General features: G+C 65.1%; 48 protein-coding genes (2 of these 48 running past the window's edge). 28 read left to right on the top strand and 20 right to left on the bottom strand.

Going from position 1 to position 57,671, the window contains the following annotated elements; genetic code table 11:
- The 10 genes from N0D28_RS14590 to N0D28_RS14545 all read left to right on the top strand — a co-directional run.
- Positions 1–364 carry the final stretch of a histone deacetylase family protein gene (locus tag N0D28_RS14590; protein ID WP_260560208.1) on the top strand. It extends 554 nt beyond the left edge of the window, so the window shows 364 of its 918 coding nt (coding positions 555–918); its start codon lies off the left edge, out of view; the stop codon is at positions 362–364.
- Positions 365–520: 156 nt separating this feature from the next.
- On the top strand, positions 521–2,212 hold the full coding sequence (locus tag N0D28_RS14585) for a peptide chain release factor 3 (protein WP_260560207.1): 1,692 nt from the start codon (positions 521–523) through the stop codon (positions 2,210–2,212).
- A gap of 96 nt (positions 2,213–2,308) precedes the next feature.
- Positions 2,309–2,896, top strand: coding sequence for a DedA family protein (locus tag N0D28_RS14580; protein ID WP_260560206.1), 588 nt, complete (start codon positions 2,309–2,311; stop codon positions 2,894–2,896).
- Between the two features lie 121 nt (positions 2,897–3,017).
- Complete coding sequence (locus N0D28_RS14575; RefSeq protein WP_260560205.1) at positions 3,018–4,097, top strand: YifB family Mg chelatase-like AAA ATPase; 1,080 nt, start codon at positions 3,018–3,020, stop codon at positions 4,095–4,097.
- Between the two features lie 203 nt (positions 4,098–4,300).
- Positions 4,301–4,771 (top strand): helix-turn-helix domain-containing protein, encoded by a 471-nt coding sequence (locus N0D28_RS14570; protein ID WP_260560204.1) that lies wholly within the window; start codon positions 4,301–4,303, stop codon positions 4,769–4,771.
- 113 nt (positions 4,772–4,884) lie between these two features.
- Entirely contained in the window at positions 4,885–6,027 is a 1,143-nt protein-coding gene (locus N0D28_RS14565) for an IS3 family transposase (protein ID WP_260560203.1), read from the top strand.
- A gap of 40 nt (positions 6,028–6,067) precedes the next feature.
- The gene (locus tag N0D28_RS14560) at positions 6,068–6,265 is read left to right on the top strand and encodes a hypothetical protein (RefSeq protein ID WP_260560202.1); all 198 of its coding nucleotides are present in this window, start codon (positions 6,068–6,070) and stop codon (positions 6,263–6,265) included.
- A gap of 720 nt (positions 6,266–6,985) precedes the next feature.
- Positions 6,986–7,195 carry an SOS response-associated peptidase gene (locus tag N0D28_RS14555; RefSeq protein ID WP_260560201.1) on the top strand — a complete coding sequence of 70 codons (210 nt, stop codon included), beginning with the start codon at positions 6,986–6,988 and terminating at the stop codon, positions 7,193–7,195.
- 105 nt (positions 7,196–7,300) lie between these two features.
- Positions 7,301–8,335, top strand: a complete 1,035-nt coding sequence (locus N0D28_RS14550) for an HNH endonuclease domain-containing protein (protein ID WP_260560200.1) — start codon at positions 7,301–7,303, stop codon at positions 8,333–8,335.
- The gene (locus N0D28_RS14545) at positions 8,313–8,924 is read left to right on the top strand and encodes a class I SAM-dependent DNA methyltransferase (protein ID WP_260560199.1); all 612 of its coding nucleotides are present in this window, start codon (positions 8,313–8,315) and stop codon (positions 8,922–8,924) included. The genes N0D28_RS14550 and N0D28_RS14545 overlap by 23 nt, the downstream gene beginning before the upstream one ends.
- Before the next feature lie 30 nt (positions 8,925–8,954).
- Here N0D28_RS14545 and N0D28_RS14540 read toward each other — a convergent pair whose 3' ends face one another.
- The gene (locus N0D28_RS14540; protein WP_260560198.1) at positions 8,955–9,746 is read right to left on the bottom strand and encodes an IS982 family transposase; all 792 of its coding nucleotides are present in this window, start codon (positions 9,744–9,746) and stop codon (positions 8,955–8,957) included.
- A gap of 502 nt (positions 9,747–10,248) precedes the next feature.
- On the opposite strand from N0D28_RS14540, the gene N0D28_RS14535 reads away from it, so the two are divergent.
- Positions 10,249–10,725, top strand: a complete 477-nt coding sequence (locus N0D28_RS14535) for a magnesium chelatase subunit ChlI family protein (RefSeq protein ID WP_260560197.1) — start codon at positions 10,249–10,251, stop codon at positions 10,723–10,725.
- 213 nt (positions 10,726–10,938) lie between these two features.
- On the opposite strand, the gene N0D28_RS14530 is transcribed toward N0D28_RS14535, so the two are convergent.
- Together N0D28_RS14530 and N0D28_RS14525 are read right to left on the bottom strand one after the other, a co-directional pair.
- Positions 10,939–11,175 (bottom strand): hypothetical protein, encoded by a 237-nt coding sequence (locus N0D28_RS14530; RefSeq protein WP_260560196.1) that lies wholly within the window; start codon positions 11,173–11,175, stop codon positions 10,939–10,941.
- A complete protein-coding gene (locus N0D28_RS14525; RefSeq protein WP_260560195.1) occupies positions 11,172–11,399 on the bottom strand; it encodes a hypothetical protein in 228 nt (75 codons plus the stop codon). The genes N0D28_RS14530 and N0D28_RS14525 overlap by 4 nt, the downstream gene beginning before the upstream one ends.
- Before the next feature lie 129 nt (positions 11,400–11,528).
- Between N0D28_RS14525 and N0D28_RS14520 the strand changes: the two genes are divergently transcribed.
- The 3 genes from N0D28_RS14520 to N0D28_RS14510 are packed head-to-tail and all read left to right on the top strand — an operon-like array spanning position 11,529 to position 13,935.
- A complete protein-coding gene (locus tag N0D28_RS14520; RefSeq protein WP_260560194.1) occupies positions 11,529–12,599 on the top strand; it encodes a hypothetical protein in 1,071 nt (356 codons plus the stop codon).
- Positions 12,592–13,710, top strand: a complete 1,119-nt coding sequence (locus tag N0D28_RS14515) for a [LysW]-lysine hydrolase (RefSeq protein WP_260560193.1) — start codon at positions 12,592–12,594, stop codon at positions 13,708–13,710. Before N0D28_RS14520 ends, N0D28_RS14515 begins: the two co-directional genes overlap by 8 nt.
- 51 nt (positions 13,711–13,761) lie before the next feature.
- On the top strand, positions 13,762–13,935 hold the full coding sequence (locus N0D28_RS14510; protein ID WP_260560192.1) for a hypothetical protein: 174 nt from the start codon (positions 13,762–13,764) through the stop codon (positions 13,933–13,935).
- 101 nt (positions 13,936–14,036) lie between these two features.
- On the opposite strand, the gene N0D28_RS14505 is transcribed toward N0D28_RS14510, so the two are convergent.
- Positions 14,037–16,061, bottom strand: coding sequence for a protein kinase domain-containing protein (locus tag N0D28_RS14505; protein ID WP_260560191.1), 2,025 nt, complete (start codon positions 16,059–16,061; stop codon positions 14,037–14,039).
- 148 nt (positions 16,062–16,209) lie between these two features.
- Here N0D28_RS14505 and N0D28_RS14500 point away from each other — a divergent pair, with 148 nt between their 5' ends.
- The 5 genes from N0D28_RS14500 to N0D28_RS14480 all read left to right on the top strand — a co-directional run bounded on the left by N0D28_RS14500 (position 16,210) and on the right by N0D28_RS14480 (position 21,865).
- Positions 16,210–18,141, top strand: a complete 1,932-nt coding sequence (locus tag N0D28_RS14500; protein ID WP_260560190.1) for a hypothetical protein — start codon at positions 16,210–16,212, stop codon at positions 18,139–18,141.
- A gap of 310 nt (positions 18,142–18,451) precedes the next feature.
- Complete coding sequence (sdhC, locus tag N0D28_RS14495) at positions 18,452–18,808, top strand: succinate dehydrogenase, cytochrome b556 subunit (RefSeq protein ID WP_260560189.1); 357 nt, start codon at positions 18,452–18,454, stop codon at positions 18,806–18,808.
- 17 nt (positions 18,809–18,825) lie between these two features.
- Entirely contained in the window at positions 18,826–19,215 is a 390-nt protein-coding gene (locus N0D28_RS14490; protein WP_260560188.1) for a succinate dehydrogenase hydrophobic membrane anchor subunit, read from the top strand.
- A gap of 108 nt (positions 19,216–19,323) precedes the next feature.
- Positions 19,324–21,126, top strand: a complete 1,803-nt coding sequence (gene sdhA, locus N0D28_RS14485; protein ID WP_260560187.1) for a succinate dehydrogenase flavoprotein subunit — start codon at positions 19,324–19,326, stop codon at positions 21,124–21,126.
- 31 nt (positions 21,127–21,157) lie between these two features.
- Positions 21,158–21,865, top strand: coding sequence for a succinate dehydrogenase iron-sulfur subunit (locus N0D28_RS14480; RefSeq protein ID WP_260560186.1), 708 nt, complete (start codon positions 21,158–21,160; stop codon positions 21,863–21,865).
- 217 nt (positions 21,866–22,082) lie between these two features.
- Here the strand turns inward: N0D28_RS14480 and cysS are convergent, their stop codons facing one another.
- Complete coding sequence (cysS, locus tag N0D28_RS14475) at positions 22,083–23,591, bottom strand: cysteine--tRNA ligase (protein WP_344984030.1); 1,509 nt, start codon at positions 23,589–23,591, stop codon at positions 22,083–22,085.
- A gap of 261 nt (positions 23,592–23,852) precedes the next feature.
- On the opposite strand from cysS, the gene N0D28_RS14470 reads away from it, so the two are divergent.
- The 5 genes from N0D28_RS14470 to N0D28_RS14450 all read left to right on the top strand — a co-directional run bounded on the left by N0D28_RS14470 (position 23,853) and on the right by N0D28_RS14450 (position 31,791).
- A complete protein-coding gene (locus N0D28_RS14470) occupies positions 23,853–26,264 on the top strand; it encodes a tetratricopeptide repeat protein (RefSeq protein ID WP_260560185.1) in 2,412 nt (803 codons plus the stop codon).
- Positions 26,265–26,289: 25 nt separating this feature from the next.
- Complete coding sequence (locus N0D28_RS14465; protein ID WP_260560184.1) at positions 26,290–27,972, top strand: S8 family peptidase; 1,683 nt, start codon at positions 26,290–26,292, stop codon at positions 27,970–27,972.
- A 432-nt stretch (positions 27,973–28,404) separates the two neighbouring features.
- A complete protein-coding gene (locus tag N0D28_RS14460; protein WP_260560183.1) occupies positions 28,405–29,781 on the top strand; it encodes a PKD domain-containing protein in 1,377 nt (458 codons plus the stop codon).
- A gap of 73 nt (positions 29,782–29,854) precedes the next feature.
- Positions 29,855–31,102: a PKD domain-containing protein gene (locus N0D28_RS14455; protein WP_260560182.1), complete on the top strand. Its 1,248-nt coding sequence runs from the start codon at positions 29,855–29,857 to the stop codon at positions 31,100–31,102.
- Positions 31,103–31,176: 74 nt separating this feature from the next.
- Positions 31,177–31,791 carry an HAD family hydrolase gene (locus N0D28_RS14450; RefSeq protein ID WP_260560181.1) on the top strand — a complete coding sequence of 205 codons (615 nt, stop codon included), beginning with the start codon at positions 31,177–31,179 and terminating at the stop codon, positions 31,789–31,791.
- A gap of 110 nt (positions 31,792–31,901) precedes the next feature.
- Here the strand turns inward: N0D28_RS14450 and ftsA are convergent, their stop codons facing one another.
- The 7 genes from ftsA to murD all read right to left on the bottom strand — a co-directional run bounded on the left by ftsA (position 31,902) and on the right by murD (position 40,167).
- Complete coding sequence (gene ftsA / locus N0D28_RS14445; protein WP_260560180.1) at positions 31,902–33,284, bottom strand: cell division protein FtsA; 1,383 nt, start codon at positions 33,282–33,284, stop codon at positions 31,902–31,904.
- Positions 33,281–34,072: a cell division protein FtsQ/DivIB gene (locus N0D28_RS14440; RefSeq protein ID WP_260560179.1), complete on the bottom strand. Its 792-nt coding sequence runs from the start codon at positions 34,070–34,072 to the stop codon at positions 33,281–33,283. Before N0D28_RS14440 ends, ftsA begins: the two co-directional genes overlap by 4 nt.
- Entirely contained in the window at positions 34,063–34,935 is an 873-nt protein-coding gene (locus N0D28_RS14435) for a UDP-N-acetylmuramate dehydrogenase (protein ID WP_260561924.1), read from the bottom strand. Before N0D28_RS14435 ends, N0D28_RS14440 begins: the two co-directional genes overlap by 10 nt.
- Positions 34,935–36,311 (bottom strand): UDP-N-acetylmuramate--L-alanine ligase, encoded by a 1,377-nt coding sequence (gene murC / locus N0D28_RS14430; protein ID WP_260560178.1) that lies wholly within the window; start codon positions 36,309–36,311, stop codon positions 34,935–34,937. Before murC ends, N0D28_RS14435 begins: the two co-directional genes overlap by 1 nt.
- 131 nt (positions 36,312–36,442) lie before the next feature.
- Complete coding sequence (gene murG / locus N0D28_RS14425; protein WP_260560177.1) at positions 36,443–37,537, bottom strand: undecaprenyldiphospho-muramoylpentapeptide beta-N-acetylglucosaminyltransferase; 1,095 nt, start codon at positions 37,535–37,537, stop codon at positions 36,443–36,445.
- Positions 37,538–37,693: 156 nt separating this feature from the next.
- A complete protein-coding gene (locus N0D28_RS14420) occupies positions 37,694–38,812 on the bottom strand; it encodes an FtsW/RodA/SpoVE family cell cycle protein (RefSeq protein ID WP_260561923.1) in 1,119 nt (372 codons plus the stop codon).
- Between the two features lie 2 nt (positions 38,813–38,814).
- A complete protein-coding gene (gene murD, locus N0D28_RS14415) occupies positions 38,815–40,167 on the bottom strand; it encodes a UDP-N-acetylmuramoyl-L-alanine--D-glutamate ligase (protein ID WP_260560176.1) in 1,353 nt (450 codons plus the stop codon).
- 57 nt (positions 40,168–40,224) lie between these two features.
- Between murD and N0D28_RS14410 the strand changes: the two genes are divergently transcribed.
- Positions 40,225–41,103 (top strand): PhzF family protein, encoded by an 879-nt coding sequence (locus tag N0D28_RS14410; protein ID WP_260560175.1) that lies wholly within the window; start codon positions 40,225–40,227, stop codon positions 41,101–41,103.
- Here the strand turns inward: N0D28_RS14410 and N0D28_RS14405 are convergent.
- Both N0D28_RS14405 and N0D28_RS14400 read right to left on the bottom strand, forming a co-directional pair.
- Entirely contained in the window at positions 41,036–41,908 is an 873-nt protein-coding gene (locus N0D28_RS14405) for an alpha/beta hydrolase (protein ID WP_260560174.1), read from the bottom strand. The two genes, N0D28_RS14410 and N0D28_RS14405, sit on opposite strands and share 68 nt — an antisense overlap.
- Before the next feature lie 86 nt (positions 41,909–41,994).
- A complete protein-coding gene (locus tag N0D28_RS14400; protein ID WP_260560173.1) occupies positions 41,995–43,218 on the bottom strand; it encodes an S-layer homology domain-containing protein in 1,224 nt (407 codons plus the stop codon).
- 312 nt (positions 43,219–43,530) lie between these two features.
- Between N0D28_RS14400 and N0D28_RS14395 the strand changes: the two genes are divergently transcribed.
- Together N0D28_RS14395 and treS are read left to right on the top strand one after the other, a co-directional pair.
- Complete coding sequence (locus N0D28_RS14395) at positions 43,531–43,971, top strand: OsmC family protein (RefSeq protein WP_260560172.1); 441 nt, start codon at positions 43,531–43,533, stop codon at positions 43,969–43,971.
- A gap of 125 nt (positions 43,972–44,096) precedes the next feature.
- Positions 44,097–45,785 carry a maltose alpha-D-glucosyltransferase gene (gene treS, locus N0D28_RS14390; protein ID WP_376777634.1) on the top strand — a complete coding sequence of 563 codons (1,689 nt, stop codon included), beginning with the start codon at positions 44,097–44,099 and terminating at the stop codon, positions 45,783–45,785.
- A gap of 149 nt (positions 45,786–45,934) precedes the next feature.
- Here treS and N0D28_RS14385 read toward each other — a convergent pair whose 3' ends face one another.
- The 6 genes from N0D28_RS14385 to glmS all read right to left on the bottom strand — a co-directional run bounded on the left by N0D28_RS14385 (position 45,935) and on the right by glmS (position 56,827).
- Positions 45,935–46,618: a Bax inhibitor-1/YccA family protein gene (locus tag N0D28_RS14385; RefSeq protein WP_260560171.1), complete on the bottom strand. Its 684-nt coding sequence runs from the start codon at positions 46,616–46,618 to the stop codon at positions 45,935–45,937.
- Positions 46,619–46,729: 111 nt separating this feature from the next.
- Positions 46,730–49,615, bottom strand: coding sequence for a malto-oligosyltrehalose synthase (gene treY, locus N0D28_RS14380; protein ID WP_260560170.1), 2,886 nt, complete (start codon positions 49,613–49,615; stop codon positions 46,730–46,732).
- Positions 49,612–51,459 (bottom strand): malto-oligosyltrehalose trehalohydrolase, encoded by a 1,848-nt coding sequence (gene treZ, locus N0D28_RS14375; RefSeq protein ID WP_376777633.1) that lies wholly within the window; start codon positions 51,457–51,459, stop codon positions 49,612–49,614. Before treZ ends, treY begins: the two co-directional genes overlap by 4 nt.
- 220 nt (positions 51,460–51,679) lie before the next feature.
- Entirely contained in the window at positions 51,680–53,800 is a 2,121-nt protein-coding gene (glgX, locus tag N0D28_RS14370) for a glycogen debranching protein GlgX (RefSeq protein WP_260561918.1), read from the bottom strand.
- Between the two features lie 323 nt (positions 53,801–54,123).
- The gene (locus tag N0D28_RS14365; protein WP_260560169.1) at positions 54,124–54,906 is read right to left on the bottom strand and encodes a hypothetical protein; all 783 of its coding nucleotides are present in this window, start codon (positions 54,904–54,906) and stop codon (positions 54,124–54,126) included.
- Between the two features lie 91 nt (positions 54,907–54,997).
- On the bottom strand, positions 54,998–56,827 hold the full coding sequence (glmS, locus tag N0D28_RS14360; protein ID WP_260560168.1) for a glutamine--fructose-6-phosphate transaminase (isomerizing): 1,830 nt from the start codon (positions 56,825–56,827) through the stop codon (positions 54,998–55,000).
- A gap of 532 nt (positions 56,828–57,359) precedes the next feature.
- Between glmS and N0D28_RS15585 the strand changes: the two genes are divergently transcribed.
- Positions 57,360–57,671, top strand: partial view of an FmdB family zinc ribbon protein gene (locus N0D28_RS15585; protein WP_312846414.1) — the 5' portion only. The gene runs 111 nt beyond the window's last position; only the first 312 of its 423 coding nucleotides appear in the window; it begins with the start codon at positions 57,360–57,362; its stop codon lies beyond the right edge, outside the window.

The following is a 57,671-nucleotide window of genomic DNA, read 5'->3' as shown; positions in this document are numbered from 1 at the left end:
GTTCAAGAAGGAAGTCGGCGATCTGGATGTGGCCCTGCCGGACGCTACGGGCGACGCCGACTATCTGGCCGTGCTGGACAGGGCGGTGCTGCCCGCCGTGCAGGCCTTTCAGCCCGACCTGCTCTTTTATCTGGCCGGGGCCGACGTGCTGGCGGGCGATCAACTGGGGCGGCTCTCGCTCAGTCTGGAGGGTCTGCGGGCGCGTGACGGGCGGGTCTACGGCTGGGCAGCCCAGACGCGCACGCCGCTGGTGTCGCTGATGGCGGGCGGCTACCACCGCGACCCGGCAACGCTGGTGCGGGCGCGGCTCGGAACCCTGGAGGCGGCGCTGGGGGCTTTTGCTGCCGCCCCAGACGCGGTATAATATTCAGATGACGTTTCTGCTCTCGCCACCCTAGCTGCACGCCCCGGCTTGAGTTGCAGCAACGAAGACCCCCGCCGATGGTTTCAGCTCAGAGACTGTCCAGATCAGGATGTTTCCAGACCGGGCCGCTTGCCCAAGCGCCCGCAGGAGTGACGCATGACCACCACCGATTCCGCCCTGCCCGACACTGCTCTGCCTGACACTGGTCTGCCAGACACCGCAGACACATCTTCACCCGCTGCCCTGGCCTCTGTTGTCCCAAACGTAGCCGATGCCCAACTGGAGCGCGAAATCCTGCGCCGCCGGACCTTTGCCATCATCTCGCACCCCGACGCGGGCAAGACCACCATCACCGAGAAGCTGCTGCTCTACGGCGGCGCGATTCAGCAGGCTGGGTCGGTCACGGCCCGTGAGGGCATGCGCCACACCACCTCTGACTGGATGAGCATCGAGCAGCAGCGCGGCATCTCGATTTCCAGCTCGGCGCTGACCTTCGAGTATGCGGGCCGCCACATCAACCTGCTCGATACCCCCGGCCACCAGGACTTCTCGGAAGACACCTACCGTACCCTGACCGCTGCCGACTCGGCGTTGATGGTGCTGGACGCGGCCAGAGGCGTCCAGGCACAGACCGAGAAGCTGTTCGCGGTGTGCCGCAACCGGGGCATCCCGATTCTGACCTTCATCAACAAGATGGACCGCCCTGCCGTCGATCCGTTCGAACTGCTCGAACAGGTCGAGAGTACGCTCGGCATCGCGGCCATTCCGCTGACCTGGCCCATCGGCGACGGCCCCGACTTCAAGGGCGTCTATGACCTCCAGGCCAAGCAGGTGCTGGTCTTCGAGCGCACCGCACGCGGCAAGCAGCGTGCCCCGGTGCAGGTGGCGGGCCTGCACGACCCCGAGCTGCACCGGCTGGTCGGCGCGGACCTGGCTGCCAAGCTGAGACAGGACGTGGAACTGATCGAGGGCGCGATGGACGCCTTCGACCAGAACGCTTTTCTGAGCGGTGAGCTGACCCCGGTGTTCTTCGGCAGCGCCATGAACAACTTCGGCGTCGAGCACTTCCTGAGCCGCTTCGTGGACCTCGCTCCCCCGCCCGGGCCCACCGAGACCAACCTCGGCGAGCGCGACCCTGAAGCGCCGTTTGCCGGTTTCATCTTCAAGCTCCAGGCCAACATGAGTAAGGCCCACCGTGACCGCACCGCCTATATGCGGGTCATGAGCGGTCACTTCGCCCGCGGCATGGACGTGACCCACACCCGCACTGGGCGCAAGCTGCGGCTCTCACAGGCCCACACCCTGTTTGCCCAGGACCGTGAGAAGGTCGAGGACGCCTACCCCGGCGACATCGTGGGGCTGGTCAACCCCGGCGTCTTCCAGATCGGCGACGTGATCAGCCTGGACGCCAGGCTGCATCTGCCAGGCTTTCCGAGGTTCACGCCCGAGACGTTTGCCACCCTGTCACTGCGCGATGTGGGCAAGCGCAAGGCGTTCATGAAGGGCCTCACCCAGCTGGCTGAGGAGGGCGTGGTGCAGGTCTTCTATCCGACCGATGGGGCGCGCGACCCCTACCTGGGCGCGGTGGGGCCGCTGCAATTCGAGGTCTTCCAGGCGCGGCTGGCCGAGGAGTACAGCGTGGAAGTCGAGATGCACCTCACCAGTTACGAGCTGGTGCGCTGGCTGGCCGGTGACACGGCCTCGGTGGCCCGCTTCGCCCGTCACGTGGAAGACGATCAGGGCCGCCCGGTGATGCTGTTCAGGAGTTCCTACGACCTCGACTACACCCAGCAGCAGCACCCTGAGATCGAGTTTCTGCCGTTGCCCAAGGACCTGACACGGGTCTGAGCGCTTGGAGAGTCGGGGGACAGTGATTTCCCTGGCCCTCCGCTCTTTTACTTTTGGCTGACGCCCGCGCCAGACGCCAGCCTGTAGACTCTCCGAATGCTCGATCCGGAATACCTGCTCAAGACCTTCTCCTACCTGGGCCTGGCCCTCATTATTTTTGCTGAAACCGGTCTGCTGCTGGGCTTTTTTCTGCCGGGCGACAGCCTGCTGATCACGGCGGGGCTGTTCGCGGCGCGCGGCGACCTCGGCCTGGGCTGGATCATCGGCCTGACGGTGGCGGCGGCGTTCCTGGGCAACATTTCGGGTTACGTCATTGGGCGGCAGTTCGGCCCCGCCGTGTTCGCCCGCGCCAGATTCCTCAAACCCGAATATGTCGAGCAGGCCCGCGAGTATTTCGACAGCCACGGCAACCAGACGCTGGTGCTGGCCCGCTTCGTGCCGATTATCCGCACCCTGGTGCCCACCCTGGCCGGAACCATCCGGATGAACCCGCGCACCTTCATGATCGCCAACGCTGTGGGCGCGCTGCTGTGGGGCGCGGGCGTGCCGCTGGCGGGCTACGGCCTGGGCAAGATCATTCCCGCTGCCGTGCTCGACAAATATATCCTGGTGATCGTGGGGGTCATTCTGGTGGCCTCGTTCGTACCGGTGCTGCTGGAAATCAACAAGCGGCGCAGGCGCTGAAGCCCCCGGAACAGGAAAACCGGCGCGCAAAAGAATTCGGTGACGGTCCGGCGGCTAGCGTGATGTCCATGCTCGCCGCCCTCGTTCCTGCCGCCCGCCCCACCCGTTTCGGAGCGGCCTGATGCTCGCCACCGCCCGCAGCGCCGCCCTCATCGGGGTGGACGCTGTGCTGGTCACCGTGGAGGTGGATGTGTCGCCGGGCCTGCCCGCCTTCAACATCGTCGGTCTGCCGGATCAGGCGGTCAGCGAGGCGCGCGAGCGGGTGCGGGCGGCAATTCGCAACAGTGGCCTGCCCTTCCCGGCGGCCCGCATCACCGTCAACCTCGCGCCTGCCGATCTACGCAAGGAAGGCCCGATGTACGACCTGCCGATTGCCCTGGGCCTGCTGGCCGCCCAGGAACTGCTGCCCGCCGGAGCACTTGGCGGCACGCTACTGGCCGGTGAACTGGCGCTCGACGGCAGCGTGCGGCCCATCGGCGGGGCGGTGAATCTGGCGCTGCTGGCCTCGCAGGAGCGGCTGGACGTCCTGCTGGGCGAGGGCAATGCCAGCGAGGCTGCCCTGATCGACGGCGTGAAGGTGTACCCGTCCCGCACCCTGCGCGAAGCCTTGCATCACCTCTCGGGCCTTGCAGTCCTGACGCCTGCCGAAGCACCTGAGCACTCCGATGACGGCCCCGCGCCGCTCGATCTGGCTGATCTCAAGGGGCAGGGACAGGCGCGCCGGGCGCTGGAAATCGCGCTGGCCGGTGGACACAACCTCTTACTCGTTGGTTCGCCCGGCAGCGGCAAGACCATGCTGGCCCGCCGCGCGCCGGGGCTGTTGCCGCAGCTCACCCGCGCCGAGGCGCTGGAAGTCACCCGCATCCACTCGGCGGCGGGCCTGACCAGCCAGCGCAGCGGCCTGATCCGCACCCCACCCTACCGCAGTCCCCACCACACCGTCTCAGACGCGGGCCTGATCGGTGGCGGAAGCATTCCCCGGCCCGGCGAGGTCAGCCTGGCGCACCGGGGCGTGTTGTTTCTGGATGAATTTCCGGAGTTCTCGCGCAAAGCTCTGGAAACCCTGCGCCAGCCTCTGGAAGACGGTGAGGTTACCATCAGTCGGGCGCGGGCCAGCCTGCGCTACCCGGCCCGCTTTCAGCTCATCGCCGCCATGAATCCGTGCCCCTACGGTTCACAATCTGTATTCAAAGCTGCCTAAGTCAATCTCTTCACTCTGCTTGAGAGACCCGTCAGTTCTGTTCGTTATTCTGGCGTTGGTCTCATGCTGAGATAGGTGCCAACACCCAGGAACACAAGTGTTGTCCTACAGTGTGCTACAACCCAGCCTATGTCGACTTCGGTGACCGGTCCTTTAGCTTTACTAGTGGATGACCACAGGCATGCCTTCAGGTAAACTGAGGGATGGGACGACAGAAACAGTGGGTTGTGCAGCTGCGCGACGATGAGCGGCAGCAACTGACGGACATGATTCGGAAAGGCGTGCTGAGTGCGCGGGTCGTGACCCGCGCACGCCTCCTGCTCCTGAGCGATGGGGGCCTGCTGGATCGAGACGTGGCCGAGCGTCAAGGCGTGAGTTCTGCCACCGTCGCGTCGATCCGCAGGAAGTACACCGAGGGCGGCCTCCAGGCTGCCCTCCACGAGAAAGCACGGCCCAAACAGCCGCCCAAACTGAACGCGCAGCGGACGGCGATCTTGATCGCCGAAGTGTGCTCGAGTCCCGACGGCCGGGAGAAATGGACGATGCAACTGCTGGCCGATCGTCTGGTGACCCTGGGTGTGGTGGACAGCATCAGTGACGAGACCGTACGGAGAACACTGAAAAAAACGCACTCAAACCGTGGCAGGTTCAAAGTTGGTGTGTCGCCCAGGTAGGTGCGGACTTCGTGCGGCGCATGGAAACTGGAATGAACCCCTAGAGAGGACCAACGGCCAAGCCACTTCGCCCCGACCAGCCGTTAGGCTGATCACAGCGCGAAGGAGCATTCATGCCAGGACGCAATCACAGCCGTGAATTCAAGCTTCAGGTCGTCAACCAAATCAATTCAAGCCAGCGAACGACCGCTCAACTCAGCCGGGAACATGGTTTAGTGCCCAGCCTGATCCACCGTTGGCGCAAAGAGGTCGAGGCGCGCGGAGAAGCCGCCTTCACCGACGGCGTGGCCACAGATCGCAGCGCCGAGCTGCGGATTGCTGAGCTGGAGCGGTATTGCGGCCAACTTGCCTTGGAAAACACCATCTTGAAAAAATCGCTGGCGACGTACCGCTTGAACAAAGGCACTTTTAGGATCTCGGATGCGCGTGTCGCGCATCCCACGGTGTCGGTGCGTCGCCTGTGTGAGCTGCATGCGGTCAGTCGGTCGTGGTACCTCCGTCAACGAAACCGCGCAGTCATCGACCAAGATCAACGACTCGCTGCCGACATTGAAGCAGTGGTGCTGAAGTGGAACGGCTATGGGTATCGGCGGGTCACTCGCGAACTGGCACGCAGCGGGCAGTCCATCAATCACAAACGCGTTCTGCGGGTCATGCGGGAACATCGCTTATTGTGTCGACCCAAGCGGCGTTACCAGCGCACCACCGATTCCACTCACAGCGAGAAACGCTTCCCCAATCTGCTCCCACAAGGGATTCCAACCCAACCAGATCAGGTCTGGCAAGCTGATCTGACGTATGTGAGGGTGAAGCAGGGTTTCGTCTACTTGGCATGCGTGCTGGACAGTTTCACGCGTGAGATCGTGGGCTGGTCAATGTCAAAGTTTATCGACGCCGACCTGTCACTGGCCGCGCTGAATAACGCGCTTGCTGCTCGCAATCCAGCACCTGGACTCCTTCATCACTCTGATCAAGGTGTCCAATATGCCAGCCGGCTCTCTATCGCCCGCCTGCGGGCGATGGGTATCACGCCAAGTATGTCCAGAAGAGGCAATCCCTACGACAACGCTCGCATGGAAAGTTTCTACAAAACTCTCAAAACAGAGGAGGTCGATCTTCAAGATTATGCTGATCTGGACGATGCACAGCGCCATGTGAACCACTTCATCGGTAAGCTTTACAACCAAGAACGCCTGCATTCCAGTCTCGGCTACGTCCCACCTGCCGAGTTCGCCGCCCGCTATCATCCAGCCTAGAAGTGACTTGCCTGCTGGTCCTGCGCTTTGGGTTCACTCCATGACTGGGCAGGCCACGCCCAGCGTTGAAGAGAATGAAGTGAGCGCCAACAAGCGTGGCGGCATCTTTTATAAGCAGAGCGCCGCTGGAGAAGGTCAGGGCAACCGCTGCTTCGGGAATGGCGGCGCGAACCTGGGTCTTGATCTTGACGCGGGCAGTCCGGGACCAGACTTTCAACCCGGTGAGTGCAGCGACTGAACGCACTGGAAACGGCACGTCACGGCGGGACTGAAGGAACTTTTTGTCATTTTTGATGCGATTGTAGCTAACCCGAATATAGGCACAGACCCTGACCGCGATGACAAAAAGAATTCCCGACTCAGACGGGATTTTTATTGGTGGGTGGTATGGGAGTTAAATCTACGGCCTCTCGCGTGTGAAGTTGATGCTCCATCATTGAGTCAACCACCCGTTTTGCTCTGCCACTGCTTTATTTGGTGGGCCTTGCCAGATTTGAACTGGCAAACCATCGGTCATGAGCTGATTTTTGTCCATGACTGTGTTCTAGCTTCGGGGTGTGCAGGGAAGGTGGGTGGGCCGCGTTCGGCTGGCAGGAGAGCAGTGGGAGGAAGTGGTGGGAAAGCGCCTTCCAGACAGCTTCGGATTGTGAGATGAATCTTCTTCCAGCCTGATCTCAACCCACTCCAGCTCTCCGTCACCGCAAGCTGCCAGACTGAGAAACTGAAATCGCTTCTACTGACCCTGACACTGGCCAGTCTGGGCGTGGGCCTGGCCTACAATCAGAACGCCGCCATCCTGCCGGACCCGAAATTGTCTCCCGGCGACGTGTTGTACCTGCCAGTATGGACGCAGCCGAGCTAAACAAATATGCAATGCTCAACGCCTGCATTGAGACGCTGATGGAGAGCCGCGCCTTTAGGACCAGACCACCATCTAGACGCAGCGCTGCGTGATTCCATGTCCACGTTCTACGAGTGGCCTATTGTCGACAGGAAAAAACGGAAGACCCGCCTGGGTCGGCTCGACGGGTCACCGTTGCTGGTGACGGGCCTGTGGAACCGCTGTGAGTTAAAGGAAGGTATGGTGAAGTTCTGCATGCTTGTCACCCGACCGCTGATCTGCCGGGCCTGCACAGCACGCCTGATGAAGCGCGCCAAGCGGCCCTGACGACTGTCGAGTGCTGAGCATACAGGCGGCCTGAAGCTGCCTGCAGAATGCGCTGCGTTCCAAGCGCAATCACTGAGTGCAAGCCAGCTTCTATACTCCGGTTGCATGCCTGCCTTTACCGCGCTGGAGGCCTCTCCCGAGACCTATTTTCGTTCGATCATCCTGTTCGGACGGAATGTGGCGTCGTACAAATTTGCTCTCGCAGCCGCACTTCTTGGCCTCGCGGCTGAGGGGCGGAGTGTTGTCTCCCTTGAGGAGTTGGCTGGCCCCTTCACTGACCTTCTCCTTGAACACCTCCGGACGGTCGACAGACAAGGGACTTCTGAGAGCAGCAAATTCCTGACGGCTTGCCGGGCGCATCTTCAAGGCGGCCTGAGCCGGGAAGACTTGCTGCTCGCCACCGTCCGTCTCGGTTTCAACAATGTCATTGACGCGTTTCACATCGTCAACCAGAGTGAAGTGCCCGTAAGGTTTTTCGTCGACGAACGGCGCTCCAGAGGCGGACTGCTGCTGACGCAAGAACTTCTCGCCCTCCCTGAAGTCCGCAGGGTGCAGTACGCGAGTCTTCCGCAGGAAGTCGAGGCCAGGTGGCGTCTGGTCGAACACGCCTGGAGTCTGGAGCTGCCCGCAGCCGTCCTGAATATTCAGGTGGACAGCACGCTCGGACAGTTGTTTCTCGTTGATCGCCAGCGGCGCAGAATTGACCTGACAGGCGTGAGGGACTCACTCAATGGTTACCAGAAGGGACACTGTTTCTACTGCCAGCAGGAGATAGGGCTGGCCGCTCTCGATTCCTCGATACAGGCTGAGGTCGATCATTTCTTTCCGCATGTCCTGAAGACCCGGGGGAGCAGGTTGCCAGTGGACGGCATCTGGAATCTGGTCCTCGCCTGCCAGAGCTGCAATCGGGGAGAAAGTGGAAAATTCGCCCGTGTGCCAGCACCGGAGCTGATTGAAAAACTGCACCGGAGAAACAGCTACCTGATCCAAAGTCATCACCCGTTGCGAGAGACATTGATCAATCAGACTGGGAGCAGTGAAGCTGAACGACTGATGTTTCTGCGCTCAATCGAGCTTGAGGCCGTTCAGCACCTCGTTCACCGTTGGAGACCTGCCTATGTGCATACCCCCGTCGCCTGAGGCGTCGTATTACGATCAGCACGCCGAGACTTTTGAAGACCAGACCCTTCACCTCGATATGGAAGGGCTCTACGCGCCATTTCTGTCGCGCCTGCCTTCCTCTGCCTCCATCCTTGATGCAGGTTGTGGACCTGGCCGTGATGCCCTGGCCTTTGGGCAGCGTGGGTACAGCGTCGATGCCTTCGACGCCAGCCACGAGATGGCCCGCCGTGCCAGCCTCCGGCTGGGCCAGTATGTACCACAGGCCCGTTTTCAGGATCTTGAGGGGGAAGCCAAGTATGACGGTATTTGGGCGTGTGCCTCCCTGCTCCATGTGCCGCGACCTGAGCTACCGGGGGTGTTCCAACGAATAGAACGGGCACTCAAACCTACAGGGGTGCTCTATGCGTCATTCAAATACGGTCAAGGGGAAATGCTGCGCGGCACCCGCCGATTTACTGACCTCAATGAGACCCTCCTTGAGGCTGTGGTGCGGGGCACGGCCACGCTCAGGCTGAGTCAATCTTGGATCACGGCTGACATACGGCCTGGCCGAAAAGAAGAGCGCTGGTTGAATGCTCTTGTTGTCAAAACTCTGCTTGTAAAATAACCGCGAATAGGGGTTGACCTGAGCATCGGATTATGGTGAAAGGTCGATATCACGAAACTTGAGATTGTAGCCGAGCACGGCCAGGGCGACTTTCCGCCGCAAGCTCAACTTGGTTTTGACCTGCCCCCAGCGCAACCCCGCGCCCACGAGAACGGACAAGGCCGATTCGATGATCTTGCGGGCGGCAGCATACTCTTCCTTCCAACGCGGGTCCGGCGTCTTGGCGTTCGTTTTCGGCGGTGTGCGGTACGTTCCAGATTGATAGCCCTTGTCCCCAATTTGCTTTGGCCCACCAAAGGCGGGCCAGTCAACATTCATCTCACAGCCAACGACGAAGTCGTGGACGTTGGCTGGGTGCAGTTCATATTTGGCAATCTTGCCGTTCAGCGTCGTCCAGGCATGTACCTTGTATCCATACACCATCCCAGCGGTGCTAAACCCATACGCGGCACCTGGAAATTTGCAGCGTTTTGCCCGCTTGAAGAGGCAAGTGGGCAGCGGTGCGGAATCGATCACACTGAAGTCGAGTTGCTCGACTTCAACGCTCACGCGCTCAATGACGGGTGTCAAGCGCTCCAGGCGCACCCGCGCCTGGACTTCTGAGGGGAACCACGGAAAGAAATTGGTCTTCAACATCGCCCACCAGCGGCTGAAATACACCGCTTTATGGAGGTGCTGGAGCACCGCGACGGCCACCAATTGTGCATCCGAAATTTTCTCGTGGCGATGGATCAATTTCTCTGGCATCTGTGGGCTCAGCCAGGTCGTGAGGCGCTGAAAGCTGCTGGGGATCGGCGGTAAACTGAGATCGGGACGGCCCATAACACCGTCCCTTTTTCATACCTGCTCATCAGTTGTCAACCCCTATTTGCGGTAAATAGATCGGCGTTCTCCCGGTCCTGCACAGTTGTGGCTAAGCCATTAAGGTAAAAATGCCGATTCCGAGATGTTAGGCAGCTTGCATGACTGTCATTTCAGGTTGCTGACTGGCTGGACGGCTTCTCACTTATATTCGGTCTTGAAGGTTCTGCAGGGCGTCGTGGTCGTGTCTTCTATGCTCGAGGCTTAACTCCACTTGCGCAAAATCGACTGAACTCCAACTCTGCCAGGAGCGTTGGCTTGCCAACGGCCAGCCTCCTGGACAACGTGACGGTTCAAGGCCACGTCTTCGAGACTGGTTTCGGCGGGACGGGCGGACTTCGCAGTTTCGTTCCTGCCCGTGTGCTGGCTTCGGCGTGCAGCGTGAAGGTGTGCAAGTTGTAGTCGGCTGGCAGAGAAGGGGAGAAGTGGGGTCAAGTGGTGGAGAACCCCCGTCCAGACAGCTTTGGATTGCGATCTGCACGGGTGCCCCTGCGGTCATCTCGGTGATCCTGAGAAAGCCTGCACCTGCTCGCCGCTGACCCGAAATCGCTACGCCGCCCGGCTCAGCGGCCCGCTGCTCGACCGCATTGACCTGCGCGTGAGCGTGCCCCGGCTGACGGTAGACGAACTCACGCGGGCAGGCATGCCCGAGCGCAGCGCCCCGGTGCGCGCCCGCGTTCAGGCGGCCCGCGACGTGATGCTGGCGCGTCAGGGCGAGCGCAACAGCCTGCTGATCGGTCAGGCGCTGCGCCACCACGCGCCGCTGGCGCAGGGTCCCGCCGCCTTCATGGCCTCGGCGGCTCGGCAACTCGGCCTCACCGGGCGCGGCCATGACCGGGTCCTCAGGCTGGCCCGCACGGTGGCCGACCTCGGCGGCAGTCCCGACATCCGTGAGGTGCATCTGGCCGAGGCGGTGGCGTTCCGGCCCAGAGAACTCTAGGTGTGGTCAGTCGTTTTCGCCGCATAGACGGCGCTCACTAGGTTCCGGGTCCATCTCGGTATTGATCAGGGCCGGAACCGCGATGTCCGGCACACTGGGACAGGTCTGCTGTTCATCTCGGTACAGTGGTGATGTTCGTTCTCGGTCAGGGCGTCGGCTCAGCACGTGAGAAGGCCCTGGCAGAAGGTTGTGCCAGGGCCTTCATAGGGGTGCTCAGTGCTCGTCGCGCAGTTCGTCTTTCAAGTCGGCGTCGGACACGACCAGGCCCGGATTGACCTGACCTTCCATGGCGTTGGTCATAATCGGTACCACTATTGGGGGCTCAGCCTCGCTGCCCGCCGCCGCGCCGTGCTGGCGCTCGGAATTGGTCTGGGCGTCGGCTCCCTCCTCACGCAGTTCCTCGTCGCTCTTGCCCAGCGGCGTGTCGCCGTACCTGCCGTGTTCGGTCATGATTCCTCCCTCCGTTCCTGGGTGTCGGGCAGCACTGAGTCGGCGGCCACCACGGCGGGCGAACTTGTTCCGGCAATGGGAATGAGCACCGGCACTTCCTCGTCGTTGCCCATCTCGGCGTGTCGTCGGCGCTCAGAATTGGTCAGGGCATCGGCCCCCTCTTCACGGAGTTCCTCGTCACTCTTGCCCAGCGGCGTGTCGCCGTACTTTCCGGGTTGTGTCATGGCTCAGTCTGGCGGCCTGCTGGCGGGGGCGGGTGAATGTCAGCTTCAGCGGCCTTTAGCTGGTGGCCCCCACCTGGGGGGAGGGTCGGGTATGCTGACGGAAACCGACGTGCTTGAAGGAGTGGTGCCATGAATGACCGAATTTTAGGAGCGCTCAAAGCTGTGGGGATCAACGATTCTCCGCTGGCGAGCCTCGATCACGAACAGCAGTTCTTCGCCCTGACCCCCATGCTCCTGCTCTATCAGGCCGCTGACCCCGCCAGTCCGCTGAGGCAGGTCACGCTGCGCGACATCAGCCGTATCCACTCGGACCACCAGGGCACCTTGCGGGTCGAGACCGCCAGCGGCACCAGCATCACCGCCTCGCTGCTGGGTTTCGATCCCAACCGGGTGCAGCGCTTCTTCCAGACGGTGCGTGACACCACCGCCCGCGCCAAGCAGCAGCCCACTTCACCGCTGCCGAGCGTGGGCAGCAAGATGTTCTCGCCCGCGCCGACGGCGGCCAGCGCGCCTCCTGCCGTGCCCCCGGCGGTGTCGGTTCAGTCATCGGCACAGCCGATCGGCATACAGCCTGCCCAGGGATCAGCGGCGGCCGGGCCGATCAGCCTCGGCAAGGACGCGCCCGCCGAGGCTCCCCTGGAAGGTGGCCCCAGGGTGGTCAAGATCGGCGGATCTCAGCCCATTTCAGCCCAGGCCAGTTCTCAAAAGCCCAGCGCCATTCGCATCGAGGCCACGCCCCCGGTCGGCGTGAGCGTCCCCAGCCCGGCCAATGCCGCTTTCGGCAAATCGCCCGAAGTCGCAAAACTGGAAGTGGCCAAAGTTGAATCCGTCAAACCGGAAGCGGCCAAATCCCAGCCAGCCGCTTCAAAGCCAGCCGCCTCACTGCCGCCCGCTGCCAGCGGGACACAGGCGCTGATGTATGAGCAGCCTGCCAACTCGGCCCGGCTGGGCCGCCTGGCCCGCTCGGTGGGCAGTCTGCGCTGGACGGTGCGGGTGCTGGCACTGGTGCTGGTACTGGGCGCGCTGGGTATGGGCTACGTGCTGTGGCAGCAGGGCAAGAGCAGCCAGATTCCGGCGCTGTGGACTGTGACCATCGGTGTCGTGACTGCCGTGGCGCTACTGGTGCTGGCCGAACTGCTCAAGCTGGTGTCGGCGCTGGGCGAGGCCGTGGCCCGGCAGGGCGGATCGTCGGGTGACTGAGCCGGGCGCGGAAGTCCTGCCGCCCGTCACCGAACCCAGCACCCGCAACCTGATCGTGGGGGCGGTGTCGCGGGCGTCGGTCTCGGGTCAGGAAACCGAGGTGGCCGGGTTCCTGCGCGGCTGGATGGAGGCCCACGACTTCGCGGCGCACGTCGACGCATCGGGAAGCGTGGTAGGCGTGCGTGGCAGCGGGCCGCTGACGGTGGTGCTGCTGGGCCATATCGACACCGTGCCGGGCCACATCCCGGTGTGGCTTGACGATTCGGGTGTGCTGCACGGGCGCGGCAGCGTGGACGCCAAGGGCAGCTTCTGCACTTTCGCAGCGGCGGTCTCGGGCCTGCCAGACGCAGCACTGGTGGCGGCCACTTTCATCTGTGTGGGGGCCACCGAGGAGGAAGTGGCCAGCAGCAAGGGCGCGCGCCACGCTGCCGCCCAGTACTGCCCCGATCTGGTGGTGATCGGCGAGCCGAGCGGCTGGGAAGGCATCACCCTCGGCTACAAGGGACGGCTGATCGTCAAGGCCGAGGTCCGTAAGGACAATTTCCACACGGCGGGCGAGGGCAGCAGCGCGGGCGACGACCTGACCGAGGGCTGGTTCCGGGTGCGCCAGTGGGCGGCGCAGGCGTCCGGCGAGGGCGTCTTCGGGCGGGTGCAGGCCACCGTTCAGTCGCTCAGCGCAGAAAGTGACGGCCTGGAGCAGGTGGCGCGCGGCGTGTTCGGGTTGCGGTTGCCTCCCCATGTCTCGCCAGCACTGGCCCGTGGGCAGGTCAGCGCTGCGCTGGGCGACCTGAAGAGCCTGACACTCGACTTCGTCGGAGACGAGGTGGCGGTGCGCTATGAGCGCGACAGCCCGCTGGCCCGCGCCCTGCGGGTGGCGATCCGGCAGCACGGCGGCACGCCCGTCTTCAAGCTCAAGACCGGCACCAGCGATATGAACGTGGTGGCCCCGCACTGGCCGGTGCCGACTCTGGCTTACGGGCCCGGCGACAGCTCGCTCGACCACACCCCGCAGGAACGGCTCGATCTGGCCGAATACGACAGGGCAGTGCAGGTGCTCAGAGCGGCGCTCACCCGGGTGGCCCTCAAGTCGGCCCGTACTGGTGAGTGTTGAAACGATGCTGAAGCCGGACCCGCCCGCGCCCCTGTTTGCTATGGTAAACGCATGATCCGACTGGAAACCGAACTGGAGTCCGCCATTCGCGAACACCAGAACACCACGGCGCTGCTGGTGGCCCTGGGCGTGCTGATCGGCGTGGGCCTGGCCGCCTGGGTGCTGTCGCTGCCGCCGCGCGACTCTGTCAAGAGCGAAGACCCCGAAGCCCCGCTATTTATCTGATGATCTGACCATCGACTTCAACGGGTCCGGGGAGCCGTGCAAAGGCAGTCTCCCCGGACTTACCGAGAGTTGAGACTTACCGAGAGTTGAGTTGAGAGTTTTCAGGTCAGCGGGCGGTTGACCAGCGTGATGGCCTGCACCGGGGCGTACATGTCGTTGCTGCTCAGCAGGTCGCCCACCGAGCTGTAGGTTCGCAGCACCTGGCCGCCCTGCTTGACGGCGAAGAGGTGGCCTTCGGCGCTGACCTGCATCAGCCAGGGCGCGTCGCTGGGTTCGCCCACCAGGGTTTCGAGTGTGAAGGTATTGCCGGGCGTGCCGTCGGCCTCGATCTTGCGGACCTTGCCCGCCACGCCGTCCACGATGTAGACCGTGCCGCGCGCGTCCACGCTCAGGCCGTGCAGCGGGCGCAGCTCGTCACTGGTGCGGTCCATCCGGAAAGCGTAGCGCGAAACGTACTCACCCTGCGGCGTGAAGCGCTGCACCTCGCGGTTGCCGCTGTCGAGGACATAGATATGCTCGCCCTGGCCAGCGGCGACGGTGCGCGGCTTCTCGAATCTCCCCAGGCCGTGCCCGCGCCCGCCGAAACGGCGCTGGTACTGACCAGCCCGGTCGAAGACGACCACGTGGTGCGATTCGCCGTCGAGGACAAACAGCGAGTCGCCGCACAGGGCCATGCTGATTGGGGCGAGCAGTTCGTTCTCGCCCAGGCCATAGGTTCCGAAGGCCAGCAGTTCGCGGCCCTCCGGCGAGAGCTTGCGAATCAGCGCGCCGCTCTTGCCCTGGCGAAACTCTGGCAGGCTGAGGTAGATGTTGCCTTCCTCGTCGGCGGCCAGCGCATTGGGCGCGGACGGCAGCGAGTTCTCGCCCGTCTGGTCGCGCAGGCTGACCCGCAGCTTGCCCTTGAGGTCGAGCAGGCGCAGGGTGCCGCGCTTTTCCTGCACGCTCATGGCCAGCGCGTAGGGATCGTTGAAGGTCTCGTCACTCAGCACCCCGGCGTCGAGGCGGCTGATCACCTCGTCGAGCGAGGGCCGCAGCGCCGGGTCTTTCTCGATCATGCCCAGCACCAGGTCGTTAAGCTTACCCGGTACCTCCAGCCGCACCTGCTTGGGCGGCTTGGGCGACTCGAAGATCTGCTGATGCACCACCGCCTCGTAGCTGCCCCGGAAAGCGGTCTGGCCGGTGATCATCTCGTAGGCCAGCAGGCCCAGCGAGTACACGTCGCTGCGCGCGTCCACCCGGTTGCCCTTGGCCTGCTCGGGGGCCATGTAGATCGGCGTGCCGACCCGCGCCCCGGTCATGGTGAGGCGGGTCAGGACCTTGCCCACGGCGATGCCGAAATCCATCAGTTTGACGCCGCCCTCGCGCAGCTTGCCGTCCTGGAGCGCGCCGCGAAGCATCATCACGTTGGCGGGCTTGATGTCGCGGTGAACGACGTTCTGGGCGTGGATGTGGCGCAGCGCGTCGGCCAGCGAGCGGATGATCTGCACCGTCTCGCCAAAGGCGAGCTGCTTATTTTCCAGCACGGCTTCCAGGCTGTCACCGTCGAGAAACTCCATGGCGATGTAGTACTCGTCGCCCTGCGAGCGGTAATCGTAGACCCGCACGATGTTGGGGTGGTTGAAGCGCTTGAGGACCTCGGCCTCGCGGTAAAAGCGCTTGACGAACTTGGCGTCGGCCAGGTACTTTTCCTGCGGCACCTTGAGGGCCACGGTGCGCCCATCGGATTTGCGCCGGGCGCGGTAGACGCTGCCCATGCCGCCGATGCCGATGCGGTCGAGGACGTCGTAGTCGGCGAACTTGAGGTCAGTGACCGTGGGCGACTGGGTGAGATTACGCAGGGTGGGATTGACGGGCGGGCGCGGTCCGCCGGTGCGGCTCACCTGGGCGGGCCGAGAAAGCTGACGCTCGCCGCCGAGCAGCAGCAGCGCGCCGCCGCTGATGGCCAGGGCACTGACCAGCAGGCCCTGGGCGCGCTCGACGCTGCCGCTGAGCGCAACCAGCACGGCGGCCAGCAGGGCCGCGCCCGCCACCCCCAGCGCCAGCCCACGCTCGCCGGGGCGAACCAGCAGCAGGGCCGCCACCACGAAGAGCGCGGCCAGCAGGGCAATGGTGATGAGTGCGCTCACCGGTTGTGCCCGGCGTCGATCAGGAGACCAAGAACGAGGTAAGCAGCCATGTCTTTTACTTTATAACCGACAGGTTCTCACGCGGCCCTGACACGGCCCCCCAGCGCGAGAAAGAAGTTGGCAAGACCCGGCAAACTATACTGAGCGCGTGAGGCACGACGCGGAACTGGTGGAGCTGTTTGAATATAAGGTGGCGGACGTGCAGCGTGGCCGCGAACCCAGGGGTGGCAAGCGCGGCATCGCCGAACTGCGTGAATATCTGCTCGGGGCGTCGCTCGACCCGGTCATGATGCGCCGGGTGCGTGCCGCTGACCGGCTGTGGCGGGCTGCCGTGAACGGCACCACCCCCACCGGGCGGCACATGGACGGCGAGCAGATAGGTGCGCTGGGACTGATGGATATGGGCGAGCTGGAACTGGGCAAGCTGAGTGCCGTGCCGGAGAGCCTCAAAACCCAGCTCGGTCAGCTCAAGACCAAGCAGGTGGCCGCCGCCGACACCGCTGCGCCGCCCGGAGAGCGCAACGAGTGGGAAGTGCTGGGGCAGTTGCGTGCGGCGTTGTTTCACGCCGATCTGCGTAGCCGCGCGCGTCAGCAGGCCCGCATCTGGCTCAAGGAACCCCGGCTCTCGACCATCCGGCTGGCCTACGCCCTGACCGAGAACATGGACCGGGGTGGACCGGGCACGGCGGTGCCGCCGCTGCACGACGCCTTTTCGTCGCTGCACGACCCCGATATCGCCGCTCAGGTGCTCAGCACCCTGGCCCGGCAGCTCAGCGTGCAGGCCGGTGAACTCTCCAGGCGCTATGTCCAGGTCAAGTCGGCGCTGACCCAGCTGGCCGACACGCCCTTTCCGCGCAGTCCCCAGGCCGACGTGATGGACGCCCAGGTACAGGCCGCCGAGCACGAGCAGCTCAGCTTCGAGGTCCGCCAGGCGCTGGTTCAGGCGCTGCAACGCGGTCCCGACGCGCCGCGTAGCGCTGCTGAGCGCCCGCCCATTCGCAGCGCGGCGAGTCGGCTGCTGGCATTTCTGGAAAGCGTCATTCCGGTCAGCAGCGGCGGGCAAGGGCTGGAGTGGCCGCTGCTGGACGGCCTGCTGTTTGCCCGCAGCCAGGCACTGCGATTGCCAGAACCCAGCGCCCAGGCGCTGTCGCTGGCCATTCATCTGCCCGGTGGCGAGCAGACGCACTGGCGCGGCCAGCCGATCACCTGGAAAGCGGTGCTGGTCGGCAAAACCGAGCCGCAGCCCGGCTGGGAGGTGCGGCTGAGCGAGGCCGAGGTGTCCGGCGAGGTGGCCGAATCCGGGGCCGCCAGGAGTATGAACATCGTGCGCCTCTCGGCCCAGCGGCCCGACGCGGAGAGTCAGTTCGCCGGGCAGCCGGTGCGCCTCTCACTCATCGGCGGCGACCTGGCCCTGGAACTGCGCCCGGTGACGCACACCGATCTGTTTCCGCTGGCCGTCGAGGCCCGGCTCACCGCCGCGCTGCTCGAACCCAGCGCGAGTTACACCCACTTGCGGCTGGCCCGCGCGGTGGCCCAGCGGCTGCGCGGCGGCGAGATCAACCCTGAGAAGGTCTCGGCCCAGAGTGCTGAGCGCTACGCCTCTGCGCCGCCTGAAACGCTGCTGACCTTTGCCCGTCAGGGTGCACAGACCTTGCTGGCCTACGCGGCTCGGGGCGATGACGAGGCGCTCAGCCGGGCCTTCGCCGAGGCGCGCACCTTCTTGCAGCTCAGCCGCGTTCACGGCGAGGCGCTGCTCGATCTGGTGCGCCTGAGTCTGCACGTCGAGGCGCTGGCGGTCATCGACAACGAGGGAACTGAGGGCGGCTTGATGGAGGTGGAGGGCGAGCAGTACGCTCTGCTGCTGTTCCGGGGTCAGCCGATCACAGTGAGGGTCAGGGGCCGTCCGGTGACGCTCAGAAGCGATTACAAGGGCGATCTGTGCGCCGTGATGGCGGGTGCGCCCGCCGCCCCAGTGCGCGACCTGCTGGTCATTCCGCTGCCGCAGGGAGCCATCACCATCCTGCGGCTCGGTGAGCGGGTGGCGGTGGGCTTTCAGCCGCTGCTGGAGCCAGCGCCCTGAAGTTCCGCTTTCTCTGAAAACGCTGGTCGCCTCAATATTGCCAGGCGCAGTTGACTGACCACCCATCTGACGGCCAGCCCGGCGCATCATCAGCAAGCTGCTCATTAACGAGCTGCCGCGTTCCAGTGCGGGTAACATCCCTGCTGTGCCGCATTGTCCCGCACGGTAAGCCGGAGAACACGGCAGCGGGCCGGGTCGGTGGTATTCTGAGCGGCGGTTTGGTATGGACTCAGTCCCAGCAGTCGGCCCCCTACAGAGTAGGCGGCGGCGCGCGGGTCGGCCCGAAGTGCGGCAAGGAGGCAAAGACGTTATGTATAAAGGCAGAGAGGGCCAGTGGGCCTTTTATCTTCACCGCCTTTCGGGTTTGGCGATTTTGGCGTATTTCCTGATTCACGTCATCAGCATCAGCCTGTTCGTGTTCGGCGAGAAAATTTATATGGCTGTACACGGCGGCTACGATTTCATTCTGTTCCGGCTGGCCCTGATCCTGGTGGCGGCGGGCGTGATGTACCACGCCATGAACGGCCTGAGAATCATCGTGATGGACTTTACCGGTAAGGGCGTGGCCTACCAGCGCCAGCTCTGGTACGGCGTGCTGCTGATCAGCATTGTCTGGACCGTCTATGTGGCGTTCAAGGTGCTGCCGCGCGTGGCGGCGGGCATCTAAGTGAATAAGGAATTGAAATGACCATTCGTGCCCGCACCATGCAGGACGCCAGGGAGCAGTCTCACACCAACGCCGAACTCAACTGGTGGATTTTCATGCGGATCAGCGGCCTGATCCTGGTTTTTCTGGTGCTCGGCCACATCTACATGACCTTCGTGCAGGTCAGCGAGTCGGACGCCACCTTCGACGCGGTGGTCAACAAGCTGTCCAACCCCGCCTGGAAGTTCTACGACTGGCTGCTGCTGACGCTTGCCATGCTCCACGGCGTCAACGGCGCACGCTACAGCATCGACGACTATGTTCGCAGCCGCCCCAACCGGGCCTGGGTCAGAAACACCTTCTTCACGGTGGTCGCCATGATCTTCGCGCTCGGCACGGTGGGTCTGTTCTCGTTTAACCCGTACTGAGCGGGTGGGGGAGGAAAGGGAGGCGGCCACGCCGCCTTGCCATAAAGTCCCCAACCTTAATCGCCGTGACTGAAATCTCGCCGCGCCCGCTCTATAAAGGACTTTAAGATGCATCATCGTTATGACGTTCTGGTGGTCGGCGCTGGTGGCGCTGGCTTAATGGCGGCCCTCTACGCGGCCAAAGGTAACGTGTCGGTTGCCTGCATTTCCAAGCTTTACCCGACCCGCTCGCACACCGGTGCGGCGCAGGGCGGGGTCGGCGCGGCCCTGGGCAACATTCAGGAAGACCACTGGGAATGGCACATGTACGACACCATCAAGGGCGGCGACTACCTGACCGATCAGGACGCCGCCGAGATCTTCGCCAAGGACGTGATCGAGGCCGTCTACGAGCTGGAGCACATGGGCCTGCCGTTCTCGCGCACCGAGGAAGGCAAGATCGCCCAGCGCAAGTTCGGCGGCCACACCCGCGACTTCGGCAAGGCTGCTGTCGAGCGCAGTTGCTACGCCAAGGACCGCACCGGCCACATGATCCTGCAGACCCTGTACCAGCAGAACGTCAAAGAAGGCACCATGTTCTTCAATGAGTTCCACGTGCTCGATCTGATCATTGAGAATGGGCGCTGCTCAGGTGTGGTGGCCTACGAACTGTCCACCGGCGAAATTCACACCTTCCATGCCAAAGCGGTGATTCTGGCGGCGGGCGGCTACGGGCGCATCTTTAAAATCACCAGTAACGCCCTGACCCTGACCGGCGACCTGATGAGCATTTATTACCGCAAGGGCCTGCCACTGGAAGATATGGAGTTTTACCAGTTCCACCCCACCGGCCTGACCAAGCTCGGCATTCTGGTCACCGAGGGCATTCGCGGTGAGGGCGGCATTCTGCGTAACAAGGACGGCGAGCGCTTCATGGAGCGCTACGCCCCGACCCTCAAGGACCTCGCGCCGCGCGACATCGTCTCGCGCAGCATCTACACCGAGATCCGTGAGGGGCGCGGCGTCGGTCCCGACAAGGACGCCGTCAACATCGACCTGACGCACCTGCCCAGAGACGTGATCGAGAACAAGCTCAGCGAGATCACCGATCTGTCGCGCACCTACCTGGGCCTCGACCCGGTGAAGGACCTGGTGCCGATTCAGCCCACTGCCCACTACGCCATGGGCGGCATTCCCACCACCATTGACGGCGAGTGCATCGCTGACGACAGCGGCTCTCTGATCGAGGGGCTGTACGCGGCGGGCGAGCAGGCCTGCGTGTCGCTGCACGGCGCGAATCGCCTCGGCACCAACTCGCTGGGTGACCTGATCGTCTTCGGACGGCGTTCGGGCATCAATGCTGCCAAGTACGCCCGTCACGTCGAGCTGGCCGAGATGCCGGAGAACCCCGAGGTGGAGTCCAGGGCCCTGATCGAGAACCTGAAGAATGCTGACGGCTCCGAGAATGCTGCGCGTATTCGCAAGGAGTTGCAGGAAACGATGATGAACAACGTCGGCATCTTTCGCAACGGCCCGGATATGGAAAAGCAGGTCGAGATTCTGCGCGAACTCAGGGCGCGCTATCAGCACGTCAATGTGCAGGACCCCTCGCAGCGCTTCAACTCGGAGCTGATCGAGGCGCTCGAGCTCGGCTTCATGCTCGACTGCGCCGAGGCGATGACCCACAGTGCTTTAAACCGCACCGAGTCGCGCGGCGCACATGACCGCGAGGATTTCCATACCCGCGACGACGTGAACTGGCTCAAGCACAGCATGGCCTACAAGGACTTTGCCCGGCCCGGCAATGTCAGAATCGGCTACAAGCCGGTGGTGTTCAAGGATTCGGGCGACGGCGAGTACGAGAGCCTGACCACCTACACTCCCGCTGAGGCCGCCGAGTTCAAGTTTCCCCCCAAGCCCCGCACCTTCTGAGTTTCTGCCGAAATCCCCGCTGGAGTCATTCATGAACATCAATGTCAAAATCTTGCGCTTCGATCCTGAAAAGGACAAGAAGCAGCACTGGGAGAGCTATCAGGTGGAGGCCAACCCCGGTGACCGGGTGCTGGACGTCATCAACCACGTCAAGTGGTACCTCGACCCCACCCTGACCTTCCGGCGTTCCTGCGCGCACGGCATCTGCGGTTCGGACGCCATGCTGATCAATGGGCGCAATAGATTGGCCTGCAAGACCCTGCTGCAAGACATCGTGAAAGATGGCGGCACCATCACCGCCGAGCCGATTCGCGGGCTCAAGGTCGAGAAGGACCTGCTGGTCGATATGGAGCCGTTCTTCGACGCCTACCGCTCGATCATGCCGTACTTCATCAACGACAACCCCGCTCCGGCGGCCGAGCGGTTGCAGTCACCGGAGGATGCTGAGCGCATCGATCAGAGCTCCAACTGCATTCTGTGCGCCTGCTGCACCACCTCCTGCCCAATTTTCTGGGTCAACGGCAGCTATATCGGCCCAGCGGCCATCGTGCAGGCGCACCGCTTCATCTTCGACACCCGCGACGCCGCCACCCAGCAGCGCCTCAACGTGATGAACCAGAACACCGGCGTGTGGCGCTGCCGCACCGCCTACAACTGCACCGAGGCCTGCCCCCGTGACATCCCGATTACCCAGCTCATCGAGGAAGTCAAGCGCGCCGTGATGTACCAGCAAGCGTAAGGACGCCCCAACCCAGTACCCCCGCTCAGTTCTCGTGGCTGGCGGGGGTATTTGGTTGCCACCACCGCTTAGCACAAAACAGCCAGGCTCACCGGGGGGGCGGCGGGCCTGGCCTGTCTGAAGGGAAGACGAGCGTTCAAACATCTGGGGGGACAACGCTCAAGGGCCATGCTACTCGGGGCCTCTTCCAGGTTTCTGACAACCTGTTTTCGGCGGCTTAACGCTTCCAGCGTGCTCCGTCCTTGGTGTCTTCCACTGTCACGCCGACCTCGGCCAGCTTGCCGCGCAGGGCGTCGCTCTGGGCATACTGCTTGCTGAGGCGGTAGTGCTGCCGGGCTTCGAGCACCACGTCCATCAGGGTGCTGACCAGGGCGGTGTCGTCGGCTGCGCCGATTGCCATGCCCGCTGCGAAGAGGCCCAGCACCTGCCCGCCGAGTTCGCGGTACGCTGCCTGCGCCTGCGTCAGCGCACCTTTGCCTACCTCGCCCGCCGCCAGGGCCGCGTTCACGTCGCTGGTGAGGTTAAAGAGGGCCGCCACCGCGCGGGGCGTGTTGAAGTCGTCGCTCATGGCATCCTCGAAGGCCTGGACGTGCCGGGCGACCTTTGCCGACAGGACATCCTCCCTGTGGGGCGCAGTCGGCAGGCGGCGCTCAATCTCGTTCAGGGCGTCGTGCAAGCGCCGGTAGCCGTTCTGGGCGCTGACGAACGCCTCCTCGCTCATTTCGGTAATCGAGCGGTAGTGGCTGCCCACCAGCAGAAACCGGATGACCTGCGGATCGACCCGCTCAAAGAGGTCCTTGAGGGTTGTGAAGTTGCCCTTGCTCTTGCTCATCTTCTCGTTGCCGATGGTGAGCATGTTGTTGTGCATCCAGTAGCGGGCAAAGCCGTGCCCCGCTGCCTCGGCCTGAGCGATCTCGGCCTCGTGGTGCGGAAATTCCAGGTCGAGGCCGCCGCCGTGAATGTCGAAATTCTCGCCCAGGTACTTGAGGCTCATGGCCGAGCATTCGATGTGCCAGCCAGGAAACCCTTCTCCCCAGGGCGAATTCCAGCGCATGATGTGTCCGGCCTCGGCGTTCTTCCACAGTGCAAAGTCGCGGGGGTCTTGCTTCTCGCCGCGCACGGCCTCGCGGGTGCCTTCCTCCTGATCGTCGAGCTTGCGGCCCGAGAGCTTGCCATACTCGGGCCAGCTCCGCACGTCGAAGTAGACGCTGCCGCCTGCCTCGTAGGCGTGGCCCCTGGCGATCAGTTCCTGAATGAGTTCGATCTGCTCGGTGATGTGGCCGGTGGCGCGCGGCTGGATGCTGGGCCGCTGCACGCCCAGCCGCCCCATGTCGTCCATGAAGCTCCAGTAGTACTTCTCGGCCACCTCCATCGGTTCGAGCTTTTCCAGCGCGGCGCGGCGGGCGATCTTGTCCTCACCCTCGTCGGCGTCGTTCTGGAGGTGGCCCACGTCGGTGATGTTGCTGACGTAGCGCACCGAGTAGCCCCGGTGGGTCAGGTAGCGCCGGATCACGTCGAAGGCCACTTCCTTCTTGGCGTGGCCCAGGTGGGCGTCGCTGTAGACGGTGGGGCCGCACAGGTACATCCCGACCTTGCCGGGCGTGGTGGCCTCGAAGCGCACCTTGCGGCGCTGCATTGAGTCGTGCAGATTGATGTCCGGCCAGCTCAGATCAGGAAACAGGGCGCTGAAGGCGGGATCGGGGGTTGGAAGGGTGGCTGGGTTCATAAAGCCTCCGGGCAGGGGAGAGCAGAAAGGAGGGTGGAGTCAACTTGGCAAAGCAAAAAAAACCGCCTGCCAACTCGGGGTCGCGGCGGTGCAGCAGCAAGGGTTGCGGCGGCTACCGTGGGCACCCAGGACACAGGCAACAGAAGCTGGACAGGGCAGTGGGCAGGCGGAACATGGCCCGAGTATAGCAGCCAGGCCGCGCTGCCCGGAATGCAGGACCGCATCAGCGTTTTGCGGCGGCCAATCCCGCTAAGCTGAGGCATGCCGCCGCGCTTGTTGACGCTGGGCCAGCTCAAGCTCGGTGGGCTGGACTTCAAGCGTGAAAAGCCGCTGCTGCTGCTGGCGTATCTGTGTCTCTCAGGCATCCAACTGCGCCGCCGGGTGGCCCAGCAGTTCTGGCCCGACGCTGCCAATCCCATGAACAGTCTGGCCGTGGCAGTGGCGCAACTGCGCCGGGCCGACCCCGAGCTGATCGGGGCCAGCGAAACGCATTTGCACACCGCCCTGCCATGCGACGTGCAGGCGTTCCGGGAAGCGCTGGCGGTGGGCGATCTGGGGGCAGCGGCAGCGCTCTACCAGGGGCCGTTTCTGGCTGATCTGCGCCTCGCTGAATTGCCGGAAGAACTCGAAGAATGGGTCATGACCACCCGCGAAGACCTGGCCGACACCTACCGCCGCGCCTGGATGGCAGAAGCGCGGCGGCAATCGGGCCAGGCAGAGCAGGCGGCGGCGGCGCAGGCGGCGGCCCGAGCCTACCGTCTGGGTGCCGCCACACCGCTGCCGCCCGAACTGCTGCGCGAACTCTACAACCTCCTCAGCGCCGCCCAGCACCCGGACGCCCACCTGATCGAGCAGGAAGCGCGTGGGCTGGGCCTGACCCTGACGCCGCAGGACGCCGGGGCTGCGCCGCTGCTGGGCCGCCGTCATGAGCTGGCCCGCCTGGGTCAACTCAGGGCCGGGGAAACCCTGTGGGTCTGCGGGGCGGTGGGCCTGGGCAAATCGGCCCTGCTGCGCGCCTCGGCGCTGGGGAGTCAGTTATCAGGTGGCCAACTGCTCCTGGGGCGCTCCGGGCACGCCTTCCAGACCCTGGAGCCGCTGATTTCAGCTTCAACCCATGCTCCGTCCCATTCGGCTCCCGCCTCGGCCTCTGACTGGCTGGCGTTCCTGGGCGCACGCACCGCGCCGCTGCTGCTCGACGACTGGGAGGCCGCCGACACCGAGTCGCGGCGGGTGCTACTGGCGTTGGCCCATTCCCGCGCTGGACCGCCGCTGATCATCAGCAGCCGGGAACGCTCGGCACTGGGGTCGGGCAGCGGTCTCTCGGAGCTGACCCTGCGCCCGCTGGAAGCCCAGGAACTCGGTGGTGATCTGTACGCCCGGACGGGCGGCCTGCCCACCCTGATCGAGGCGGTGCGCCAGCAGCGGCCCTGCCTGGAAGCGCTCTCCGGGCTGCTCGCTCCCCTCACGCCGCGTGCCCGGCAACTGCTGGCCTGCCTCACGGTGCAGGTGCAGCCCGACGCCCGCATCACCGGCGCGGCCCTGCAACTCGGTCCCGAGGAGCTGGCCGAGGCGCACGAGCACCTTCAGCGGGCCGGGTGGCTGGACGGCAACGAACTGCGGGCCAGGGACACTCTGCGCGGGTGGCTGGGTGCCCAGCCGAGCCTGGAAGCCGAGGTGCTGACGCTGCTCGCGCCGCAGTTGCCGCCCGCCGACGCCCTGCCGCTGTACCTGCGGGCGCAGGCGCTGACCGGTTCCAGCGAGTTGCCGGGCTTTCAGGCGGCGCTGGCTGCCAGCGCTGCGGCCCTGCTGGACGCCGAGCAGGAAAGCGAGGCTGAGGGGCTTCTGGCCGCCCATGCCCGCACGCCCGAAACCTGGCTGCTGCATGCCCGCGCGCTCGACGCGCTGGGGCGCGGGCCGGAAGCCCTGAAGCGGCTGGCCGACTTGCCACGGACACCGGACGTTCAGGCGGTGCGGAGCCTGGCCCTGTGGCGCACTGGACACACGGAGGAGGCCCGCCACGCCGCGCAGGTTGCCTTGTCTGGTGATCTGGCGGCCCGCGCACGGGGACATATGGTGCTGGGAACGCTGGCGCTGGCAGCGCAGGAATACCCGCAGGCCAAAGCCGCCTTCTCGCGGGCGTGTGGTCTGTTTCGGCTGCTGGGAGACGACCTGGGCTACCTCAAACTACTCTGTCAGCAGGCGGTCGCCATGACCGAACTTGCCGATGACCTCACTGCGACGATACACGAGATCAAAATGCTCTCGGCGCAGCATCCGCAGGCCGTGATCCTCAACAACATCGGCTGGCTGCTGGAGCGGCAAAACGAACCAGAGCAGGCACTGGATTTTTACCGGCAAGCGGCGCAACTGGCCCAGAACAAGCAGCAGGCGGCGGCAGCGGCTTTGGCCTGGAACAATGTGGGCGCACTGGAGCAGCGCCTGACGCACTTTGAGGACGCAGAGCAGGCGTACCAGAATGCCATCACGCACGCACGCCTGACCGGAGAAACCCACACGCTGGCGATGGTACTGGGCAATCTGGGTGAATTAAAAGGGAGTCTGCCTCTCATTGAGGAGGCCATTGAACTGCTGCGCGGCACTGGACAGGAACATCTGATCGCTTACTTTGAGGGGCAGCGCGCCGCGTTCACGGCCCGTTCAGGGGAGATTTGACAGGCTGACCCACAGGAGGAACACCATGAATGTTTCAAGACAGGTCATCCGGGGACTGAGAATAGGCTTGCTGTACGGGGGTCTGCTGTGCGGCGCGGCACTGGGTGCAGGGCTGGCCCCGGTGCCGGGCAGTGGCCTGCCGGACGCCTGGGGCACGGCGGGCAGCAAGGTGACCCTCAGCGTGCCGGAGGTGGCGGGCAAACCCGTGAGGGTCTCCGGGGTCACCCTCCCCAGCGCGGGCCAGCAGGTTACGGTGACCATTCCGATTCGCACCCCACCGGGACGTTTGCGGGTGCAGTTTGTCAACGACAGTACCCAGCAGACCATCACCACCCGCGACATCGAGGTGCTGGCCCCGCAAGCGCCCAATGCCCCGGAGGCGCGGCGTGTGCAACTGCTGATCAGTCCCAAACTCACGACGCCGCAGGTCGATGCGCTGCTGGCCCGGCTGTTGCCGAACGTCGGCACGCTCAACTCGCGCGAAACGCTGCCCATTCCAGTAGGCTCGCCAAAAACGACAGGACCTTCGCCTTGTGGAGGCACGCTGGCTGAGATTCAATTGGGCGCAGGTATTCCGCTCGAAGCGGCCCTCAACCAGCTTGCACAGCAGGGCGGCGAGGACGTCTGGTATCCCGATCCGATCACGAACTGGGGGGTTGGTGCACTGGCCCAGACACTGCCCAGCCCGTCCCAGAGTGGCCAGGCCCAGGCGGTTCAGCAAAGCTTCCACTACGCGCCCGCGCCTGTGCTCCCCAGGGTGGTGCTGGGCAGTCCGGCAGGCGGCATGACCGGCGCAGGCGTCACCATCGCCGTGCTTGACACCGGCTTCAGCCCCCAGCTTGACCCCACCCACGAACTGACCGACGCGCAGGGAAACCGCCTGCCCCGCGTGTTGTTGCCGATCAATGCCCTCGTCCCTTACGACCCGGCCAACCTTGCGCCCTCACTCTCAGGGGCACAGGACTTCTGGGAAGGGCACGGCACCCAGGTGGCAATGCTGGCGGCAGGCGCGCTCAGCGGTGCGGCTCCCGGCGTTGGGGTGCTGCCGATCAAGGTCTGCTCGCCGGGCGACGGGCGGGCCACTTGCAGCACCAAAGATGTGCTGCGCGGGCTGTGCGTGGCGCTCAACCGGGTTCCGGCACAGCAGCTCGTCATCAACCTCAGTCTGGGCGGTGCGGCACCGACGGGGGCCATTCACGCGGTGCTCAACTGGGCGCAGCTTCAGGGCGCGGTGGTGGTCGCGGCGGGCGGCAATCGGCACCAAAATACGGCCAGCCAAACCGATCCCGAGGAGTATCCTGCCGCCTTCGCCCGCTCGCACGCGCCGAGTCAGGGGGCCCTGCCGATCCTGGCAGTGGCGTCCACTACACCTTCTGCGGGTGGCGGGCGCAGTCTCAATGCCTCCTCGCTGTGGCCACTGTCACCCTTCAGCACGCGGGGCAGTTACCTGAATATCAGCGCTCCCGGCGACTTGCTTGACCTGGGACACGTTCAGCTCTACAGCGGCACGTCGTTTGCCTCGCCACTGGTGGCGGGCGCGGCGGCGCTGGCGCGGCAGGCCAATCCCAACGTCAATGCAGCGGCGCTGCGGACCTACATCCTGTCGGGCAGCCGGATCATCGTGGGCGCATCCACCCCAGTCTCCGCCGCTGCGCCCCAGGCCGCACCGGTTCAGGTCTTGCCGATGCTGAGGCTCAGCGGGTACTGAGTAAAAAAGCAGCTTGAGTCTTCCAACGCCTTGCCCCGCTTCGTGCGGGGTTTTTGCTGTCTGGGGGTGTGTGCAATTGTTTCTGAACAGCAGCGTGGTCCATCTTGCCAGGAGAGGGCAGTCAGGCGCTGAATCCGGCCGGTGGCTGGGCGTTGCTGAGTTCCAAAACCAGCATTCCAAAACAGACCGAGGCGAAGAATCGTCTCACTTCCAGGACCCACCCAGCGCACGTTTTTTGGCGCTCCTGGTGGAGCGTTCATGCCCGTTCATGGCCCGTTCAGGGGGGGGCGTGTAGCTTGATCTCAGCAGCGAACAAGAAGGGAATCAACGAGAACAGGCAGCGGCTCAGTAAGGAGCCAAAGGTGCCTGCTGACCTCCCCCGCTGCCTGACGGCCCCGGTTTCTTTGCCCCACATCCACAGGAGGACAGCCCATGTCACAGCAAACACAGTCACACCGCACCGAGTCTACCCACACCGCCGCCCGCCCCTTCGCCCGCGCCCTGATCAGCCACAAGGAAGGTCACACCATGAACAAGACCCTCAAGACCGTGCTCGTTCCCGCCCTGCTCCTCAGCGCCGCCCTCAGCCTGGCTGGATGCAGCACCACCACGCCGCCCGCCGCCAACACTGCGCCCGTCGCCAACTTCACCGTCACTCCGGCCAGCGGCCCGGCGGCCCTGAATGTCACTGCCACCAACACCAGCAGCGACGCCGATGCGGGCGACACCCTGACCTACGACTGGGACTGGGGCGACAGCACCCCCCACAGCAGCGCCGCCTCGCCCAGCCACACCTACGCTGCCGCTGGGACCTACACCCTGACGCTCAAGACCACCGACAGCCACGCCGCCTCCAGCACCAAAACCGCCAGCGTCACCGTGACTGTGGCCGCATCAACCACGCCGACCATCCTGAGTGTCACGCCCACCACCGGCACACTGGGCAACGCCGACACCACCAGCATGGTCGTGACCTTCAGCGAGCCGATGGACACCGTGTCTACCCAGGCGGCCTACAACTCGGCCTCGGTGGGCATTCGGCAAGCCTACGGCGAGGTGACGTACTCGTGGTCTCCCGATCACAAAGTGCTGACCGTCATCCCCAACACGCCGCTGAACTACGCCCTGGCTCCGGCGGCGGCCCAGACCTACAGCTACTTCATCTCCACGGCGGCCAAGAGCGCGGCGGGCGTCTTCCTCGCCTCGCAGTACAACACCAGCTTTAGCACCCACGTCAAGCACCTGAACGAAGTGCACTACAGCGATTTCAGCAGGGACGCGGGCATCTCGGGCGGCTTTCTGGCGGGCATTTACACCGTTATGCCCCCAGCCCTCAGCATGACCATCGGGGACGATGCCCTCAACAGCACCCAGGCCGCTTACCTTACCTTCGATCTGAGCAGCCTGCCCGCCAGTGTGCAGTCCGCCAACATTCTGGCGGCCGATCTCAAAGTGAAGCCTTTTGCTGCGCCCACCAATGCGCCGTATACCACCCTCAATATCGGGCCGAAGAAACTGACGGTGCAGGGCCTGGTGTACGGCAACACCGTGGATTTGAGCGAGTTGCTGCCGATGAACGAACTGGCGAGTAACCTCGACGGCACGCTGATGAACGCCGATGTGCTGGGCGAAGTCAAGACCGACTGGGCAGCCCGCGCCGCGCAGAACAATCTCTCGCAGTACCAGTTGCGCTTTGCCAACATCACCGCTGCGCCGTTCGTCGCCAACCAGGCCACCATCTTCAGCGGCGACCCGGCCAACACCACCAACCGTCCCAAGTTGACCCTCACCTACCTGGCCGACAACTGAGCCTGGCCCGGCTGAACTGTTCATCTGCCTGCGTTTGCCCGACCCACCCACTGCATTTTCAAGGAGAACCGCCATGAACAAACTGTTTTCTGCCGCTGCCATTCTGACCGCCGTTCTCGGCCTCGCCGCCTGCACCACCACCACGCCGCCCGCCGCCAATACTGCGCCCGTCGCCAACTTCACTGTCACTCCGGCCAGCGGCCCAGCGGCCCTGAGCGTTGCCACCGCCAACACCAGCAGCGATGCCGATGCGGGCGATACCCTGAGCTACGACTGGGACTGGGGCGACGGCAGTGCCCACAGCAGCGCGGCCTCGCCCAGCCACACCTACGCCGCCGCTGGGACCTACACCCTGACGCTCAAAACCACCGACAGCCACGCCGCTTCCAGCACCAAAACCGCCAGCGTCACCGTGACTGTGGCCGCGCCCGGTGGCCCTGCCGAGTTCTTTTCCCGCAGTGGCGCGGCGGTTCAGTCCCAGACCTTTACGCTCGGTACTGTGCCCACCACACTCACCTTTGCTCAGGGCACGGTTCTCACGTTTGCCCCCAACTCGCTGCAAGACGCCAGCGGTAACCCCTACAGCGGCCCGGTGAAGCTTGGTGTCCGCGAAATTCAGAACAAGGCCGATATGATCCTGAGTAACGTGCTGACCATCTCGGATCAGGCTCCGCTGGTGTCGGGCGGAATGTTCTTTCTGGACATCAAAACGCCCGCAGGCGCAGACCTCAAGATCAATCCGGCGGTGGGGGTGGGGGCCGCCGTGCCGCTCAAGGTCGCCCCCGATGACCGGATGAAGCAGTTTGTCGGCCAGTCCACCACCTGCGGGACCACAACGAACGGTACGCCAAACATGGGCAGTGGTCTGCCGATTGCCACAGGCGATTCCAGCGTGAACTGGTGCCCGGTGGGGGGGCAGTTCGGGGTCAACATGTCCACGCTTCCGGGGTCGTATGTCTTCAGCGTCTTCAACAAGGGCTGGATCAACTGCGATTTTTTCGGCAGCAATCCCAACCCCAAAACCACCGTTCATGTCAGCTTTGATCCCATCAATGATGCCAACACCATCGTGTTTCTGGTGCCGCAGGGCATCAATACGGTCATCGCGCTCTACACCCAGGACGGCCCCAACGCCCGCAAGAGCTACGACAACTCGCTGCCGATCGGTCTGAACGCCGAACTGGTCGCCCTCACCTTCAACGATGGCAAGCAGTATCTGGCCCACAAAACAATCACGGTGTCGGCCAACCTGAGCGAGAACCTGAGCTTCGGCGAGGCCACCGATGCCCAGATCAAGGCATACCTGACCTCCGTCAACTGAGGGGCCTCAGACTCACGCCCCAGCTGCTTTCTACGCCCACCGGTTTCCGACTCCGGTGGGCGTAGGCTTGTGGCATGACCTTATACACTTCGGAGCAAATCCTCTTCTGGGACATCGGCGGCGTGCTGCTCACCAACGGCTGGGACCGAGACCAGCGGGCCAAGGTGGTCTCGCGTTTCGGCCTGGACGCCACTGACTTTGCCGAGCGCCACAAACTGGTGATCTCTGAGCTGGAACTGGGCCGGCTGAGCCTAAACGAATACCTCGATCAAACGGTCTTCTTTCAGCCGCGTGACTTCGACCGGGACGAATTCTGGACGGCCATTCACGAGCAGAGCCGACCCGATCCTGAGGTGCTGGCGCTGGCCCGCCGCCTCAGCAGCAAGTACCGGATGTATTCGCTCAACAACGAGGGCTTTGACCTCAACAAGTACCGCATCGACACCTTCGGGCTGCGCGACTTCCTGCTGGGCTTTTTTACCTCGTGCTACCTCGGCGTGATGAAGCCCAACCCGGCCATTTACCAGCTCGGCGTGCAACTGGCCCACGCCGACGCCGCCCAGAGCATCATGATCGATGACCGGATGCAGAACGTGGAAGCCGCCCGCCGCACCGGAATGCAGGCGGTGCAGTATGTCTCGGCCCCGCAACTCCAGGCCGATCTGGCGGCGCTGGGGGTGGAGGTGTAGGCGGCTTTCCCCTGGGCCGGATTCATGACCGGGCAGTACGTTCGGCAAACCCGAAACAGCGCGCCTGAGTCGGGCGCGCTGCAAGGCCATGCGATGCTGGGCCAGCGTTCCTACATCCAGTCCTTGAAGAACGTCTTCATCCGCTCGCCGATGCTGGGGCCGGTCTTGACCTTCGGCTCTCTGGGTTCCTTCTTGACCTCGGTCTTCTCCGGCTTGGCGTCGGCGCGGCCCTCGGTCTTGGTGATGATCACCGACGGCTCCGGCGCGGTCACGGTTTCCGGCTTGGGGGCCGGGGCCGGTTTGGTCTTGACCTCGGCTTTGTCGAGCTGATCGAGCGAGAGGCCGGTGTCCTCGTGGGTCGCGCCGTAGAGCACCAGGCCCACCGAGGTGGCGTGGAGCGGGCCGCTGACGATATCGGTCAGGCCGCTGACGCCACGCGGTTTACCGATGCGGACCGGCAGCCGGAAACGCTCGCGGGCCAGCTCGACGACGCCGCGCATCAGGGCTCCGCCGCCAGTGAGGACCACGCTGCCCGCCACCAGCTCGATTGGCCCCAGGCCCCTGTCGATCTCGTCGCGGATCAGGTCGTAAATTTCGCTGACGCGCGGTTTGATGATGCGCGCCAGATCGAAGGCGCTGATGGCGTGGGTGACGCCCGCCGCCGTGGTGATTTCCAGCGTCAGTTCCTGATCGGCCAGTTCGGGCAGCGCCGCGCCGTATTTGCGCTTGACGTTCTCGGCTTCCTCCACCGGAATTTTCAGAATCTGCATCAGGTCGGCGCTGACATGGTCGCCGCCAATCGGGATGCTGGCACTGTGGGCCAGGTTGCCGCGTCGGAACACACCCACATCGGTGGTGCCGCCGCCCATGTCGATGACCACCACCGTCTGGTCGCGCTCGCCCGCGTCGAGGACCGCCAGCCCCGAGGCCAGCGACTGCAACACGAAGCCCTCGGTAATCAGACCCGCGTCCTGCACGCAGCGGCGCACGTTGGCCAGCGGTCCCGCCGCCCCGGAGACGATATGCACGTCCACTTCCAGCCTCACCCCGTGCATGCCCACGGCGCTCTTGATGCCTTCCTGACCGTCCACGACGTATTCCTGTGGAATGGCGTGAATGACTTCCAGGTTGGGATCGAGCGGCACAGCGCGGGCGTTCTCGATGGCGCGCTCCACGTCGGCGGCCGTGATTTCCTGGTTGCGGCGGATGGCGGCCAGCCCGTGCGAGGTGGTGGCCTTGACGTGGTGGCCCGAGACGCTGACGTAGGCGTGCGAGACCCGCACCCCGCTGACCCGCTCGGCGGCGGCGATGGACTGCTTGATGGCGTGGGTGGTGCGCTCCAGATTGACCACCGCGCCGCGCTTGATGCCCTCGCTGGGCACGGTGCCCTCGCCGATGATGTCGACGGTGCCGTGCGGGCCGATCTCGCCGATGACGGTGGTGATTTTGGTGGTGCCGATGTCCAGCCCCACGATAAACGGGTTATTTTTCATCTCTGGACGCTCACTCCCCACGGATATAAATTGATGCGGCCCACTGGGGCCTGGGTTTCGATGGCCTGACCATACTTGAGTAGCAGTGCCCTGTCGCCGCTCCAGATGGTGCCTTGATTGGTCTGCACCGTGATACCGGTTGGTGTATACGTCACTGACTCAACATTGTAACGCGAGAAGGCCCGCGCCGCGAACAGGGCGTCGGCGGTGCGGTCCGGTCCCCAACCGGAAATGACGGGGCCGGTGGGCGCGGCTCCCGGCAGCACGGTGCCGTCGTCGGCGATGACACCCAGCGCCCCGCTGCGCGCCCTCACCTGGGCCACCGGGACGCGCTCGGTGAGGCGAATCTCGATCCGGTCAGGAAAGACGCGGGTGAGCTGGGCCGAGGCCACCCAGGCGCTGTCGCGCAGTGCCCCGGCCCGCCACGCGCCGTAGTACAGCCAGCCGAAGGGCTTCTTTCCGCTGAGGCCCGCCAGGCGCTTGACTTCCAGGCTGGAAAGGTGGTGGTTGCCGCTGATCTGCACCGCTTTGATCGGCAGGTAACGCCACAGGGCGAACGCGCCCCCGGCGATGACCAGGGCCGACAGCACCACACTCAGAAACACCCCGTACTGCTGCCAGAAGCGGCGGTGGGGCAGTGGGGCGTCCGGCGGCGGGGTGGTTTCGGGCAGAGCAGGCGTGCCTGGCGCTGCGGCAGCCTTCAGCGGAGCGCGCGGTTTGCGGGCCAGATCGAAGGGAGCGGGCCTGAACGCCTGGGGCAGGCCAGGTGGCAACGGCTTTACGGCCACAGTTCGTACTCCAGTTCCATCTGGATGCCCACCCGCTGGCGGATCAGGGCCAGTAGCGCGTGAACGTCGCTGGCCGCCGCGCCGCCCAGATTGACGATGAAGTTGGCGTGTTCGGGCGAGATCATGGCCTGACCGATCTGCTGCCCCTTGAGGCCCGCCTCGTCGATCAGTTTGCCCGCGCTCACCCCGCCGGGATTCTTGAAAGCGCAGCCGGGGGTACGCATCTTGGGTTGGCCCTTGCGAGCCAGATCGGCCTGCTCCATCTTCGCGCCCACCGTCTCGGGCGTGCTGCGGCTGAGTTTCAGGCGTATCCGCGTCACGATGTGGTTTCTGGGAATGGCGCTGTGGCGGTAGCCCCAGGGCAAGTCGCTCGGTGAAAGCTGGCGCACGCCTCCGGGCGCGGCGATCTCCAGTTCAAACAGGCCGTCGAACATCTCGCCGAAGCGGGTTCCGGCGTTCATCCACACCGCGCCGCCGACCTGGGCGGGCACGCCCACCGTGCCTTCCAGACCCGACAGCCCCAGCCCGCGCAGCTTGCGGAGCAGGCCCGGCAAGGGTACCCCGCCGCCCACCCAGCCGCTGACGAAGTGCTCGGGCGTGCTGTCCGGGGCAGCTTCCAGGTCGGTTTCGGCAAATTCGCCGCCCAGCCGGATGACCCGCTCGCCCAGGCCCGCGTCGGCCACCACCAGGTTGCTGCCGCCGCCCAGGATGCGGTAGGACGCTTCCATCGCCTCGCGGAGCTGCTCATGGTCACTGACAGTCCAGACTTCCGCCTCGCCGCCGACGCCCAGGGTGGTGAAGCGAGAGAGGGGCAGGCGCTCGACCTTCGCGCCGCTGACCGCCTTCTTGGGTGCGGCAACCATCACGGCGCGTCCTTGGCCAGTTCACGGGCCACCTTCCACACGTCGCCCGCGCCCATCGTCACGATGATGTCGCCGGGTCGGGCGCTGCCGCGCAGGTAAGCTACGGCGTCCTCGCGGCGCGGGTAGTAGCGGGCGGCCTTGTGGCCGTTCTCGCGTAGGCGCTCGCTGATCAGTGTGGCGTGAATGCCCTCGATAGGCACCTCGGATGCGGCAGCAATATCCAGAATCAACACCTCGTCGGCGCTCATCAGGCTCTCGGCCAGCCGGGGCCAGCTCTGCTGGGTTCTGAGGTAGCGGTGCGGCTGAAAGACCACCCGCACCCGCCGTCCGGTCTGACGTGCGGCCTGCACGGCAGCAGCGACCTTGGTGGCGTTGTGGGCGTAGTCGTCCACGATCAGCGCCCCCTTCAGCGTGCCGATGTGCTGCCAGCGGCGGCCCGGTCCACGGAAGGCGGCCAGCGCGGCGGCGGCTGGCCCGAACGCCCCGCCGTAGAGGTCGGTGACGGCCAGCGCCGCCAGCGCATTGAGCACGTTGTGGGTGCCGGGTAGGCCGACCCGCGCCTCGCCCAGCCGCTCGCCGCGCCGCTCGACGTCAAAGGTGGTGCCGGACTCGTCGGGGCGGATGTTCACGGCCCGGTAGGTGCTGCCCTCTGACGCGCCGTAGGTCAGGGCGTCGGGATGGCCGACCACGAAGCTGTCCAGGCCCGGCCAGTCGGCGCAGTAGAGCACCCGCTCGGCCTGGGCCACGAAACGGGCGAAGGCCGCGTGCTGCTCCTCGACGCTGGGCCAGTAGGTTGCCAGCTCACTGCCCTCGGCTCCGCCCACGTGGTCGTCCTCGGCGTTGGTGAAGACGGCAGTCTGACACACGGCGTACTGGAAGTTGCGGTCCGATTCGTCCACCTCGGCGACAAACGGCCCCGCGCCGATGCGGGCGTTGCTGCCGCCCTGCCCGGTGCCTGTCTTCTGGGGGCCGAATTCCGGCACGATGCCGCCGACCAGCGCCGCCGGGTCGAGGCCCGCGCCCATCAGCGCCACCGCGATCATCGAGGTGGTGGTGGTCTTGCCGTGGGTACCGACCACGCCGATGGAGGGTGAGGCCGAGAGCAGTTCTTTGAGGAGCGCCATGCGTGGGCGCACCTCCACCTCGGCCTGACGGGCGGCTTCGAGTTCGGGATGGTTCTTGCTGACGGCCTCGGAGGCGATCAGCACGTTGACCCCCTGCACGTGCGACGGGTCGTGGCAGTGGGCCACTGCAATGCCCTCGCGCTCCAGTTGGGCGGTCAGTTCGGACAGGTGCTCGTCGCAGCCGCTGACAAGGTAGCCGCGCGCCTTGAGCAGCCGGGCGAAGGCCGACAGCCCGATACCGCCGATCCCCATCAGGTGAAAGTGGGGCTGTGCGGGCTGCTGGGAAGATGAGTGAGTGGAGGGTGCAGCTTGAACGGCAGGATTTGAAACGCCCACTTCAGGTGCAGGGGGCGGGGAAGAAATCAGTTCGGCGTTGCTGTTGGTCATGTGGCCTCTCGCCGGGCGTGGGCCAGCACCAGATCAGTCAGCCGCCCGGTGGCTCCCGCAGGGCTGCGGGCCAGGGCGGCGCTCTGCATGGCGCGGCGGCGCTGCGGCTCCAGACACTCTAACACCGCCCCGCCCATCTGGGCCGACACGCTGGGCTGCTCGATCACCTGCCCCGCGTCCGCTGCCGCCACCGCGCGGGCATTAAAGAGCTGATGGTTCTCCGAGGATTCTGGCAGCGGCACCATCAACGTCGGCACGCCGTAGAAGGCCGCCTCGGCCAGTGCGCCGGTGCCCGCCCGCGTGACCGCGATATCCGCCGCCGACCAGGCCGCCACCGCGTCCACGTAGCCTTCGACGCTGTACCACTCCAGATCGGCCACGCGCGGCGCGACGTTGCTGATCCAGCGCGGCCCGCAGGCATGCAGCACCTGAATGGGGCCGTGAACCGACCCGCCGCCGGGGAAAGTGGCCCGCAGCACTTCCGGCAGCACGTTGTTGAGTGCCAGGCTGCCCTGTGAGCCGCCCATGATGAACAAAGTCAGGCGCTGCGGGTCGAGGTTCAGCCGGGTCAGCGCCTCCGTGCGCTCCAGGCGCTCCTCACGCACTGGCATGCCGACCAGCACGGCCTTGCGCCCACTCAGCCCGGCCACCACCGGGTAGGCGGTGCCCACCGCTCTGGCGAGGCGCACGGCCAGGCGCTGGGTCAGACCCAGGCGGGCATTCTGCTCGTGCAGCACGGTAGGCAGCCCCAGGCTCTGGGCGGCCAGCACCCCTGGTAAGCTGGCAAAGCCGCCGAAGCCCACCACCACTGCCGGGCGGGTGCGGCTCAGCCAGCGCCGGGCCTCCACCAGCCCGCTCCCGGCCCGCAGCAGCTCACGTGGGTCGGCCCGGCCCTGACCGCTGCGGGCCAGCTTGCCCGCCTGCACGCCGAAGAAGTTCAGGCTCTGCTCGGCGGCGATGCGCTCCTCCATGCCGCCGCGCTGGCCCAGCAAGGTGACCTGGTGGCCGCGTGAGAGCAGCTCAAAGGCGGTGGCCACCGCCGGGTAGATGTGTCCACCCGTGCCGCCCGTGGACAAAACGACTTCGCTCATTGAGGGAAGTCTAGCAAGCGGCAGCGTCGATGGAGGAGCAGCTCACCGATTCCGGAACTGTTCGGGTCTGTGTCACTGTCAAGAGCGAAAAAGGCCGCCCTCACCCGGCGACCCTTTCTATTCAGTTTGTTCGTCTCACGGCCTACCGCTGCCCACTCAGTCTGCCGCGATCAGCTCCGGCGTCTGCTCCTCTTCGGGCAGGGCACTCTTCACCTCGCGCAGGGCCGAGTGAATGACCGCCAGGGCAATCGAGATGCTCAGCATGCTGGAAAATCCGTAGCTGACCAGTGGCAGCGGCACGCCCGTCACCGGGAAGACACCCGCCGCCACCGCCAGATTCACGAACGCCTGGCCCACGATCATATACATTGCCCCGGTGGCCATGATGCTGGCTCCGTGCAGGTTGGGCGTCATCGGGCGCACGCGGGCGGCGAGCTGGCCGACTTGCAGGGCGGTGGACACCACCAGCCAGTAGGCGAAGATGACCATGGTGACGCCCAGCAGCCCAGTGGAAAAGCCCACTGAGGCAATGGCCAGGTCAGTGTGGTCGGCGAAGTACGGATAGCGCGGGGCCTCGGGTCCCTGGCCCCAGATGCCGCCGAAACTCAGATCGCGGTGGGCCATGCCGATCTGGTCGAGGCCCTTGACCACCACGTTCTGGGCATCGTCGCCGCGCGCGAGAAACGAGGTCAGGCGGTTGAAGATGTAGGGATGGCGCTCCAGATAAATGCTCAGCCAGGGGAGGGCCAGCAGTGCCAGGGCAAACAGCAGCGCCGTGATGTTGGTAAACCGCACCCCGGCGGCGTACATCAGCACGATGCCGAGCGAGAACATCAAGACGGTGGTGCCCAGGTCCGGTTCGATCAGCACCAGCATGGTGGTCAGGGCGATCATGCCGGTGGCCGAGATCAGCTTGCGGTAGACCCCCCGGCGTGCGAAGAAGCTCGCCAGCATCAGAATCAGGGCCAGTTTGGCGAACTCGGACGGCTGAAATTGCAGCGCACCGTTGAACAGCCACCGCTTGGTGCCGGGAGATGTTTCTGTGCCGTGACCGATGAAGCGCACCAGCACCAGGAGCAGCAGGGCGAACAGCCAGGCGGGTGTGGCCAGCTTGAGGAAGACCTTGGGCCGCAACTGTGACAGCCCGGCGGTGAGCAGGATGGCCACCACCGCCTTGATGACCTGATCCGGCAAGCGGTCCGGGTCGGCGGTGCCGACGGCCAGCGTGCCCAGTACCAGCAAGAGGACCTGGGCCAGTAGCAGATTGGCACTCATATTCATACCGGCACCTCCGCAGGCGCGGCCTGAGCACTGACCCAGGCCCTGGCCGCCGCTGTGAAGACGTCTCCGCGCTCGGTGTAATCGCGGTAGAGATCGAAGCTGGTGCCGATGGGGGCCAGCAGCACCGTGCCGCTTGCCTCTCCCTCTTCATCTGTCAAGAATTCAGCGGCGAGCCGCACCGCTTCCCTCAGGGTGGCCTCGCCGCTCAGTTCGCCGAACGCCACCACCTGATACGGCAGCCCCAGTTGGTGGGCCAGTGCTTCGCCGTCTTGACCGAAGGCGATGACCTGCTTGACCTTGCCCTCGGCGGCGCGGCGCAGCGGTCCCAGATCCGCGCCCTTGTCACGCCCGCCGACCAGCCAGGCAATCGGCGCGGCGGCCTGCTGGAGGGCGGCCTCCACCGCCACCGTGCGGGTGGCAATCGAGTCGTTGACGAATCTCAGCTTATTCAGGCGGGCCACCGTCTCGAAGCGGCCCTGGACCGGGCGGGCGGCGAGCAGGCCAGCGCCGAGCCGGGCCGGGTCTACTGGCCTGCCGAGACGATTGAGCATCCCTTCCGCCGCCAGCAGCGCCGCCGCCGCGTTGGCCGGGTGGACGCCTTCCGGCAAGTCGCTGGCCCTCAGCACCACCTCGCCGCCGCTGAGGGCCAGCACCGCCGGGTCGAAGTGCTGCACCTGCGCCCGCGTCGGCATGCTCAGGTCGAGCGGCAGGATCAGCAGATCGCTTTCATCCTGCGCCCGCGTGATGTTGCGCTTGGCGGCGTGATAAGCCTCGACGCTGCCGTGCCGGTCGAGGTGGTCCACCGCCAGATTGGTGATGACGGCCACGGCGGGCGCAAACTTGGTGACCCGTTCGAGCTGAAAACTCGACAGCTCCACGACGGCGACTTCGGCCTCGTCAATGATGTCGAGCAGCGGCGGGTCGATGTTGCCGCCCTCTAGGGCGTTCACTCCGCAGGCGCGCAGCAGCGCCGCGATCAGGACAGTCGTGCTGCCCTTGCCTGCCGTGCCAGTGACGCCCACCATCGGCAGTGTGGGCCGGGCGCGGGCGGCCAGCTCGGCCTCACCGATGATCTCGGCTCCCCGCTGCCCCAGTTGCAGCAGATCGGGGTGGTCAATGGGGACACCTGGCGCGGCAATCACCGTGCGGTAAGAGCGCTCAAGGTCGGCGGGCGAGAACCCGAACTGGGCGGCCAGATCGAGGTCCTCGGCGCTGGGCCGGGCATCGAACCAGTCGGCGGTCACGCCCTCCCGGGCCAGAAACCGCAGTACGCCGCGTCCGCTGCGTCCCAGACCATAAATCAACGTCTGGGGCGCGGCGGCGGGAAAAATGTCAGATGGTGGTGTCACGCCGTTCAGCGTAGCGCAGCGCGGCCGCGACTCAGGGACGGGCGGTAGGCTGCGGGCATGGCCCTTACTCCGTCTGCTCTGCCCCAGTCCCCTTTCACTCAGCCGGTCGTCTTGGTAGACGCCTTCACGTCGCGCGCTTTCCGGGGCAATCCGGCGGGCGTCTGCCTGCTCACTGCGCCTGCGGAAGCTGGTTGGATGCAGCTCGTCGCCCGTGAACTCAACCACGCCGAGACCGCCTTCGTCTGGCCGCTGGACACCGGATTCTCACTGCGGTGGATGACCCCCACCACCGAGGTGGATCTGTGTGGGCACGCAACGCTGGCCGCCGCACATGCGCTGTGGGAAAGCGGAGTGCTGGCTCCACATGAGGTGGCCCGCTTCCAGACGCTCAGCGGTGCCCTCAGTGCCCGTCAGATCGGCGACTGGATAGAGCTGGACTTTCCCGCCGAGGTGGCTGAGGAAACACTGCCGCCCCTTGATCTGGCTGAACTGCTCGGCGCACCGCCGCTGTGGGTGGGCAAGAACCGCCTGGATTATCTGGTGGAACTCGCCTCGGCCGCGCAAGTGCGCGCCCTCAGTCCCGATCTGGGCCGTTTTGGGCCACTGGGCGTGCGCGGCGTCATCGTCACGGCGGCGGGCGACGACGGCTACGACATGGTGTCGCGCGGGTTTTTCCCCAATATCGGCATTCCTGAGGATCCGGTCACAGGATCGGCCCACTGCGCCCTCGCGCCGTTCTGGGCGGCCAAACTGGGTCGCCTCGAACTGAGCGCCTATCAGGCGTCGGCGCGCGGCGGCGAGTTGCGTCTGAGGCTGGAAGGCCAGCGGGTCAAGCTGCTGGGTCAGGCGGTGACGACGCTGCGGGGATTCATAGCGGGGCCGCAGACGCTTCGGAGTTCAGTTGCTTCTCCAGCCAGCCCAGCAACCGGGCGGTGACCTCGGCCTGCACGGTGTCGTTGAACAGTTCGTGATAGCCGCCCTCAATTTCCAGATACTCGATTTCGGGCCGGGGGGTGAGGGCCGTTCCCGCGGTCTCGGCGAAGCGCCGCGAGCCGCGTACGTCGGCCAGCTTGTCCTCGCTGCCGTGTACGATCAGCGTGGGCAAGCGCCACTGGGGATACTGGGCCGTGAGCTGGCGGCTGACCCGCAGCATGCTGGCCGCCGTCAGGGCCGGAACCTTACCCCGGTAGACCTGCGGGTCGCTGTCGTAGGCGCTGACTTCCTCGGCGATGCGCGACAGGCCGCCCGACTCGAGTGCCGTGACCGGCAGGCTGGGAAAGAATCGTCCCAGCACGCCGCTGAGCGCTTTGAGGGCGGCGCTCTCGCCCTCGCCGACCAGTAAGAGGGGACTCGACAGGACGGCTCCCGCCAGGCCGCGCGGGTCGCGCAATACCGAGGCCGCCGTCACCAGCCCGCCCATGCTGTGCCCGAAGGCGAACAGCGGCACGCCCAGGCCGCGCAGCGCTTCCCTGGCCCGCAGATGATCGCCGACCAGCACGTCCACGTCCACCACCGCCCGCGCGCCCGGCGACTGGCCGTGTCCACGTTGGTCGTAGCTGTAGACGCTCAGCCCCATCTCCGTCAGCCCCTGGATGACCCGCCGGTAGCGGCCCAGGTGTTCGGCGTACCCGTGGGTCAGCAGCACTGCGCCCCGCTCGTGGGGGGCCGCGAAGTGCTGGCCGTACAGGGCGGGGCCGCCGACATCGAAGGTCCAGGGCTGGGCGCTGGTGGGTTGTGACATGGGTGCAGTGTAGAGCCAAAGCAGTGGAGAGGACCAACACAAAAGCCCGGCCGCACTGGGCCGGGCTTTTGCGAGGAATCAGTGGATTAGAAGCGGAACTTCAGACCAGCGGCCACCGAGCTGATGTTGTCGTTGGTGCCGTCGAAGTAGTAGTGCTGGCGGGCCTCGCCGAACAGGGCGACCCTATCGAGCACGCGGTAGTCCACGCCGATCAGCAGTTCGCCGAAGGTGGCGCTGGTCAACGTCGAGGGGCGCTCGAGGTTGTAGCCGCCGCCCACGCCCAGGATGCCGTCGAAGCGTCCGGTGGTGCCGCGGTAGGTCAGGATGCCCGAGACACTGTTGCCGGGGGTGCTGCCGCTCACGGTGATGTCGCCGGTCAGGCGCACGCCGAAGTTACCGAACAGCGAGTCGTTTCCGACCATCACGCGGGCCATTGTGCCGACGGCGTTTTGCAACACGCCGTAGTACGACGCACCGATGTAGTTGCCGTAGCGGAAGGGTGCGGCGGGCGGCACGAAGTCGCGCCCCGCCGGGCCTTGCGGTCCGACCTCGCCCTGCACGCCCTGGATACCCTGGGCACCGTCCGCCCCGGCTGCGCCGTCCGCACCATCGGCTCCGTCAGCACCGTCCGCTCCATCGGCCCCATCCGCACCCGCCGGGCCGACTTCACCCTGCGCACCTGCCGGACCTGCCGGGCCTTGGGCACCGTCCGCCCCGGCTGCGCCGTCCGCTCCAGCTGCGCCGTCCGCACCCGCCGGGCCAGTTTCGCCTGCCGGACCAGCTGCGCCGTCGGCACCCGCCGGGCCAGTTTCACCTGCCGGACCTGCTGCACCGGCAGTCGGTGCGGGCATGTTGTTCAGGGCTGCTTGCAGGTCGGCGATGGCCTTGTCCTGGGCGTCCACCCGCGCGGTGAGGGCCTTGAGGCCGTCGAGCGCGTCCTGCATGCCTTTACGCAGCACGTCGAGGTCGGCGGGATTGAAGGTGTTGGCAGGCATCTGGGCCAGCAGGCGGGCGAGCACCTGGGCGACTTCCTGACGGGTGATGGGGTTGCACCAGTCGAAGCTGCCATCGGGGTAGCCGATGAACAGGCCCTTGGACGTGACCAGATCGATGGCTTCCTTGGCCCAGCCGCCTTCAGTGCAGGGCGGCATGACCATGGCGGGCTTGGGCATGGCGGGCATGGGCTTGGGAGCGGGGGCAACCGGCATGGGCTTGGCCGGGGTCACGATGGGGGCCGGGCCAGCGCCGCCAGCGAGCGCACTGCCGCCGATCAGCAGGGTCAGGGTGGTGCTCATCAGGGTGTGCTTCATAGTTCCTCCAGGGTGAGAGTCAGGGTCGTGAATCAGCAAAACGGGTTTGCCACTGTGCTCACATCTACGGCCAATTGTGTCACATACTTCGGCCCAGGCGTGACACTTGACTAACCGAGTCTTCATCAACGTCTTCATCGACGGCAAGCTAGGGATGAGACGGCAGCATAGCAGAACCTTCTCATCTGGTTGTCAGAAAGCCCACGAAACGGCAGCTTCCGCACGCGGGCTGAGCTGCGCCCGGGGCGTTTCCTGAAGGTGTCCAGAGGCCGTTCTCATTTGGTGCGGTGGGCCAGGGCGTTTCATGCAGGCATGGCAAACATCGAACGCAAGGCCAATGCCCGCTGGTCAGGGGACCTCAAAGACGGCAAGGGCACCCTCAGCACCGGCAGCGGCGTGTTGCAGGAGCAGGCCTACAGCTTCAAGACCCGCTTCGAGGACGCCCCCGGCACCAACCCTGAGGAACTGCTGGCGGCGGCCCACAGCGGCTGCTTTACCATGCAGCTCGCGGCCATGCTGGCTGCCGACGGTCACCCGGCCCGGCTGCTCGCCACCGACGCCACCTGCGTCATGGAACCGGCGGGCGCAGGCTTCAAGATCACCAAGATGAAGCTGATGGTGCGCGGCGCGGTGGACGGTCTCGACCAGGTCGCCTTCGAAGTGGTGGTTGCCAAGGCCGCCGAACTTTGCCCGCTGAGCCAGATTATGAAAGGTAATGTGCAGATCGAACATGAGGCGGTGCTCGAAAACTAGCGTCTCATTTGCCTCTGGTCTTCACGCCCTGGCCCGGTGCTGGGGCGTTTTGCTGGCGACATCCAAAGCTGAGTCCTTAAGAAACCCCCGCACCTTCCAATCTTCCTTTGCCTAGAATGCAGCCCATGACCGAAACGATCTCCGCCGATATGTCCGCTTCCGTGCCGCAGGCGGGCGAGTGGTACAAGAGCGCCGTCTTCTACGAACTCTCGGTGCGAACCTACGCCGACGGCGACGGCAACGGCAAGGGCGATTTTCCGGGGCTGACTGGCAAGCTCGATTATCTGCGCAGTCTGGGCGTGGACTGCCTGTGGCTCCAGCCGTTTTACCCCAGTCCGCTGCGCGACGACGGCTATGATGTCGCCCACTACACCGACGTCCACCCGGACTTGGGCACCCTGGACGACTTCAAGGTCTTTCTGAGGGAGGCCCATTCGCGCGGCCTCAAGGTCGTCACCGATTTCGTGACCAACCACACCTCCAATGAGCATGCCTGGTTTCAGGCGGCGCGCAAGGGACCGACCCTGCCCGACGGATCGGAGAATCCGTATTACCACTACTACGTCTGGAGCGACACCGGTACCGAGTATCCCGAGGCGCGGATTATTTTTACCGACACCGAGACGAGCAACTGGACCTACGACGAGCAGGTGGGCAAATTCTTCTGGCACCGCTTTTTCTCGCATCAGCCGGACCTCAATTTCGACAACCCTGAAGTCACCAACGAGTTGCTCGACGCCGCGCGCTTCTGGCTCGAACTGGGCGTGGACGGCTTCCGGGTGGACGCCGTGCCGTATCTGGTCGAGCGTGAGGGCACCAACTGCGAGAACCTGCCTGAGACGCACGAGATTCTCAAGCGGATCCGGCGGCTGGTGGACAACGAATACCCTGGCAGGCTGCTGCTGGCCGAGGCCAACCAGTGGCCCGAGGACGTGGTCGAGTACTTCGGGACCGACGCGGACCCCGAGTTTCACATGTGCTTCAACTTCCCGGTGATGCCCAGGCTGTTCATGAGCCTCAAGCGCGAGGACACCTCCAGCATCCGCGAGATCATGAACCGCCTGCCCGCCATTCCCAGTTTCGGGCAGTGGGGCACTTTCCTGCGCAACCACGACGAGCTGACCCTGGAGATGGTCTCGGACGACGAGCGGGCCTTTATGTACGCCGCTTATGCGCCCGACACCCGCATGAAGATCAACGTGGGCATCCGCCGCCGCCTGTCCTCGCTGCTCGACAACGACCGGCGCAAGGTGGAGCTGCTGACCACCGTGCTGCTGGCCCTGCCCGGCAGCCCGTTCATGTACTACGGCGACGAGATCGGCATGGGCGACGACCTCTCACAGGCCGACCGTAACGGGGTGCGGACCCCGATGCAGTGGAACGCCAGCACCTCCGGCGGCTTCTCGACGGCGGCCCCCGCCGACTGCTTTTTCCCGCCGATTCAGGACCCGGTTTACGGCTTTGCCCGCGTCAATGTCAACAGTCAGGAGCAGGACCCTTCCAGCCTGCTCAAGTGGCACTCGCGCCAGCTTGAACTGCGCCGCCGCCACCCGACCTTCGCGCACGGCGACCTCAACTTCGTTGATACCAACAACCCGGCGATTCTGGCCTTCACCCGCCGCACCGAGGAAGAAACCCTGCTGATCGTCAGCAACTTTGCCGCCAACGCTCAGGCTGTTGAACTCGACCTGAGCGCCTACATCCACCGCACGCCGGTCACGCTGGCAGGAGCCAGTCCCTTTCCGCGCATCGGGGAAGGACCGTACACCATGACGCTGGGCAAGTACGACTATTACTGGATGCGGCTGAACTGAGATTGGATTGTTGCTGCTGGAGAGAGCCGAATTCCGACCGACGACATTGAAGGCGGAAAGTTGCAGCACAGGGAAAACAGCACAGGGAATAAGGGAAGGGGCCAGTCATATTGACTGGCCCCTTCCCTGGGATTGAATCTCTCCGCCGCTTAGCTGCGCCCGCCGCCGCCGCCGAAAATGCGCAGCAAAAACAGGAACATATTGATGAAGTTCAGGTAGAGGGAGAGCGCACCGTAGATCGCGCCCTTCTCGGCGTTGTCGCCCTCGACGCCGCTGAGCGCCATGTTGCGCAGCATCTGGGTGTCGTAGACGGTCAGGCCCGCGAACAGCAGCACGCCTATGACGCTGATGCCGAGATTGAGCGCCGCGCCGCCGACCCAGATATTGATGAACATGGCGACGACCAGCCCGATCAGGGCGAACAGAAAGAAGCGCCCCATGCCCGACAGATCGCGCTTGATGACGTAGCCCACCACGCTCATGGCCCCGAAGGTGAGTGCGGCGGTACCGAAGGCCGAGTAGACCGCCTGGGTGGAGTACACCATCAGCAGGCCCGAGAAGGTCAGCCCGGTGATGGCGGCGTAGACCATGAACAACAAGCCTGCCACAGCGCTGCTGATGCGCGGCAGCAGAAAGCTCATCCCGAGAACGACACCGAGCTGCACGATCAGCAGCGGAAAGCGGATGCTCATGACCTGGGAAGCCAGGTTCTCATTCGAGGCGGTAATGTAGGCGATGGCGGCGGTCAGGACGAGTCCGGCGGCCATCCAGGAGTACGTGCGGTTCATGAACGAACGCACGAGCGATTCGGTGCGGGTCGCAGTTAGTTGCATACACCACAGGATACGCGGGCGACCTGACAGGGGTTCCCGACTTGTCCTGCGGTATGTTCACCCATCCTTTAACTCGGCCCTCTCAAGCGAGTGGGCGCTTAAACTACGGGTTTATCTGTGTTCCCTGAGCAGCAGCGCCACCGGGAAGAATTCCAGCACCTTGGCGAGCGCGATCTTGTCGTCCCGGACCCGGAAGCGCTCGCCCGTGACGGCGCTGCGGTAACTGCCGCTGGGCAAGCTCAGGCTGCGGCTGCCCCAGACCTCGCCCAGTGCCCAGGGCTGCTGGCCCTTGGTGAGGGTACAGGTCAGGCGCGGAGCCACCGTGACGGCCAGCGTGCCCTCCCACTCGCGCGCGAAGGCCAGGATGTGCTTGCCGCCGCTGAGCGCCTGGTAGTGGCCCTCGGCAAACAGGGCCGGGTTGTTCCGGCGGGCTTGCAGCGCCGCCCAGGTGGTCAGCAGCTTGACGCCGCCGCTCTGGTAGCGCCTGAGCAGTTCTCCGGCCAGCCCCAGCGGGTCTTTCTCGTGGCGCTCCTCGATGCGCCGCAGCAGGCTGCTCAGGCGGGCGTAGTCCACCGGGCGGCGGTTGTCGGGATCAACCAGCGACTGATTCCAGCCCTCGTTGCCCTGGTAGATGTCGGGCACGCCGGGGGCAGTCAGCCGGATGAGCGCCGCCGAGAGGCTGTTTTGCGCGCCGTGCGGGCTGATCTGCTCGTGAAAGGTCTGCACACTGTCGGTGAACTCGTCGGAGGCCAGCAGCCCGCGAATCAGCGTGTCGAGCGCCCCCTCATACGCCCCGTCGGGGGCGGCCCAGGAGGTGTGCAGCTTGGCCTCGCGGGCCGACTTGAGCATGGCGGCGCTGAGGCGGTCCGCCAGCCCCTCCTGCTGGCCGTCCAGCGGCCAGATGCCCAGCAGGTTCTGGAACATCATGATCTGGTCGCCGCTACTAGGAGCCTGCCCTGCGCCGTCCGGCAGGGTCTGCTCAAGGGCGCGGGCCAGGCGGCTCCAGTGGCTCAGGTAGGCCGCCCAGGTCTGCGGCAGCTCGCTCAGCACCGCGATGCGGGCGCGGGTGCCCTCGCCGCGTTTGGTGTCGTGGGTGCTGGTGCTCAGCATGGCGTGCGGCCACTTCTCGCTTCTCTCGCGGGCCTGGGCGTGAAAGGTGCGCGGCGGTGTGCCGAAGATGGCCGGGTCCCCGCCGACCTCGTTGAGGCACAGCAGCCGCCCGTAGCGGTAAAAGGCGGTGTCCTCGGCTCCCTTGGCTGTCACCGGGCCGGTGAGCTGCTGAAAGCGGAAGGCGAATTCGGCGTAGCGCTCGCGGGTCGCCTGATCCGGCGCGTCCAGAGTCAGCACCGCCTTCAGAAAGTCGAACAGGCTGCCGTCGAGGTCGCGGTTGAGCTTGCGGGCGTCCTTGATGGCGTGATTGATTTTGGCGTCGTCGCCGCTCTCGCGCCCGCCCAGGCGCACGTAGGTGCGGTACACCGGAAAGGCCGCGATCACCTCGCGCAGCACCTCGCGCAGACTGCTCAGGGTAAAGTCGCGCCACCTCAGATCGGCCTCGGCCAGCCGCTCCAGGTGCTCGGCCAGCACGTTGACCTCGGAGGCCAGGCTGACCCGCTGAATGAGTTCCTTGGTGTCGTGCAGAATCTGGCCGTAGGTCTTGCGGTCGCCAGTGAAGCGCCGGTAGATGCCGCTGATCTCGTCCTCGTTGGCGCTCTCCACGAACACGCCGCCGAGCTGCGCCAGAAAGTCGTAGCCGGTGGTGCCGTAGATCGGCCAGTTGGGCAGCCGCTCGCCGGGTTCCAGAATCTTCTCGGCCAGCACGTACAGCGGTCTGTCGCCCGGCACATACGGCACGCCCAGCACCCCGGCGGCCCGCTCCTGTAAGGTTTCGAAGTACCCGGCGGGGTCGTAGAGGCCGTCGGTATGGTCGAGCCGCACCCCGGCGATCACGCCTTCCTTGATCAGCTCGAACAGCTTGGAGTGTGCCCACGCGAACACGCGGGGGTCCTCGATGCGCAGCGCCGCCAGATCGTTGATGTCGAAGAAGCGGCGGTAGTTGATCTGCTCGGAGGCCACTTTCCAGTAGCTCAGACGGTAGTTCTGCTCCTGAATTAGCGTGTCGAGACGCGGCAGGTCGGCGTTGAGTTCGGCTAGGGCGCGGCCCAGCGCGGTCTCGATGGCTCCCACCTCGGCCAGCGCCAGGAGTCTGCGCTCGATGACCGCACTCTCGCGCGCCCGGCTCTCGCGCTCGGCGTCACTGAGATCGGCGCTGCTGCGCGGCAGGTTGGTCGCCTGCAAGGCCAATGAGGCCAGATCCGAGCGGGCCTCATTGCCCTCAGGCAAATCGCAGAGTGCCCAGGTCCGTTCCAGAATCGGGGCGGTCTGGCGCGGTGAGAGCGGGAAGGTGCGCCCGAAGTAATCGAGGCCGAGTTCGCCGCCGTGCCGGACCACCTGCAACTCGCCGCGCTCCAGTACCCGCCCGTACTGGTCGCCCAGCACCGGCAACAGCACCTTGCCGCTGAGTGCGCGCTTGAGCGGCTCCCAGGCGATGTCGAAGAAGTGGGCGTAGCGGCTGGCCAGCCCGTGCCTGAGCACATCTTCCCAGTAGGGGTTGTGGCCGCCCGCAATGCCCATGTGGTTGGGCACGAAGTCGGCGATGATGGTCATGCCGTGTGTCTGAGCGACCTGCCACAGCTTTCTCAGTCCCTTCTCGCCGCCGAGTTCGTCCGAGACCCGGCTGTGGTCGGTGGCGTCGTAGCCGTGCGAGCTGCCCGGCGTGGCCTGCCAGATGGGGGAGAGGTAGAGTGTGCTGATGCCCAGCCGGGCCAGGTAGGGCACCACCCTGGCCGCGTCGCGGAAGTCGAAGCGGCCAGGGTGGCCGCCTGGCTGCTCGATGGGGCCATGCAGTTGCAGGCGGTAGGTGGCGCGCGGAATCTGCGCGGTCTGCGGCGAAGATGGGGCCTCTGGTGATGGCTGGGCCTCCTGAACCGCCGCCGTCATCCGTCGCCCAGCAAGGCGGCTTCACCAGCTCCCAGCGTGGGTGTGCGGCTACTCTCACTGTGAAAGACCAGCCTGGAGGGTAACTCGAAGGGCAACCCGAGGTGCGCGAGATCAGCTTCTGCCTTGCCGGTGTTCCACAGCAGCGCCCGCTCGCCTGTTTCGGTCTTCCAGCGCACCCACAGCACGTCTTCAAGGTGCCCCGCCGCCAGAACCTGCCGGGTACGCCCACTCAGCACCGGGTCGGTGCGGCGAAGAGAGAGCAGGTCCTGATACAGCTTGAGGGTCTGGGCGTGTTCGCCCTGCTGCCGCTCGGCCCAGTCGAGCTTGGCCCGCTCGAAGGTGGCGCGGGCCTGCGGGTCGAGCACTTCACCGGTAAAGCCCTCGAAATGTCCGAACTCCTTCTTGCGGCCCTCGCTGACCATTGCGCCGAGTTCGCCGTGGTGGTTCGAAAAGAAAGGAAACGGCGTGCTGGCGGCCCATTCCTGGCCCTGGAAGATCAGCGGCGTCGTCGGCAGCGCGAGCAGCAAGGTGCTGGCTCCCCGGAAAGCGGCGGATGAGACACGCTGCACGTCGGTCATCCGGTCGCCCTGGGCGCGGTTGCCGATCTGGTCGTGGTTCTGAATGAAATAGACGAAACTGGGCGATTCCAGGGCGTCGGCACGCTGGCCGCGCAGGTTGCCGGGCAAGGCGTGGTCTTCCATCGGCCAGGTCTGACCCTCATAGGTCCAGCCCCGATTGATGACGTTGGCGAGCGCCGCCGCCCCGCCCGCAAACGCCATGTAGTAGCCGTCCTGGTCGCCGGTCAGCGTCACCCGCACCTCGTGGTGGAAGTCGTCCACCCAGATACCGTCGAGGTGGTAGTCGGTCACCAGCATCGGCAGGTTGCGGTAGTCCTCGGCCAGCATCAGGTGATTGCCGCCGAGTTCGTGAACCTCCGAGGCGAGTTCTTGCAGAATGTGAATCTCGGAGTCGTCGGGCATGCTCTGGGTGGCGTCGAGCCGCAGGCCGTCGAAGTGGTACTCGCGCAGCCACATCCGGGCGTTCTCGGTGATCAGCCGCCGCATGTGGCGCTCGCCGTAATCGAGGCCGTCACCCCAGGCACTCTGAAACTTGTCGGTGAAGTAGCGCGGGCTGTAACTCTTGAGGTAATTGCCGTCGGGGCCGAAATGGTTGTAGACCACGTCCAGAAAGACGGCCAGCCCCAGCTCATGGGCCGCGTTCACGAACGCCTTGAGGTCTTCCGGGCGGCCATACGGCGCGTGCGGCGCGTATAAGGCTACCCCGTCGTAGCCCCAGCCGTACTCACCTGCGTAGGCGGCCAGCGGCATCAGTTCGACGGCGGTGATGCCCAAGGCCTTCAACTCCGGCAACTTCTCCTGAGCGGCCCGGTAGGTGCCCTGGGGCGTGAAGGTGCCGATGTGCAGTTCGTAAAACACGCACTCGCCCAGCGGAATGCCGGCCCAGTTGATATCCGTCCAGCCGTGGGCACTGAAGTCGATGACCTCGGCCTCGCCGTGAACGCCGTCCGGCAGGAAGCGGGCGTAGGGATCGGGGGTGGGCACGCCGTCCAGCACGAACTGGTAGCGGGTACCGGGGCCGAAGGGCAGCACAGTCTGGTGAATGCAGTCGTGTTCGGGGTCCTCGCTGCATTCCAGCGGGTAGTCCTGGCCGCCGATGCGGACGGCGACGGTCCGGGCCTCGGTGGACCAGACCCGGAAGCGGGTACCCGTACCGCCGGGCAGCACCTGCGCGCCGAGCCGCTCGCCGGGCGAGACGGGCATGTGGGTGGGGTGCGGGATGGAGAAAATGGTGGGAGCTGCCTGGGCAGAATCGGGGTGGGACATGTCAGACCTCCTGACAGGGAAAGTGAATAGAAACACTTGAGTACTGCGCCGCTGGACACGGACTGTTTTCTGCGCGGCTGTTGGTGTCTACGCTACGTCAATTGCCCGGCCCGCCCGATGAGAAAGCGCTCAATGGCCGGGCAGGTTTTTTTTCTGCTGGAATGTGAAAGCGCCGCCCGACACAGTCATGCGGGGCGGCGATGAGCAGCTTAGCTCACATTCATGCGGGCGCGGTTTCGCTGCGCGCACAGCGGTAGAGCTTGACGCTGCGGGCGTGTAGGGTGGTCTCGCCGCCTGCCGCGACGCGCTCCTCGGCCCCGTCGTCGTAGGTGTCGAGCAGCAGTTCCCACTCGCCGCAGCCGCCAAGTTCCGGCAGGGTGAACGGCAGATCGATGTAGGTGCTGCTCAGCATCAGCAGCAGGTGGTCGTCGCGGACCGGCTGTCCCATGGCGTCCACATCGTTGAGGCCGTCGCCGTCCAGAAACACGCCCAGGCTCTGGGTCTCGGCACTCTGCCAGTCGCTGTCAGTCATCTCCTGGCCGTCGAAGCGCAGCCAGACGATGTCGCGCACGTCCTCACCGCGAATGGTACGGCCCGAGAAGAACTTGCGGCGGTGCAGCGCCGGGTGCTCGCGCCGCAGCTTGAGCAATTTTTGCGTGAAGGCCAGCAAAGGCCCGTCCACGTTGTCCCAGTCGTACCAGCTGATCTCGTTGTCCTGACAATAGGCATTATTGTTGCCCTGCTGGGTGCGCCCGATCTCGTCGCCGCCCAGGATCATCGGGGTGCCCTGAGACAGCACCAGGGTCGCCAGCATGTTGCGCTGCTGCCGCGAGCGCAGGGCTTCAATCTCGGGGTCGTCGGTGGGGCCTTCCGCGCCGCAGTTCCAGGATTTGTTGTCGTTATGACCGTCGTTGTTGCCTTCCTGATTGGCGTCGTTGTGCTTGTCGTTGTAGCTCACCGTGTCCCGCAGGGTAAAGCCGTCGTGGGCGGTCATGAAGTTGATTGAGGCATACGGCTTGCGTCCGTCACTCTGGTAGAGGTCGCTGCTGCCGGTCAGGCGGTAGCCGATTTCCGAGGCCAGCCCGCCCGCGCCCTGCCAGAAGGCCCGCATGTCGTCGCGGTAGATGCCGTTCCACTCGGCCCAGTTGACCGGGAAGTTGCCGACCTGGTAGCCGCCCTCGCCCACGTCCCAGGGCTCGGCGATCAGTTTGACCTGGCTGATGATCGGGTCCTGGTGAATGATGGTGAAGAAGCTGGACAGCTGATCGACCTCGTGCAGCCCGCGTGCCAGCGTGGACGCCAGGTCAAACCGGAAGCCGTCGATATGCATCTCGGTGATCCAGTAGCGCAGCGAGTCCATGATCAGTTGCAGTGTCTGGGGATGGCGCACGTTGAGGCTGTTGCCGGTGCCGGTGTAATCGAAATAGTGGCGCTCGTCGCCGGTCACCAGACGGTAATAGGTGGGGTTGTCAATGCCCTTGAAGCTCATGGTCGGCCCCAGGTGGTTGCCCTCGGCGGTGTGGTTGTACACCACGTCCAGAATCACTTCTATGCCTTCTTTGTGCAGCGCCTTGACCATGCCCTTGAACTCGGCGATGACGCCCTGCGGGTCATTCTGGCGGGCAGCGGCGGAGTAGCGCACTTCCGGCGCGAAGAAGCTCAGCGTGGAGTAGCCCCAGTAATTGTCCAGGCCCTTGTCGAGCAAAAAGGGATCGTCCACGTGCAGGTGCACCGGCATCAGCTCGACGGCAGTGATGCCGAGTTCCTTGAGGTACTTCAGCGTCGGCGGATTGGCGATGCCCGCGTAGGTGCCGCGCAGCTCCTCGGGCACGTCCGGGTGGGTCATGGTCAGGCCGCGCACGTGGGCCTCGTAGATCACCGACTGGTGAAACGGCACGTTGGGCGGCTGGTCGCCCTGCCAGTCGAAGCCGGGGTCAACCACCAGGCCCAGCGGCGCGCCGCGCTGGTCTTCGGTCTGCATGGTGTTGTCTTCGTCGCCCGGTACGTAGGCAAACACGCCCTTGTCAAACTGCTCGGTGCCCTCCACCGCCTTGGCATACGGATCGAGCAAGACCACGTGCGGGTCGAAACGCAGGCCGCGCTCGGGGGCGTACTCGCCGTCAACGCGGTAGCCGTAACGCTGGCCCGGCTGCACGCCCGGCACGTAAGCGTGCCACACGAAGGCGGTCTGCTCGGTGACCGGCAGACGGGTCTCGGTACCCTCGGCGTCAAAGAGGCACAGCTCGACGCCGGAAGCGTGCTCGCTGTAGAGGGCGAAATTGGTGCCGTGTCCGTCCCAGGTTGCGCCGAGTGGGTGCGGCGTGCCGGGTCTGGTTTGCATGGTCATAGAGGTGACTCCTTTCAAAAGCCGCCCCAGTGTCAAGGTGGCTGTACTGGTTCATCTGGATGGAGGTGGTGCTGGACATCAACTGTGTGTCTGGGCCGCCGTCGTAGGGCTGCCTCAAAGCGGGTGTGAGTTTATCAGAGGCCTCTCACCGGGAGCCGAGGCATCGGTTACAGAACTGGGGGAGAAGGGCGTCAGGTTCCGTCCACCACGTCCCAACGCAGCAGAAAAGCCGCGCCCAGCGGGAAAGCGGGCGCGTCTAGACGAGGCGTTGATCATTTGTTTAGGGTCAGGGTTGCTCAACGCCGGGCGGCAGGTCCTCAGAAATTGAGCTGGGTGCGCGGCTTTTGCAACTGCGCCAGCTTGTCGGGGGTCCACAGTTCGTAGCTGTACATCGGGTACTGCCGCTTGAAGCGCCCGACCTTGTCCCAGACTTCCGCCGACTCGCGCGGGGCCACCAGAATCAGCTTCAGGATCATGTCCATGTTGTCGTAGACGTAGAAATCGAAATAAAAGGTCTGCTCCTGGCCCTTGTCGGTAAACAGCGGAAAGGGAAAGGGGCGGTAGCGCCAGGGCTTGTGTCGGTCGCCGAGCAGCCGGGCCGCCACCCGCTTGAGGTTGCTGTCGGGAAAACGCTGCTCCGCACCGTCGAGGTCACGAAACACCGTCTCGGGCGCAGGCGCGGCCAGATCGACGCCGATGGCCGCGCCCCTGGGTCCGGTCTTCTTGGGGGCCGTTCCTTTGAAGCTGCCTCCCCTGAAGCCGCTTCCCCTGGACCCAGTTGTCCTGGACTGGGTTTCCCCGGACTTCGGTCTGCCGGGCCCCTGGCCGGGACGGCGAGGATCATCCTGGTAGTTGTCTCTGGCCTGCCTGGTGTCGGTGTGGCCTGCGCCGCCCAGGCCGCTGGCGGTGGGCCGGGCGGTCTGGCGGGCGTCGCTGGCCTTGGCTCCGCTCCGGCCCTCGGCACTTCGGCGGTCCTTGCTGGGGCCGCCCGGACGCGAGGGGCCAACCTTGCTGAGTTCGCGGGCGGATTTGGCTCCGCCGCGCCGCGAGGCGGGTTGTTTGGTGGCTGATTTCTTGGCAGGGCGTTTGGGGCCAGTCATACCGAGTAGTCTAGAGCCTGGCCCGTGGCCGGAACTGTTGCGAACAGATGGTGCGTCTGACGCCGAAAACAGCCCCCGCCAGCGCCCCGCCTTATTCGACTGTCACGCTTTTTGCCAGGTTCCTCGGCTTGTCCACGTCCTTGCCGAGCGCCGTCGCCGTGAAGTAGGCCAGCAGCTGCATCGCCACCGCATTGACCACCGGGCTGACCATCTCGTGCGCCCTGGGCACATAAATCACGTCGTCGGCGTGCTGGGCGTTCTCGGTGTCGCCGTCACTCAGCAGGGCGATCACCTTTCCGGCGCGGGCGCGCACCTCCTGCACGTTACTGATGGTCTTCTCCAAGAGGCGGCTCTCGGTGGCGACCACCACCACCGGCAGGTCGCTGTCGATCAGGGCGATCGGGCCGTGCTTCATCTCGCCCGCCGCGTAGCCCTCGGCGTGGATGTAGCTGATCTCCTTGAGCTTCAGGGCACCTTCCAGCGCTGTGGGCGCGTTCACCCCGCGTCCCAGAAACAGGTAGTCGCGCGAGTGGGCATACTTCTCGGCCACCCGTTTGATGTTCTCGACCCGCGCAGGCGCGAGGGCTTCCTCGACCAGCCGGGGCAACTCGCGGGCAGCGTGCAGCAGTTCCCTGGCCCTGGTTTCGTCCAGCGTGCCACGCGCGCGGGCCAGCCACAGCGCCAGCATCAGCATGGCGCTGACCATCGAGGTGTAGGCCTTGGTGCTGGCCACCCCGATTTCTGGCCCGGCATGAATGTAGAGGGTATCGTCGAGTTCGCGGGTCATGCTGCTGCCTTTGGCGTTGATGACGCCCAGGGTCTTCGCGCCGTATTTCTTGGCCTCGCGCAGCGCTTCGAGCGTATCGATCGTCTCGCCCGACTGTGAGATGACAATCGCCAGGGTCTCCTCACTGACAATCGGCTCGCGGTAGCGGTATTCCGAGGCCACGTCCACTTCCACCGGAATGCGGGCAAGCTGCTCGATCAGGTACTCGCCGACCAGCCCGGCGTAGTAGGCGGTGCCGCAGGCGATGATGCTGATGCGCTTGAAGCTGGCGGGATCGAGGTTGATGTCCAGATTGACCTCGCCGTTGTCGTCGTTCAGGCGGCCGATCAGGGTGTTGGTCAGGGCGGTGGGCTGCTCGTAGATTTCTTTGAGCATGTAGGTGTCGTATCCGCCCTTCTCGGCGGCCTCGGCGTCCCAGTCGATCTGCTCAATGCTGCGCTGCAAGGCGTTTCCGGCCAGATCGGTGATCCGGAAGCCGTCGTCACCCAGCACCACCATGTCGCCGTCATGGAGAAAGACCACCTGGCGGGTGTAGGCCAGCAGCGCAGGCACGTCGGAGGCCAGAAACAGCTCGCCCTCGCCGACGCCCAGCACCAGCGGGCTGACGGTGCGGGCGGCCACGATCTCGCGGTGGTCGGCGTGCGTCACCACGATGCCGTAAGCGCCGCGCACCTCGCCCAGCGCCAGCCGCACCGCTTCGTAGAGATCACTGCCGACCTGGCCGTACTTCTCTTCGATCAGGTGGGCCAGCACCTCGCTGTCGGTTTCTGACTTGAAGACGTGCCCGCGTGATTGCAAACCTGCCTTGAGCGATAGGTAGTTCTCGATGATGCCGTTGTGGATGATGACGATCTTGCCGTCCTCGGTGGCGTGGGGGTGGGCATTGGTGTCGTTGGGCAGGCCGTGGGTGGCCCAGCGGGTGTGCCCGATGCCCAGCGTGCCGGAGAGCGGATGGGCAGCGAGTTCGCCCGCCAGATTCGCCAGCTTCCCGGCCTTTTTTCTCACCTCGATGCCGCCGCCGCTCTGAATCGCCACACCCGCCGAGTCATATCCCCGGTATTCGAGCTTGCTCAGCCCTGAAACCAGCACGTCCTGCGCCTGTCTTGCTCCGATATAGCCTACGATTCCGCACATACTTGCTCCAGCCCGCGCTGACCCGAAGTCAGTGGGGCGTCCTTGATCTGCCGTACGCCGCCTTGTCCCGCGCCTCACGGCGGGTTTTCGGTGGACGTTTACTCCAGAGACTGGAGTCGGGAGGGTCCGGCGAACTGACCCTGAGAGCATCCGCAGAAGCGGCCCGCGCCCGATGGGCACTGCGGGCGGTTTCGATGACTCCCACCTCGTTCCCCCGCACGTTGATGGCGGCGGGGTCTTGCGCTTCCCTGAGAGAACGGTCAGGCCCTCTCGGCGTTAGCCGTTCAGAGCCAAGCCGGAGCTTCCGGCAAGAATATTCTAGCATGTCTGGTAATACTGTTCTGAGTATGATACTCACGGTGCAGCGTGCCCGTCGGAGGAGTGCAGAGACAAATGCCCGCCGTCCGATCGGGTCCAGCTTTGCTAGGCTGGCCGTGTAATGGGCCGGGCGGGTTGCGGGTTGTTGCGGAGATTTTGAAGCTGGAAGCTGGGTTTCGTTAGAATGAGCCGCTGGAGGCGTTGATAATAGAGTATGCCCACCTATGTGTACCGCAACCTGGCCACCCAGGAAATTTTTGAAGTCAAGCAGAGCATGAAAGACGCGGCCCTCACCCAGCATCCGGAAACTGGCGAGCCGGTCAAGCGGCTGGTGTCGGCTCCGGCGATCGTCTTCAAGGGCAGCGGCTTTTATGCCAACGATTCCCGCGCGCAGAGTCAGAAGAAGTCGTCGGCTCCGGCAGACAGAGAGGGGTCTGGGCCGGGGCCGGAGACGGCTGCAGCCAGCAGCGCCGAGGCGTCCAGCCCGGCAGCCAGCACCGACACGGCCAAAACAGATACTGCCAAA

Source organism: Deinococcus rubellus, from assembly GCF_025244745.1.
GTDB classification, from domain to species: Bacteria; Deinococcota; Deinococci; order Deinococcales; family Deinococcaceae; genus Deinococcus; species Deinococcus rubellus.
Note: the sequence above shows the minus strand (reverse complement) of the source record. Positions and strands in the feature narration are given on the sequence as shown.

Coding starts and splice junctions, on each gene's coding strand:
- N0D28_RS14585 (WP_260560207.1), top strand. CDS start 521: ATGACCACCACCGATTCCGCCCTGCCCGACACTGCTCTGCCTGACACT.
- N0D28_RS14580 (WP_260560206.1), top strand. CDS start 2,309: ATGCTCGATCCGGAATACCTGCTCAAGACCTTCTCCTACCTGGGCCTG.
- N0D28_RS14575 (WP_260560205.1), top strand. CDS start 3,018: ATGCTCGCCACCGCCCGCAGCGCCGCCCTCATCGGGGTGGACGCTGTG.
- N0D28_RS14570 (WP_260560204.1), top strand. CDS start 4,301: ATGGGACGACAGAAACAGTGGGTTGTGCAGCTGCGCGACGATGAGCGG.
- N0D28_RS14565 (WP_260560203.1), top strand. CDS start 4,885: ATGCCAGGACGCAATCACAGCCGTGAATTCAAGCTTCAGGTCGTCAAC.
- N0D28_RS14560 (WP_260560202.1), top strand. CDS start 6,068: ATGACTGGGCAGGCCACGCCCAGCGTTGAAGAGAATGAAGTGAGCGCC.
- N0D28_RS14555 (WP_260560201.1), top strand. CDS start 6,986: ATGTCCACGTTCTACGAGTGGCCTATTGTCGACAGGAAAAAACGGAAG.
- N0D28_RS14550 (WP_260560200.1), top strand. CDS start 7,301: ATGCCTGCCTTTACCGCGCTGGAGGCCTCTCCCGAGACCTATTTTCGT.
- N0D28_RS14545 (WP_260560199.1), top strand. CDS start 8,313: ATGTGCATACCCCCGTCGCCTGAGGCGTCGTATTACGATCAGCACGCC.
- N0D28_RS14540 (WP_260560198.1), bottom strand. CDS start 9,746: ATGGGCCGTCCCGATCTCAGTTTACCGCCGATCCCCAGCAGCTTTCAG.
- N0D28_RS14530 (WP_260560196.1), bottom strand. CDS start 11,175: ATGACCGAACACGGCAGGTACGGCGACACGCCGCTGGGCAAGAGCGAC.
- N0D28_RS14525 (WP_260560195.1), bottom strand. CDS start 11,399: ATGACACAACCCGGAAAGTACGGCGACACGCCGCTGGGCAAGAGTGAC.
- N0D28_RS14520 (WP_260560194.1), top strand. CDS start 11,529: ATGAATGACCGAATTTTAGGAGCGCTCAAAGCTGTGGGGATCAACGAT.
- N0D28_RS14510 (WP_260560192.1), top strand. CDS start 13,762: ATGATCCGACTGGAAACCGAACTGGAGTCCGCCATTCGCGAACACCAG.
- sdhC (WP_260560189.1), top strand. CDS start 18,452: ATGTATAAAGGCAGAGAGGGCCAGTGGGCCTTTTATCTTCACCGCCTT.
- N0D28_RS14490 (WP_260560188.1), top strand. CDS start 18,826: ATGACCATTCGTGCCCGCACCATGCAGGACGCCAGGGAGCAGTCTCAC.
- sdhA (WP_260560187.1), top strand. CDS start 19,324: ATGCATCATCGTTATGACGTTCTGGTGGTCGGCGCTGGTGGCGCTGGC.
- N0D28_RS14480 (WP_260560186.1), top strand. CDS start 21,158: ATGAACATCAATGTCAAAATCTTGCGCTTCGATCCTGAAAAGGACAAG.
- cysS (WP_344984030.1), bottom strand. CDS start 23,591: ATGAACCCAGCCACCCTTCCAACCCCCGATCCCGCCTTCAGCGCCCTG.
- N0D28_RS14470 (WP_260560185.1), top strand. CDS start 23,853: ATGCCGCCGCGCTTGTTGACGCTGGGCCAGCTCAAGCTCGGTGGGCTG.
- N0D28_RS14465 (WP_260560184.1), top strand. CDS start 26,290: ATGAATGTTTCAAGACAGGTCATCCGGGGACTGAGAATAGGCTTGCTG.
- N0D28_RS14460 (WP_260560183.1), top strand. CDS start 28,405: ATGTCACAGCAAACACAGTCACACCGCACCGAGTCTACCCACACCGCC.
- N0D28_RS14455 (WP_260560182.1), top strand. CDS start 29,855: ATGAACAAACTGTTTTCTGCCGCTGCCATTCTGACCGCCGTTCTCGGC.
- N0D28_RS14450 (WP_260560181.1), top strand. CDS start 31,177: ATGACCTTATACACTTCGGAGCAAATCCTCTTCTGGGACATCGGCGGC.
- ftsA (WP_260560180.1), bottom strand. CDS start 33,284: ATGAAAAATAACCCGTTTATCGTGGGGCTGGACATCGGCACCACCAAA.
- N0D28_RS14435 (WP_260561924.1), bottom strand. CDS start 34,935: ATGGTTGCCGCACCCAAGAAGGCGGTCAGCGGCGCGAAGGTCGAGCGC.
- murC (WP_260560178.1), bottom strand. CDS start 36,311: ATGGGGATCGGCGGTATCGGGCTGTCGGCCTTCGCCCGGCTGCTCAAG.
- murG (WP_260560177.1), bottom strand. CDS start 37,537: ATGAGCGAAGTCGTTTTGTCCACGGGCGGCACGGGTGGACACATCTAC.
- N0D28_RS14420 (WP_260561923.1), bottom strand. CDS start 38,812: ATGAGTGCCAATCTGCTACTGGCCCAGGTCCTCTTGCTGGTACTGGGC.
- N0D28_RS14410 (WP_260560175.1), top strand. CDS start 40,225: ATGGCCCTTACTCCGTCTGCTCTGCCCCAGTCCCCTTTCACTCAGCCG.
- N0D28_RS14405 (WP_260560174.1), bottom strand. CDS start 41,908: ATGTCACAACCCACCAGCGCCCAGCCCTGGACCTTCGATGTCGGCGGC.
- N0D28_RS14400 (WP_260560173.1), bottom strand. CDS start 43,218: ATGAAGCACACCCTGATGAGCACCACCCTGACCCTGCTGATCGGCGGC.
- N0D28_RS14395 (WP_260560172.1), top strand. CDS start 43,531: ATGGCAAACATCGAACGCAAGGCCAATGCCCGCTGGTCAGGGGACCTC.
- treS (WP_376777634.1), top strand. CDS start 44,097: ATGACCGAAACGATCTCCGCCGATATGTCCGCTTCCGTGCCGCAGGCG.
- N0D28_RS14385 (WP_260560171.1), bottom strand. CDS start 46,618: ATGCAACTAACTGCGACCCGCACCGAATCGCTCGTGCGTTCGTTCATG.
- treY (WP_260560170.1), bottom strand. CDS start 49,615: ATGACGGCGGCGGTTCAGGAGGCCCAGCCATCACCAGAGGCCCCATCT.
- treZ (WP_376777633.1), bottom strand. CDS start 51,459: ATGTCCCACCCCGATTCTGCCCAGGCAGCTCCCACCATTTTCTCCATC.
- glgX (WP_260561918.1), bottom strand. CDS start 53,800: ATGCAAACCAGACCCGGCACGCCGCACCCACTCGGCGCAACCTGGGAC.
- N0D28_RS14365 (WP_260560169.1), bottom strand. CDS start 54,906: ATGACTGGCCCCAAACGCCCTGCCAAGAAATCAGCCACCAAACAACCC.
- glmS (WP_260560168.1), bottom strand. CDS start 56,827: ATGTGCGGAATCGTAGGCTATATCGGAGCAAGACAGGCGCAGGACGTG.